The organism is Spirochaetota bacterium, from assembly GCA_035477215.1.
Lineage (GTDB): Bacteria > Spirochaetota > UBA4802 > UBA4802 > UBA5368 > MVZN01.
In genome coordinates, this window is sequence record DATIKU010000049.1 from 56,783 (window position 1) to 114,453 (window position 57,671).

The 57,671-nt window shown below is 57.3% G+C and carries 47 protein-coding genes and 3 tRNA genes (1 of these 50 cut by a window edge); 29 read left to right on the forward strand and 21 right to left on the reverse strand.

Annotated features, from left to right (window positions below; genetic code table 11):
• A protein-coding gene (locus VLM75_11980; GenBank protein HSV97634.1) for a metallophosphoesterase crosses the window boundary here: on the reverse strand, positions 1-532 show its 5' portion. Its footprint begins 587 nt before the window's first position; 532 of the gene's 1,119 nt are visible here — the first part of the coding sequence; its start codon is at positions 530-532; its stop codon lies beyond the left edge, outside the window.
• Positions 533-775: 243 nt separating this feature from the next.
• On the opposite strand from VLM75_11980, the gene VLM75_11985 reads away from it, so the two are divergent.
• Positions 776-2,128, forward strand: coding sequence for a sigma-54 dependent transcriptional regulator (locus VLM75_11985; GenBank protein ID HSV97635.1), 1,353 nt, complete (start codon positions 776-778; stop codon positions 2,126-2,128).
• Positions 2,129-2,322: 194 nt separating this feature from the next.
• A complete protein-coding gene (locus VLM75_11990) occupies positions 2,323-2,463 on the forward strand; it encodes a hypothetical protein (GenBank protein ID HSV97636.1) in 141 nt (46 codons plus the stop codon).
• A 5-nt stretch (positions 2,464-2,468) separates the two neighbouring features.
• Here the strand turns inward: VLM75_11990 and VLM75_11995 are convergent, their stop codons facing one another.
• On the reverse strand, positions 2,469-3,260 hold the full coding sequence (locus VLM75_11995) for an HAD hydrolase family protein (GenBank protein ID HSV97637.1): 792 nt from the start codon (positions 3,258-3,260) through the stop codon (positions 2,469-2,471).
• Positions 3,253-5,895 carry an OmpA family protein gene (locus tag VLM75_12000; protein ID HSV97638.1) on the reverse strand — a complete coding sequence of 881 codons (2,643 nt, stop codon included), beginning with the start codon at positions 5,893-5,895 and terminating at the stop codon, positions 3,253-3,255. The genes VLM75_11995 and VLM75_12000 overlap by 8 nt, the downstream gene beginning before the upstream one ends.
• A 455-nt stretch (positions 5,896-6,350) precedes the next feature.
• On the opposite strand from VLM75_12000, the gene VLM75_12005 reads away from it, so the two are divergent.
• The 3 genes from VLM75_12005 to VLM75_12015 all read left to right on the forward strand — a co-directional run bounded on the left by VLM75_12005 (position 6,351) and on the right by VLM75_12015 (position 11,544).
• On the forward strand, positions 6,351-8,255 hold the full coding sequence (locus tag VLM75_12005) for a GNAT family N-acetyltransferase (GenBank protein ID HSV97639.1): 1,905 nt from the start codon (positions 6,351-6,353) through the stop codon (positions 8,253-8,255).
• Positions 8,252-10,363: an acetate--CoA ligase family protein gene (locus VLM75_12010; protein HSV97640.1), complete on the forward strand. Its 2,112-nt coding sequence runs from the start codon at positions 8,252-8,254 to the stop codon at positions 10,361-10,363. Before VLM75_12005 ends, VLM75_12010 begins: the two co-directional genes overlap by 4 nt.
• A 149-nt stretch (positions 10,364-10,512) precedes the next feature.
• Positions 10,513-11,544: a DRTGG domain-containing protein gene (locus VLM75_12015; protein ID HSV97641.1), complete on the forward strand. Its 1,032-nt coding sequence runs from the start codon at positions 10,513-10,515 to the stop codon at positions 11,542-11,544.
• A 125-nt stretch (positions 11,545-11,669) separates the two neighbouring features.
• Here VLM75_12015 and VLM75_12020 read toward each other — a convergent pair whose 3' ends face one another.
• The 9 genes from VLM75_12020 to gdhA all read right to left on the reverse strand — a co-directional run bounded on the left by VLM75_12020 (position 11,670) and on the right by gdhA (position 24,185).
• Positions 11,670-12,383 (reverse strand): hypothetical protein, encoded by a 714-nt coding sequence (locus VLM75_12020; protein ID HSV97642.1) that lies wholly within the window; start codon positions 12,381-12,383, stop codon positions 11,670-11,672.
• A gap of 252 nt (positions 12,384-12,635) precedes the next feature.
• Positions 12,636-14,072, reverse strand: coding sequence for a hypothetical protein (locus tag VLM75_12025; protein HSV97643.1), 1,437 nt, complete (start codon positions 14,070-14,072; stop codon positions 12,636-12,638).
• A gap of 128 nt (positions 14,073-14,200) precedes the next feature.
• Positions 14,201-15,496, reverse strand: a complete 1,296-nt coding sequence (locus VLM75_12030) for an acetyl-CoA hydrolase/transferase C-terminal domain-containing protein (protein HSV97644.1) — start codon at positions 15,494-15,496, stop codon at positions 14,201-14,203.
• A 313-nt stretch (positions 15,497-15,809) separates the two neighbouring features.
• Positions 15,810-17,258: a 4-hydroxyphenylacetate 3-hydroxylase family protein gene (locus VLM75_12035; protein ID HSV97645.1), complete on the reverse strand. Its 1,449-nt coding sequence runs from the start codon at positions 17,256-17,258 to the stop codon at positions 15,810-15,812.
• A 259-nt stretch (positions 17,259-17,517) separates the two neighbouring features.
• Positions 17,518-18,555: an N-acyl homoserine lactonase family protein gene (locus VLM75_12040; protein ID HSV97646.1), complete on the reverse strand. Its 1,038-nt coding sequence runs from the start codon at positions 18,553-18,555 to the stop codon at positions 17,518-17,520.
• 83 nt (positions 18,556-18,638) lie between these two features.
• Positions 18,639-19,475, reverse strand: coding sequence for a hypothetical protein (locus VLM75_12045; protein ID HSV97647.1), 837 nt, complete (start codon positions 19,473-19,475; stop codon positions 18,639-18,641).
• Positions 19,476-20,149: 674 nt separating this feature from the next.
• Complete coding sequence (locus tag VLM75_12050) at positions 20,150-20,320, reverse strand: twin-arginine translocase TatA/TatE family subunit (GenBank protein HSV97648.1); 171 nt, start codon at positions 20,318-20,320, stop codon at positions 20,150-20,152.
• 244 nt (positions 20,321-20,564) lie between these two features.
• Positions 20,565-22,670: a sigma 54-interacting transcriptional regulator gene (locus VLM75_12055; protein ID HSV97649.1), complete on the reverse strand. Its 2,106-nt coding sequence runs from the start codon at positions 22,668-22,670 to the stop codon at positions 20,565-20,567.
• Between the two features lie 159 nt (positions 22,671-22,829).
• Positions 22,830-24,185: an NADP-specific glutamate dehydrogenase gene (gdhA, locus tag VLM75_12060; protein HSV97650.1), complete on the reverse strand. Its 1,356-nt coding sequence runs from the start codon at positions 24,183-24,185 to the stop codon at positions 22,830-22,832.
• Positions 24,186-24,480: 295 nt separating this feature from the next.
• On the opposite strand from gdhA, the gene VLM75_12065 reads away from it, so the two are divergent.
• Genes VLM75_12065 through VLM75_12075 form a run of 3 tightly spaced genes read left to right on the forward strand, consistent with a single transcriptional unit; the run spans position 24,481 to position 25,525 of the window.
• The gene (locus tag VLM75_12065; GenBank protein ID HSV97651.1) at positions 24,481-24,843 is read left to right on the forward strand and encodes a DUF4234 domain-containing protein; all 363 of its coding nucleotides are present in this window, start codon (positions 24,481-24,483) and stop codon (positions 24,841-24,843) included.
• A gap of 25 nt (positions 24,844-24,868) precedes the next feature.
• Positions 24,869-25,240 (forward strand): DUF2752 domain-containing protein, encoded by a 372-nt coding sequence (locus tag VLM75_12070; protein ID HSV97652.1) that lies wholly within the window; start codon positions 24,869-24,871, stop codon positions 25,238-25,240.
• 15 nt (positions 25,241-25,255) lie between these two features.
• Positions 25,256-25,525 carry a YkvA family protein gene (locus VLM75_12075; GenBank protein ID HSV97653.1) on the forward strand — a complete coding sequence of 90 codons (270 nt, stop codon included), beginning with the start codon at positions 25,256-25,258 and terminating at the stop codon, positions 25,523-25,525.
• Here the strand turns inward: VLM75_12075 and VLM75_12080 are convergent.
• Positions 25,485-28,079 (reverse strand): PEP/pyruvate-binding domain-containing protein, encoded by a 2,595-nt coding sequence (locus VLM75_12080; GenBank protein HSV97654.1) that lies wholly within the window; start codon positions 28,077-28,079, stop codon positions 25,485-25,487. The two genes, VLM75_12075 and VLM75_12080, sit on opposite strands and share 41 nt — an antisense overlap.
• A gap of 181 nt (positions 28,080-28,260) precedes the next feature.
• Here VLM75_12080 and VLM75_12085 point away from each other — a divergent pair, with 181 nt between their 5' ends.
• Positions 28,261-28,764: a nitroreductase gene (locus VLM75_12085; protein HSV97655.1), complete on the forward strand. Its 504-nt coding sequence runs from the start codon at positions 28,261-28,263 to the stop codon at positions 28,762-28,764.
• A gap of 151 nt (positions 28,765-28,915) precedes the next feature.
• Here VLM75_12085 and VLM75_12090 read toward each other — a convergent pair whose 3' ends face one another.
• Positions 28,916-29,896 (reverse strand): FecR domain-containing protein, encoded by a 981-nt coding sequence (locus VLM75_12090; GenBank protein HSV97656.1) that lies wholly within the window; start codon positions 29,894-29,896, stop codon positions 28,916-28,918.
• Positions 29,897-30,354: 458 nt separating this feature from the next.
• Between VLM75_12090 and VLM75_12095 the strand changes: the two genes are divergently transcribed.
• The 7 genes from VLM75_12095 to VLM75_12125 all read left to right on the forward strand — a co-directional run bounded on the left by VLM75_12095 (position 30,355) and on the right by VLM75_12125 (position 38,814).
• A complete protein-coding gene (locus tag VLM75_12095; GenBank protein ID HSV97657.1) occupies positions 30,355-31,509 on the forward strand; it encodes a DegT/DnrJ/EryC1/StrS family aminotransferase in 1,155 nt (384 codons plus the stop codon).
• An 11-nt stretch (positions 31,510-31,520) separates the two neighbouring features.
• Complete coding sequence (locus tag VLM75_12100) at positions 31,521-33,431, forward strand: nucleoside-diphosphate sugar epimerase/dehydratase (protein HSV97658.1); 1,911 nt, start codon at positions 31,521-31,523, stop codon at positions 33,429-33,431.
• 90 nt (positions 33,432-33,521) lie between these two features.
• Positions 33,522-34,823 (forward strand): homoserine dehydrogenase, encoded by a 1,302-nt coding sequence (locus tag VLM75_12105; GenBank protein ID HSV97659.1) that lies wholly within the window; start codon positions 33,522-33,524, stop codon positions 34,821-34,823.
• Complete coding sequence (thrC, locus tag VLM75_12110; GenBank protein ID HSV97660.1) at positions 34,816-36,162, forward strand: threonine synthase; 1,347 nt, start codon at positions 34,816-34,818, stop codon at positions 36,160-36,162. The genes VLM75_12105 and thrC overlap by 8 nt, the downstream gene beginning before the upstream one ends.
• Entirely contained in the window at positions 36,159-36,818 is a 660-nt protein-coding gene (locus VLM75_12115) for an MBL fold metallo-hydrolase (protein HSV97661.1), read from the forward strand. Before thrC ends, VLM75_12115 begins: the two co-directional genes overlap by 4 nt.
• 16 nt (positions 36,819-36,834) lie before the next feature.
• Positions 36,835-37,785 carry a S24/S26 family peptidase gene (locus tag VLM75_12120; protein HSV97662.1) on the forward strand — a complete coding sequence of 317 codons (951 nt, stop codon included), beginning with the start codon at positions 36,835-36,837 and terminating at the stop codon, positions 37,783-37,785.
• 60 nt (positions 37,786-37,845) lie between these two features.
• Complete coding sequence (locus VLM75_12125) at positions 37,846-38,814, forward strand: NAD(P)-dependent oxidoreductase (GenBank protein ID HSV97663.1); 969 nt, start codon at positions 37,846-37,848, stop codon at positions 38,812-38,814.
• Between the two features lie 54 nt (positions 38,815-38,868).
• On the opposite strand, the gene VLM75_12130 is transcribed toward VLM75_12125, so the two are convergent.
• The 5 genes from VLM75_12130 to VLM75_12150 form a co-directional block, all read right to left on the reverse strand.
• On the reverse strand, positions 38,869-40,521 hold the full coding sequence (locus tag VLM75_12130) for a hypothetical protein (GenBank protein HSV97664.1): 1,653 nt from the start codon (positions 40,519-40,521) through the stop codon (positions 38,869-38,871).
• Positions 40,522-40,542: 21 nt separating this feature from the next.
• Positions 40,543-42,039 (reverse strand): AAA family ATPase, encoded by a 1,497-nt coding sequence (locus tag VLM75_12135; protein HSV97665.1) that lies wholly within the window; start codon positions 42,037-42,039, stop codon positions 40,543-40,545.
• A 19-nt stretch (positions 42,040-42,058) separates the two neighbouring features.
• Positions 42,059-43,672 carry a PAS domain S-box protein gene (locus VLM75_12140; GenBank protein ID HSV97666.1) on the reverse strand — a complete coding sequence of 538 codons (1,614 nt, stop codon included), beginning with the start codon at positions 43,670-43,672 and terminating at the stop codon, positions 42,059-42,061.
• 20 nt (positions 43,673-43,692) lie between these two features.
• Positions 43,693-44,085 (reverse strand): hypothetical protein, encoded by a 393-nt coding sequence (locus VLM75_12145; GenBank protein ID HSV97667.1) that lies wholly within the window; start codon positions 44,083-44,085, stop codon positions 43,693-43,695.
• A 224-nt stretch (positions 44,086-44,309) separates the two neighbouring features.
• Complete coding sequence (locus tag VLM75_12150) at positions 44,310-44,999, reverse strand: adenylate kinase (GenBank protein HSV97668.1); 690 nt, start codon at positions 44,997-44,999, stop codon at positions 44,310-44,312.
• A 583-nt stretch (positions 45,000-45,582) separates the two neighbouring features.
• Here VLM75_12150 and VLM75_12155 point away from each other — a divergent pair.
• The 5 genes from VLM75_12155 to pyk are packed head-to-tail and all read left to right on the forward strand — an operon-like array spanning position 45,583 to position 51,358.
• Entirely contained in the window at positions 45,583-46,521 is a 939-nt protein-coding gene (locus VLM75_12155; protein HSV97669.1) for an ATP-binding cassette domain-containing protein, read from the forward strand.
• Positions 46,511-47,221: an ABC transporter permease gene (locus VLM75_12160; protein HSV97670.1), complete on the forward strand. Its 711-nt coding sequence runs from the start codon at positions 46,511-46,513 to the stop codon at positions 47,219-47,221. Before VLM75_12155 ends, VLM75_12160 begins: the two co-directional genes overlap by 11 nt.
• A 6-nt stretch (positions 47,222-47,227) precedes the next feature.
• The gene (locus VLM75_12165) at positions 47,228-49,324 is read left to right on the forward strand and encodes a Gldg family protein (protein HSV97671.1); all 2,097 of its coding nucleotides are present in this window, start codon (positions 47,228-47,230) and stop codon (positions 49,322-49,324) included.
• On the forward strand, positions 49,317-50,249 hold the full coding sequence (locus VLM75_12170; GenBank protein HSV97672.1) for a DUF4340 domain-containing protein: 933 nt from the start codon (positions 49,317-49,319) through the stop codon (positions 50,247-50,249). The genes VLM75_12165 and VLM75_12170 overlap by 8 nt, the downstream gene beginning before the upstream one ends.
• On the forward strand, positions 50,246-51,358 hold the full coding sequence (gene pyk / locus VLM75_12175; GenBank protein ID HSV97673.1) for a pyruvate kinase: 1,113 nt from the start codon (positions 50,246-50,248) through the stop codon (positions 51,356-51,358). The genes VLM75_12170 and pyk overlap by 4 nt, the downstream gene beginning before the upstream one ends.
• Here the strand turns inward: pyk and VLM75_12180 are convergent.
• Positions 51,320-51,739 carry a hypothetical protein gene (locus tag VLM75_12180; GenBank protein HSV97674.1) on the reverse strand — a complete coding sequence of 140 codons (420 nt, stop codon included), beginning with the start codon at positions 51,737-51,739 and terminating at the stop codon, positions 51,320-51,322. The genes pyk and VLM75_12180 overlap by 39 nt on opposite strands.
• 200 nt (positions 51,740-51,939) lie before the next feature.
• Between VLM75_12180 and VLM75_12185 the strand changes: the two genes are divergently transcribed.
• The 8 genes from VLM75_12185 (at position 51,940) to recR (ending at position 56,066) form a co-directional block, all read left to right on the forward strand.
• Positions 51,940-52,023, forward strand: a tRNA-Leu gene (locus tag VLM75_12185).
• A gap of 108 nt (positions 52,024-52,131) precedes the next feature.
• Positions 52,132-52,290, forward strand: coding sequence for a hypothetical protein (locus VLM75_12190; GenBank protein HSV97675.1), 159 nt, complete (start codon positions 52,132-52,134; stop codon positions 52,288-52,290).
• Positions 52,291-52,447: 157 nt separating this feature from the next.
• The gene (locus tag VLM75_12195) at positions 52,448-53,095 is read left to right on the forward strand and encodes an adenylate kinase (GenBank protein HSV97676.1); all 648 of its coding nucleotides are present in this window, start codon (positions 52,448-52,450) and stop codon (positions 53,093-53,095) included.
• A gap of 72 nt (positions 53,096-53,167) precedes the next feature.
• Positions 53,168-53,253, forward strand: a tRNA-Ser gene (locus VLM75_12200).
• A gap of 53 nt (positions 53,254-53,306) precedes the next feature.
• Positions 53,307-53,391 (forward strand) — tRNA-Ser (locus VLM75_12205).
• Positions 53,392-53,478: 87 nt separating this feature from the next.
• Positions 53,479-55,137 (forward strand): DNA polymerase III subunit gamma/tau, encoded by a 1,659-nt coding sequence (gene dnaX, locus VLM75_12210; GenBank protein HSV97677.1) that lies wholly within the window; start codon positions 53,479-53,481, stop codon positions 55,135-55,137.
• Entirely contained in the window at positions 55,137-55,460 is a 324-nt protein-coding gene (locus tag VLM75_12215; GenBank protein HSV97678.1) for a YbaB/EbfC family nucleoid-associated protein, read from the forward strand. The genes dnaX and VLM75_12215 overlap by 1 nt, the downstream gene beginning before the upstream one ends.
• A gap of 9 nt (positions 55,461-55,469) precedes the next feature.
• Positions 55,470-56,066 (forward strand): recombination mediator RecR, encoded by a 597-nt coding sequence (recR, locus tag VLM75_12220; protein ID HSV97679.1) that lies wholly within the window; start codon positions 55,470-55,472, stop codon positions 56,064-56,066.
• Positions 56,067-56,079: 13 nt separating this feature from the next.
• Here the strand turns inward: recR and der are convergent, their stop codons facing one another.
• Positions 56,080-57,393 (reverse strand): ribosome biogenesis GTPase Der, encoded by a 1,314-nt coding sequence (der, locus tag VLM75_12225; protein ID HSV97680.1) that lies wholly within the window; start codon positions 57,391-57,393, stop codon positions 56,080-56,082.
• Positions 57,394-57,671 lie beyond the last annotated feature (278 nt).

Sequence of the window (57,671 nt, forward strand, 5' to 3'; positions counted from 1 at the left end):
GGGCTCGTATATCGTCCTTGCGCAAACTGGTAATCCCCGCACTCGAAGCGGGATCCTGGGTGCAGAAATCGGCATGTAGCAAAGCCATGTGGAAGCCGTCGGCGTCATTTCTCCTCAGGCTTCCGGGCCCCTGCTTTGCTCCCGCCGGAAGGCCGTAAACCGTGACGGTCTCGCCGCTGCGCGTTATCGAATAACAGGCGTCGCTATCATCTGAAAAAATGTGCGTAAAGCCGTCCCGTGGAATGCCCCCCGGGGACTCTAACAGCGAGCGGTCACACTCGCCCGGCGAAAACAGAACGGCCGTTCCCCGCTCGCACAACGCAGCAAGCTCCTGCGAGGCTGCGCTCATGACGGCGTCCATTGCCGCCGCGTTGCCCGAGTCGTGGAAGAGATCCCCGGCGATCAAGATAAGATCGTGATCGGCCGCAAGCGCGCAGATTTTACGGAACGTGTTCATCCTTGCAGGGCCAGGGGCCGCTGCGGAGCGTTCGTCGATTCCAAGGTGGAGGTCGGATGTCAGGAGTATCCTCATAATCAACCGTTACCGGACTGTACGCCGGATTCGCCCGAGCGCATCCCGTGTTTTTTCTTTACTCCATATAAAGAATTTATTGAAATGTCCATACTTATTTTTTATCATATGCGTGATTTCAATCGGACATCGGCCCTGTCGCGTATCTCGAACTTTCGGTGAAGTCTTCCCCGCCGCCGGGGTTGTGCCGGTTGGTGCGTCGGCCGTCGTCGCGAAAATATTCCCGGTGAAACCACAATCGGTATGGGTAACATATTAATTGTCGATGATAATCCCTCGATTCTTAAATATATTGAGGACATCCTGGAGTCGAGCGGACATACCATCGTCAAATGCGCCGATGGTATGTCCGCGATCGATGCCTTTCACTCGGATTCGTTCGATCTGGTGGTTTCCGACCTCGCGATGCCCGGCATGGACGGCTTCGAACTGGTGTCGGAGATACGGATGCTCTACCCCGACATTCCCATCGTCATTATAACCGGCGTCGGTGGCGTCGACGAGGCGGTCACGGCGATTAAAAAAGGCGCCAGCGATTTCGTGATTAAACCGTTTCAGCCCCAGGAATTCAGGGTAAAGGTCGAACAGAACCTCGAACACTATCGCCTTAAAAAAGAGATAGAGCGGCTGAAGCGCGACCGCTCGGCCAGGGGAGGGGTCGCGATAGTAGGCGAGGGGCCCGCCATGAAGAAGCTCAGGGCCACGATGAAACAGGTGGCGAAATCGAACGCGCCGGTGATACTGTTCGGGGAAAGCGGAACGGGCAAGGAACTCGTCGCGCGGGCGATCCACGAGGAGAGCGAAAGGAGGGAGAAGCTGTTTCTGCCCGTTGACTGCAGCGCCCTGAGCGAGACGATCATCGAGTCGGAGCTTTTCGGGCACGTTCGCGGAGCCTTTACGGGCGCCGACAGGACGAAGAAGGGCCTCTTCGAGGAGGCGAACGGCGGCACGGTCTTCCTCGACGAGATCGGAAATCTCACCTGGCAGACCCAGAGCAAGCTATTGCGCTTTTTGCAGGAGCGCGAGATCAAGCCTGTCGGCTCGAGCAAGGTGATCAAGATCAATGTCCGCATCCTCAGCGCGACGAACGTAAACCTGCGCAAGGAGATAGAAAACGGCACGTTTCGCGAGGACCTGTTCTACCGCCTTTCGGGTATAGAGCTCGTCGTACCGCCCCTTCGCGACCGCGTGGACGACATCCCCCGCCTGGTGGAGCATTTTATACGAAAGTATTCGCGCGATCTTGGAAAGAGGATCGATTTTATCGCGGATGAGGCGCTCGAGATTCTCAAGCGGCGCAAATGGAGCGGCAACGTCCGCGAGCTCGAGCACCTCATTGAATATGCCCTGGTTCTTGAGAGCCAAAACAGGATCGAGGCAAGCACAATCCTGCACATCCTGCCGGAATGCAAGGAGGGGGCGTCCATACCGGCTTCGTTCGAGCCCGACCTATCGCGAGCGGTCGGTTTCTTTGAAAAGGAGCATATAGAGCGCGTTATCGGCCTTGCCCGGAACAACAAGGCCAAGGCCGCACGACTCCTCGGCATCAGCCGCAGCGTACTCTACGAGAAGATGAAAAAATACAATATCGAATAGGGCCGCATAAAACCGGAGTAATCCGGCTTCGGTCTCCGTGAATCCGGCGCGAAGTCAGAATTTTTCGATGAACGGACCGCGAATCCGCGCTATACTGGTTTTTGACTGATATTCGGATTTTATCGCACCGCCGGGGGATTGTCCGCCCGGGCCTTGCGGCGGCTATTATAATTTGGAGAGCGGGGTTGCGATCTATGGCGAGGTATAAAATCGACGGAGCGAAATTTCAGAGCGTCGAAGAGCTCAAAGAGGTCCTGTGGCCTCTGTATGAGGGAAAGATGACGCGAGAGGAGTTCGAAAAATACGTTGAGGAGAAGATGGAGGTCGCGGAGTAGGATCGTTACGCGAAAAGGAGCATCACCGCCTCGGTGAAACCTTCGGGCCCTGTTCCCCCGGTTATCATCGCGTCTATTTCCGTGCCGACTACGCCTCCATCCGGCTTCCTTACCAGCACCGGGCGGTTTACGGCATGGAGCATCGGCAGGTCGTTTTCGCTGTCGCCAATCCCGGTCGTCACGATGTCCGCTTCTCCCGCCGTCGACCGGAATGTTTCGCGTATCCTCCGCACCGCGCGGCCTTTATCGACCCCGGCGGCGCCGAAATGATAAAACCTCCCGCCACGGGTAATGCCGAGGCCGTCCTTCGCCAGGAGCAGGTTTGCCGCGTGCAGATCGACCGCGGACCCATCAGTCGTTACAAACGGGATGGTGAAGGAGCGCTCGCGGGCAAGGGCGGCGGCGTCGAGGCCGAGCTTCGTCCGTTCGGCTATCTCGTCGATGCTCATGTCGGAGAAAAGCCGCACGCTTTTGCCCGTCGCCCCTGCAAGCAGATGTACGCGCGCGGCCAGGTCGTTCACTCTCATGCCATGCGCTTCCAGGCGCGAGGGTCCGCCGGGCTTTCCCGGGAAAACAATCCCGCCGCCGTTCTCGCAGACAAAAGGCCAGTCGAGACCGAGTTCGTGGTGCAGGATTTCAATTTCGGCCGCGGTTTTGCTCGAAACCAGTATGAGCGGTACTCCGATTTCTTTTAATAACCGGATGCCCGGCAGTGATCGTTCGTAACCGTAGTCGTTGTGATCGAGAAGGGTGCCGTCCAGATCGGTGAACACGATATGAAAGGCGGATTTACTCATGGGCCTCGTCCCGTATCAGGATAAACTCCACGCGCCGGTTCCGCCGCCGATTTTCGGCGTTGGTGTTGGGCAGAAAGGCGGCGGTTTCCCCCATGCCCCTGAAGCTCAACCGCTCGCGGGCGATGCCCCTTGTTATCAGATGGTCCATAACCGCCTTGGCCCGCTCCTCGGAGAGCCGCAGGTTGTACTCCTCTTCGCCGATATCGTCCGTGTGGCCTTCTATTCGAATGCTGTAGGTACGATATCGGTTGAGGATGTCGGCCACCCGGCCGAGTATGGGGAAGGCCCTGGCGGTGAGCCCGGCGCTGTCGAACGCGAACTCGATATTACTGATTCGTATCCTGAGGCCCCGCTCGGTTACCATCACCAGTACGTCGATCGGGAGCCGCAGCCTCCTGCTTCTCGCGTGGTTCCCGGCGATATCCACCGCTTCCATCTCGATAAAATAATCCGCGGCCGATTCGACAACCTCTCCGGTTGCGCTCAGGCCGTCCCATTTTATCTCCGGGGCCGGATCGGTCTGCCCGCTGAACGATTTGAACAGGTCCCCGGCGTTCGAATAAATCAAAATTGACCAGCGAGCTATTCCGAAACCATCCGATGCCGACGGGTACAGTGTAAGAATGTCGTTCGTCCCGTCGCCATCGGGAGAAAAGAGCGAGGGCGAGAAACGCATCGAAAGTTCAGGAGGGGTGCCGTCGAAAATTATTTCCTTCGTGAACGACGAAGGGGCATTGCCGCTGTTGAATCGCGTGGCGAGGGTATAATAATACCGTCCGTCAGGGAGCGTCTTTCCCGCGGTGTCGGCGCCGTTCCATTTCACGACCCGCTCGAGCGCGGTGGTGCCCGAAAATCCCCGTACCATCTTGCGGTCGGCGTTTTCAATGGTAAGTTTCCATTCTTCCAGGCCCGAGATGGACGAAAGCAGCAGGAGGAAGGCGAGCTCCCGATGAATGGCGGGCGAGAAAATGCGCAGGGAGGCGGTAGCGTCGGCCGTCTCGTAGCGACGGGTGAGGGTGATCTCGTCGATCGATCCTCTGGCGATATTACCGGCTTTATCAATGCATTCTATTACGTATGAATAAAGCCCTTCCGGGGCCTCCGCGCCGTCATCGGTGGTGCCGTTCCATATTATTTTCCGGGGAACTTCCATGCCGGTCCAGCGGTACTGTTTTATCGTGTTCCCCGCCGCGCTCCTGAATTCCGCGGTCCATACGTCATCCGGTTCGGTCACGATATTCTGCGCTATGGCAAGGGTGTCTTTATTGCGGTCGTCATTGGGCGAGAACAGGAGGTCGTCGCTTTTAAGTTCGACGGAGGGGGCCGTCGTGTCGACATGGGCGACACCGGTGCGCGCCGAGGAGATGTTGTCGCGCTCGTCCCATACGATAAACGAATACCGATAGCGGCCGTCGCCCACCACCCGCCCTCTGGCGTCGGTGCCGTCCCACAGCACCGATTGCGGCACTACGGTGGATTCCTTCTTCTGCACTATCTTTTTGATAAAGGTGTTCGGCGTCAGTCTTTCTTCCATATCGCGGTCGGAAAGCCGGTACTCGCGGACAACGCCGCCATCAGGGTTCAATATCTGCAGACGCCATCCCCTGATCCGGCTGGCGTCGCGGACGGTTGTCGTGAAGATGACGTAGTCCTGCCTTCCGTCGTAGTTCGGGGAGATGTGCGTCTCGGCGGGCGCGATCGTGATGAAAGGGGGTTCGCGGTCGAGCGCGCCGTAATTCATGGTGAGTCCCAGGAAATGCGAAAGTCCTTCGCTTCGGTGATAGCCGAGGGAGTAGTCGAGCCGGGCGTCGAATTCGCTGCGGGAGAGCCGCCATCCCGCACCGAGGCTTATCGCGTTATGTCCGTATGCGCCGGGCACCGTGCAGCCCGCCCGTAGCGCGTAACTGTCATAAAGCCACGATTCCAACCCGAATTTTACCGGGTAGCCGCCGGCCTCTTTAATCGCGGCGATCTCGTTCAGAAATGCGATGCTATGGCGCGCCCCACGATAGAAGGTTAAACCGTACCCCGCGGAGGCCATGCCGAGGTCGGAGGATTTTTTTTTGCCGCCGAAAGGGACGCCCGCCCTGCCAGCGACGCCAAGTGAGGGATGGAAAATGCCGAGCCCTCCGCCGAGGGCGTGCGAGAATCCTGTCGCATACCTGGCTCCGAGGCCGGCGCCAATGAAATGACCGGAGCCGTCCGGTGTGGTCCCGTGGAGCATGTCGAGGGCGGCCCCAACCGAGAGACGGTCGGTAAATTCCTTCGCACCGCCGATCGACAGGAAGCGCGCCGTGCGCAGGGTCCCCGGTCGTGACGTCGTGGAGATCGAGTTAAACGACATTCCGAAGGTGCCGTAGGATGAGGGGTAGGCCGCGGCGAGCCCGGTGTTGTTGTAGTCCCCGCCGATGCTTCCATGCCCCAGGAGCATTTCGAAACGCTCCAGCGGCGCTATCGACGCGGGGTTCAGGAAGAACGAGTTAACGCCGGCGTCCGAAACACCGGTCCCGCCGCGCCCGAGTGACGCTGCCGAGCCGCCGGGCAGCAATATGTGCCTGCCGTCGCGCCCGTCAGCCCCCGTGGTTTTCCACAGCAGAAGGATGATCGTCAGGGATGTAGCGAGTATTCGTGGCATCTTCATCATTTGATATTTGCAATAATACGAGGCCAAGCGCCGGTTCGTCCAGCGGTTTTATCGGCATGTGGCGTTTTTCCGCGGATTGCCGCGTACATATAGTCATTTGGCTCTTTGCCTTTCGCCACCGCCGATCGGTTGGATGGATTTAGCGCGGGCGATCGACACATTGGGGCGGAATCGGCATGCCAAAAAAACCATAATACAGAATGTTTTTGATATAAAAACAAAAAGCCTTCAAAATTTAATAAAAATATAAATAAATTATAGTAAATAATTTGACTTATTTTTTTCGCACTTTCTACTATACATCAGGCTATTGGTGCGGTATCAAAACATCATGGTCGGATCGGTTTTGTCGGGCAAAAATGAGTACAAATATCGGTGATTTGTCAAACAGTGATATGATGAACGGTGGTGCCGGGTGAGGACCTGTTTGCGGGAGAGACACGGGGATGAGCCAGGAAGGCAAAAAAACAAGGCTTGATGAAATCAAAAGGCTTTTCCCCGAAAAATTTCTTCACGAGGAGAAGGTTTTCAGTCGCATCAACCGCGGGGACCGTATTTTTATAGGGACCGGCTGCGGCGAACCGCAGCATCTGGTCAATGCCCTCGTCAACTACGCGGCGTCGTATCCAAAGGCGTTTTTCGACGCGGAAGTGATTCACGTCTGGACCATGGGAGTCGCCCCTTACGCGGACGTAAAATTCAAGGCCAACTTCAGGCATAATTCCTTTTTCGTGGGAGATAATACGCGTGACGCCGTGAACACCGGCCTCGCGGATTATACGCCCATTTTCCTTTCGGAGGTTCCGGATCTCATCAACCGCAAACTGGTTGAGATCGACGTGGCGCTGATACAGACTTCGCTCCCCGACGATCACGGCTACCTTAGCCTTGGAATCAGCGTCGACATCGTAAAAGCGGCGGTCGAAAACGCGCACCTCGTCATCGCACAGGTGAACTCTTCCATGCCGCGGGTTCATGGCGACGGCTTTCTCCATATCGACGACATCGATTATGTCATCCCGTACGACGAGCCTCTCCTGGAGTTCACCTCGAAGGTCCCCGACGACATCGCCGACCGCATAGGCGGGCACGTCGCGAGGATCGTTCAAGATGGCGATACGATCCAGGTCGGCTACGGCGGCACCCCCAACGCGGTGCTCTCCAATCTGAAGAACAAGAAACACCTCGGCGTGCACACGGAGCTTCTGTCCGACGGGATCGTCGAGCTTATTAAATGCGGCGCCGTCGACAATTCAAACAAGAGCATCGACCGCGGCAAGACGGTGGCATCCTTCTGCATGGGGCATGCCGACACCTACAAATTCCTACACGACAATCCGGGCGTTGAGTTCCGCTCCATTGAATACACCAACAATCCCATGACGATCGCCGGCATCAAAAACATGACGGCGATCAATGCGTCCCTGCAGATCGATCTGACCGGGCAGGCGACGGCAGAGTCCATCGGCAGAATGTTCTACAGCGGCATCGGCGGGCAGGCCGATTTTATGCGCGGCGCGGCGCTCGCTCCCGGGGGCAAGACCATCCTCACGATGCGGTCCAGTTCGAACGACGGCGAGTTGTCGAGGATAGTGCCGTTCCTCGGAGAGGGTGCGGGCGTCACCCTGGGCCGGGGAGACGTGCACTACGTGGTTACCGAATACGGCATAGCCTACCTGCACGGAAAGAACATCCGCGAGCGTGCCATGGACCTTATCGCCATCGCCCACCCCAAGTTCAGACCGTGGCTGATCGTAGAGGCCAAAAAGGCGGGTCTCATCTACAAAGACCAGGCGTTCATCCCCGGCAAAAAGGGTGAATATCCCGAAACGCTGGAGGTATACCGGACCACCAGGGCTGGTCTGAAGCTTCTGCTTCGGCCCGTGCGAATCAGCGACGAGCCGCTGCTCAAGGATTTTTTCTATTCACTTTCGGACAGGAGCATTTACCGGCGTTTCATCTCCACGCGCAAGGACATGCACCATGAGCGGCTGCAGGAATTCGTGATAATCGACTACACGCGGGAGATGGTGATCCTGGCCGTGGTCGAGCAGATCCAGAAAGATCGCGTTGTCGGGATCGCGCAGTACGGTAAGCAGGAATTCGCCCACACCGCCGAGGTCGCCGTGGTTATAAGCGATGACTTTCAGAACAAGGGCGTTGGCACGGAGCTTTTATCTTTTGTAACGTACCTTGCAAGAAAAGAGGGCCTTTTGGGATTCACCGCGGAGGTGCTGGTGGAGAACAGGCCCATGCTCCATCTTTTCGAAAAGATGGGCTTCATTATAGAAAAGAGAAGTAGCGAGGGAGTATATGAGTTAAAGATGCAATTCAGAGGGGAGACGCTATGAAGGAAGAATCAAACATAAATCTGTTGTTCGAGCCCGGATCGATCGCCGTCATAGGCGCCTCGTCCAAGCCTGGGAAAATCGGTTTCAGCGTTATCCGCAACCTCAAACAGGGCGGGTTCAAAGGAAAGATATATCCCATCAATCCGCAGGGCGGAGAGATCCTTGGCGAGCAGGTGTTTAACAGCGTCAAAGACATCCCCGGAGACGTGGATGTCGCGTCGATTATAGTCCCGGCGAAACTCGCCTTCGAAGCCGTGAAGGAATGCGCCGACAAGGGTGTAAAACACATTCAGATCATCACCTCGGGCTTTTCGGAAGTGGGCGAAGTCGAGCTCGAGCACAAGATTGTCGATTACGCGAAATCGAAGGGCTCCCGCATTCTGGGTCCCAATATCTTCGGTGTTTTCTCGGCGATCTCCAATTTCAACTCGACCTTCTCCGCCACCGAAATCGCCTGCGGGCACGTGGCCATTCTTACCCAGTCCGGCGCCCTCGGCATTGCCATGATCGGCAAGACCGCCGTCAACAACATCGGCCTTTCCGCAATCGTTTCGACCGGCAACAAGGCCGACATCGACGAGGCCGATTGCCTCGAATATGTCGTCAAGAGCGAGCTGACCAAGGTAATTTTAATGTACGTTGAGGGCATCAAGGGCGGTGAGCGCTTTATCGAGGCCCTCGGCGCGGCGACCCGGGTGAAGCCGGTTATCGTCCTCAAATCGGGCCGTTCGAAGAGGGGGGCCGCGGCCGCCGCCTCGCACACCGGTTCGCTCGCCGGCGCCGATGAGATAACCGACGCCATCCTCAAACAGTGCGGCGCGCTCCGCGCTGAAAGCCTGCAGGAGGCCTTCAACTGGTGCAAGTTCCTTTCCAGCGCCCCGGAACCCAGGGGAAACCGCGGCGTCATCGTCACCAACGGCGGCGGTATCGGCGTTATGGCGACCGACGCGTGTGAGAAGTACGGCGTCGAGCTCTATGACGACCAGGCCGTCCTGAAAGATGTATTCGCCTGCGCAACTCCGGAATTTGGTTCTCTCAAAAACCCGATCGACATAACCGGCGGCGCGAACTCGGCCGCGTACGACCTCGCGCTTTCCGCTCCGGCCGTAAGCGATAAAATGGACGCCACCATGGCGCTCTACTGCGAGACGGCGACATTCGACTCCGAGAACCTGGCGCCGATGATCCGTAACACCTACAAAAAGCACATGGAAACCGGCACGCCGGTTGTGTACGCAATCGTCGGCGGATCGGCCGTAGAGAACGCCATAGTTACCCTTAACAAGGAAAACGTGCCCGTATACGCCGACCCGTATGACGCCATCTCGTGCATGGGCGCCTTGTACCGGCACTACGGCCACAACAAATCCCGCGACAACTCGGTCAGCGAGTCCGGCATCGACCTTGCCGCCATCGAAAAGGTGATCGACAAGGCGCTCGCCGACGGACGCACCTTCCTCCTCGCCAACGAGGGCCAGAACGTCATGACGGCGGCGGGCATCATGATCCCCGGCGCGGCGATCGCGAAATCGATCGATGACGCGGTAAGGTGCGCCGAGAAGACCGGTTACCCCGTCGTCATGAAGGTCGTTTCCCGCGACATCCTCCACAAGAGCGACGCGGGCGGCGTGGCGCTCAATATCGAGAACAAGGACGAGGTAGTCGACGCCTATGAAGCGATCATGCGCAACTGCAGGGCCTACAAGTCCGACGCGGTGATCGACGGCATCGAGGTCTGCGAGATGGTGAAAAAGGGAACCGAGATCATCATCGGCGCCCGTAAGGATCCGCAGATGGGCCCAATCGTCATGGCCGGCATGGGCGGCATCTATGTCGAAGTGATGAAGGACGTCGCCTTCCGCTCGGCGGCCCTCAACAGGAACGAGGCCCTCAAGATGATAGCGGAGACAAGGTCGTACGCGCTGCTGCTCGGCGCGCGCGGCGAAGACCAGAAGGACATTGACGTTGTGGTCGACTCCGTCATCAAGGCGGCGACGATCATCCGGAAGGTTCCGAGGATATCCGATATCGAGATCAATCCGATCGTCGTTTACGAGAAGGGCAGTGGAGTCAAGGCGGTCGATGTGCGAATTCTGATTACGAAGTAAGACTACTTGAAGACCGGTGAAGACAAGGCGTCGCGGCCGGTCGCGTGTATTGCCGGCGGGAGGTGTAATAGCTTGACATGGTATATTTCGATGATAATATTGAATTGTGGAAATTATTTTGAATTTAACGTGCAGAGAAGGGGTGGTCTATGGACAAGATAGTGATTTCATCGTCAAGGGAGAGCGCCGGCAAGACCAGCATTATAGTGGGCCTGGCGAAGGCCATGGGCAAGACCTGCGGTTACATCAAACCTTTCGGTGACCGGCTGCTGTACCGTAAAAAGAGGTTGTGGGACTACGACGCCGCCCTTGTTACGCAGGTGCTCGGCCTCCACGAGAACCCGGAGGATATCACCATCGGCTTCGAGCATTCCAAGCTGCGCTACATGTACGACGAAGTGCGCATCGGGGAAAAGGTAAAGGAGCTCGTCGCCAACACCGGTAAGAACAAGGACCTTCTTTTCGTGGAAGGCGGGAAAGACCTCTCGTACGGGGTTTCAGTGCACCTGGATGCGGTGTCGCTCGCGCAGAACATCGGCGGGAAGCTGATCGTGGTGGTGAGCGGGAACGACGATTCGATCGTCGACGACATCATGTTCATAAAGAATTATGTCGGCCTCGGTAAGGTTGAATTCGGCGGGGCCATCATCAACAAGGTACACGATCTCGAGGACTTCAGCGCGACCTATCTGCCCGCCATCGCGAAGACCGGCGTCAAGGTGCTCGGCATCGTTCCGATGCAGCCTGATTTAAAGAACTTCACCGTCGGCTATCTTTCGGAGTGCCTGTTCGCGAAGGTGATTGCGGGAGAGGGCGGGTTGAACAATGTCGTAAAGACAATTTTCGTGGGCGCCATGTCAACGAATGAAGCGATTCGCAGTCCGCTCTTCAACAAGGAAAACCGCCTTGTCGTTACCAGCGGTGACCGCAGCGATATGGTGCTGGCCGCGCTCGACAAGAGCACCATCGGTATACTGCTTACCAATAATATCCTGCCGCCTTCGAGCATTATCTCAAAAGCGTCCGAGTTGAACATACCGCTGCTTCTGGTGCCATCCGACACCTACCAGGTGGCGCGGCAGATAGATGCCATGGAGCCGCTGCTTACCAGGGACAATACCGCCAACATCAATTTGCTTGCAGAGCTTGTAAAGAAGAACGTGAAGTTAAAGGAAATCTGATCAATTACACCCGGGGGCGCGCAGCGGCGTGTTTCCGGGGTATGTCTGCCGCGGTTCTCCCGGTTTCCGTATCACTTTCTCCTCATGCCCGGGCGCTTTCACCCTCCATCACGCCCGGCGGCATTTCATCCGGCGGACATATATCTGGTCTTTATGAAATACGCGAAGTTTTCGGCCGCTCCCTCCGGAAGCGGCGGCCCGGAAGCACGCGTGATGACCGATGGAATGCTCTCGCAGGATGTTATGGTGATTTCCGCGCAGTTGTCCATGATGAAGGCTCCGGTGTCGGACGAAACCAGTACCGGGTGCGGCAATACATCAACCTGGTATGTTTTTTTCATTAGGATGCCCAGGAAGTGGCAGGTGCGCCAGAGCAGTGCCACCTCCTTTTCCAGGGAATGCTCTCCAACGCGGGGAATTCCGTTTTCGCACCCCGTCATTCCCGTCCCTTCTATTTTCGACAGCAGGTATACTCCCTTCCGAGAAACCACCAGGTACTCTATGTGGAACAACTCGACCGTGGTGTTGACCAGCACCAGGCATGAGTCGTCGAGACGCCGGAGCGATTCAATCACGCGCCGGTCGAGCTCACGCAGGCGTTCATAGCCCGGCCTGTCGAAGATTCGCTTCCACGCGTACGGATCCATCCTGAAATACATGTAGGCGATAATGAGGCACAAAACGACCGCGAGCGTGATGGTTGAAAAGACGGTCCACCTGGTTGTCGAGAACAGGAAGACGAGCAGCACCACCAGCGCGCCGGAAAGGGAGAGTATCGCAAGCCGTTTCGCGCCGGCGTCGGCGTTTTCGGCCATCATTTTACCTTCAATATATGCCATTGACTGCGTTCTCCGTTCTCGCGTTTGGCATGCCTTTCCTGGCGTCGTGTTTCGTCTGCGGATTGCGGATTCGTACTCTTTCCATGCTGCCCGATAATGGCATGTGCTTTTCTTGTCGTCCACCAATAAAAAAAACGAGTGCCGCGGCGCAGGTCTCCGCGGCACTCGTTGATCAGGTAAGGGCCCGGACGGGATCGTTCGCATGAGGCCGGGAGCGTCGCGGCACCATGCTGCCTCCCCCCGGTTGATCGATCAATGCGCATTTCCCATGGTCTCCCGCACTTCCCTGGCTATACATTCGGGAGAATCGCAGGGGAAGACCGGTTCTTCCTGTTCGTATGCCTTCTTCCAGTTCTTGCTGATGTATACGAGAGCGGTGAGTATCAGGGCGGCCGAGAGTCCCCATGAGGCGCCGCGGACCGCGAGGATAGCCCCCGCGACGCCCGCGATGCCGAGGTCGTTGAAGGCACGCGACTTCAGTACACCCACGCGCACGCTGACATACCCCTGGATCAGCATGGTGGATGCGAGCCCGACGCCCAGTATCGGCTTGACCGTCGAGACGATGGGGGCGAAGAAATAACCGGCGAACGTTCCCCAGCGGAAGGATCCCGCTCCGCTGTTTATCGACTCCATGGCCTTGGGGCCGTGCTTGTATCGTTCACATACCACCACCTGCATGGCTGCCCAGATGGGACCGCACATCGAAATGTCAGGGCCGGCCACGCTCATTACGAGGTTGCGGCCGCCGAAGATGATATGGGACCTGTTGGGGTTGTAGTTGACGTTCTCGTCCGGACGGTATTTCTGAGCGTCGTCAAGCAGCGCCTGGCTCTGGATAACGTCTCCGAACACGACGATGTACGCGCTTATCACCATCGGTATGCCCGAGAGGAACATTTCTAGCGGTGGGAAGGGTATGGAGCCCAGTATCGTGAAATCCCTCCACAGTGTCGAGAAATCAGGGGAGGTGAAAATGTTGCCGTCATAGGTCGGCCAGGGGATTTCGCCAAACAGCGGTCCCAGGATGACGGCGAGCGCGAGCGCGGGCATCATGCCGAGGTTCCCGAGATAGTAGGCCCATCGGTGTTTACGGCGAAAGGACTTGAAGCTTTCGGAGAAAATGAGGTAGAAGGCCAGCCCCACACATACGCTGATTGTAATCGGGCTGGTGCTGAAGCTCCGTATACCCTGTTTCGCGGGATCGAAGATGAGCATCACGGCGGCAAATCCCGCGCCTATAAGGATGGCCGACTGCACCGCATTCGGTATGAGGGCGATGAACCGCCTGGCGAGGCCTGTGAGGCCAAGCACGATGCAGAAGACGCCGAATGTCATCTCGAAGGCGATGAGGGCCTGCATTCGCTCGACGCCCATGGGGAAGGTCTCGCAGTAGGCAATCAGGAGCGGTATGGCCGGAGTCACCCAGCCGGGTACAACGGGATCACCGAAGGTGACATGCGCCAGGTACAACGCCCCGTTAAGAATGACGATGGCCAGTGCGACCTCGAAGGACATGCCGAGCTTGGCGGTGAGCACCGTGATGATAGAGAGGCATACGGTGCACATCAGAAGACCCTGCGCAAAATCGGCCCATTCGAATCGATAATGAATAAACGGCACTCTCAGCATCAGCGGGCCCAGGGGTATGCCGGGCTGGACCGCACCGAACTCTCTCTTGATGCTCATACTCAATCCTCCTCCTCCTGTCTATTTATCATGTCTTTCAGGTCGTGTGAGTGAGACCGCTCCCCGGACATTTTTAATACGAGTTTTTCCGTTCATTAACGGAGCGCTTCTCAGCGGATATCACCGCCTTATTGTTTATACCTCTCTTGAAAACGTTTCGAGAGCTCTTCCCGAAAATCCGGATGCGCGATCGCGATCAGTGCCTCAGCCCTCTGCTTCACCGTCCTTCCATACAGCTCGGCGATTCCGTACTCGGTAACGATAAAGTGAATATCGGTTCGGGGGGTAGTCACCGCCGCGCCTTCGTCTATTAGGGGCACTATTTTGGATATTTTTCCACCCGAGGCTGTCGAGTGGAAGGCGAGGATCGATCGTCCTCCCCTGGACCAGGCGGCGCCGCGTACGAAATCCCCCTGGCCTCCCGATCCGCTGAACTGTCGGTAACCGATGGTGTCGGAAACGGCCTGCCCGAGAAGGTCGACCTGCAGCGCCGAATTGATTGAAACCATGTTGTCGTTTCGCGCTATGATGGCGGGATTGTTGGTGTAGTCGACGGGATACATTTCCACCATGGGATTGTTGTTCACGAAGCGGTAGAGCTTTTCGCTGCCCATGAAGAAGGTGGCGATCATTTTGCCGGGGTGGAAATTTTTCCGGGCGCAGGTTATGACGCCGGAATTGACCAGATCCACCACTCCGTCCGCGAACATCTCGGTATGTATTCCGAGGTCCTTCTTGTGTTTCAGGAAACAGAGCACCGCGTCGGGTACGGCGCCGATGCCGAGCTGCAGGCAGTCGCCGTCGCGGATGAGCTCCGCGCAGAACTTTCCGATCTTTTCGTCGTTCGCGGTAATTTTGGGAGGCGAGAGAATGATCGGTTTCGAATCGGTCTCGACGATACAGTCGACCTTGGATACATGGATGAAGGAGTTCCCGAGCGTTCGCGGCATGTGCGGGCTTACCTCTGCGATAACCAGTTTCGAGTTCTCGGCGGCGGGCTTGGTGTAGTCGACCGAGATGCCGTAGGAACAGAAACCATGCTCGTCGGGTGCGGAGAGCATGCAAAGCGTTACGTCCACCGGCAGTATCTTCTCCGCGAAAAGGCGCGGGATCTGGCTGAAGTGACAGGGGGTGAATACCGCTCTCGCCTGGTTGATGGATTCCCGGCTGGAGGTGCCGGCGAACAGCGAGTTGTGAAGGAAATGATTGCCGTTTTCGGTGCGGCAATACTCAGAAGGGCCCATCGCCACCATGTGAACGATCTCGACCTTGTTATAAGCATCGCGGTTATCCATCATGGCCCGCAGCAGCACCTCCGGTGAGCCGCTGGCATGCCCCACGACCACGCGGTCGCCGGATTTTATACGGCGCACGGCCTCGGCCGCCGTTGTCAGTTTGCCCCTGTAAACATTCTTCCAGTCCATTGCGCCTCCTCTATCGTTTCAGCCGGATGTGCCGCTTGTCAAGGCCGGCCACGGTGCATATCATCAATAAACTGCCTCGCGTCCTCTTCGCAGGTCAGGATCCTGACGGTCCGACCCTCCGATGAGGGTCTGTCGGCGCATGCCGTTTTGCATCCGGTGACGACCAGTATAATGTCGGCGTTCTCATCATCCCAGCGCGTCAGCGTCGCGCCGTGCGGCAGGTTTCGGCGGATGTACCCGACCGCCTCGACGCGATCGTACCGTGGGTTGCATCCGCCGCAGTACTTGATCCCGATTCTGTGTATTATGGCGCTTAATCCTCTATGCCGCAAAGATGTTTGGCGAGCTTCTGCTTCTGCTTCAGGTTGACCTGCCTGGCGATCATGATGCGCTGGGCCTGCGGGGAACCCGCGCCGTGCATCGATTCGGTCAGGTATCCGACCGCCGCCGTGCCCATCGTGATGTTTTCGATGAGCCGGAGGATACGGCAGCGGTTCTCGGTCGGGACGTCCGCTCTGCCCGCGTAGTACTTGTTGAGCCAGTTCCCGACGAGCGGCGACTTGAAGTCTTTCTCCGAAGGGAGAGTCACCATGAGACCGCCGGCGATGTCCTGCGCCAGGCGCGCGATCTCATAGGGGAAGCGCGTGATGTTCTGCTTGTGAACGTTGGCGAGCAGGGTGTTGACGTAATACGTGCCGGATGGCTCTTTGTGTCCCTCGGACGCGCAGGCGATGCAGCCGCAATAAAGGGTCTCGTTGAGATGGTTCATCTCGATGATCTTGTCTTTTACATGGGAGGCCTTCTCCGCGCCGTTGTACTCGGCCGCGGTCTGGGCGGCACCGATGAGGACATCGCCAACACCGACCTTGCACGCGTAGCTCTGGCGGTGGTACGAGGCGAACTGCTCGACGAGCTGCCCGGAGAAATCGTATTCCCTGTACATGAAGACCCGCTCCCATGGAACGAACACGTTATCGAAGACCACCAGGGCCTCGTGTCCGCCGAATAACTGGTTTCCCCTGTCGACGCCACCCTCCTCGAGCTTGCGGGTGTCGCACGACTGGCGGCCCATGATATAAGTGATCCCCTTCGCGTCCGAGGGCAGGGCGAATGATATCGCGAAGTCTTTATCTTCCTCCCTCATGGAGATGGTCGGCATCACGATGATCTCGTGCGAGTTTACCGCACCGGTCTGGTGCGCCTTCGCGCCGCGCACCACTATGCCGTCCTTTCTTTCCTCGACGACATGCAAAAAGAGGTCGGGGTCGGCCTGCTGATGGGGGGGCAGTCCCCTGTTTCCCTTCGGATCGGTCATGGCCCCGTCGCACACCAGGTCGTTGTTCTGGACATATTCGAGATATTTGAGAAAGCGCTTGTTGTATTGCGTACCGTATTTTTTGTCGATATCGTAGGTGACCATCGAGAGGGCGTTCATCGCGTCCATCCCCACGCACCGCTGAAAGCAGCATCCGGTGAGCGAGCCGAGCAGCCGGCCCATCTTGCTCTTCTTAACCAGGTCTTCCGTGCTCTGGTGTATGTGGCAGAACCGGTTGATCTTCTTTCCGGTGATGTGCGATGTCGCGGTCATGAGGTCTTCATATTCGGGCATGTGCGCCAGTTTGTAGGTCATGGCCACGGCGTTCATTGACGGGCGAATGATGGGGTCGTCGACCACGTTTTTCACCCTCTCGCCGAACATATATACAACCAGATTGAGTTTTCTAAGGCTCTCTTCGTATTCCTCCGCCGTTTTCAGGGCCATTTTTTCGTTCTTCATGCTTGGCTCTCCTCATAATGATTTTGATCGTTTCAACCGCCTGGATCCCGCTTGAGTCCGTTCCAGTACTCCCGGAATCCTTCCGCCAATATCGCGGTGAGGTTTGTTGGCTTACGGGGGTACTGCAAAAGCTCAGGCCCCTTCCCGGAAACGCCGTTATCGGCGGGCGGAAAAAGGCGCACAATGGTGCGGAGTATTCCCCGTCTCCACGCCATTGTGGAGGATTATAATCAGTCGTTATCTCCTACAGTTCGTACAGTTTCGGCGCCAGTGGCTTGTTGCTCCAGTATTTCGGATCGTGCGAAGGAACGATCTCGACGTTCGGTCCCATCCACTTCATCACCTTGAACATGTAAAGCGCCTGGCTCGACTGCGGAATGTCCCATGCGAGTCCGGGAGGAATGGCCTCATACATATTCTCAAGCGTGTACTCGGCATCTGCGCACAGGATGGTCACCGCACCGTTGCTCTGTTTGACCATCAGTGACTGGTGGCCGGGAGTGTGCCCCGGAGTCGGGAAGAGCACAACCGACTGGTCGCCGAACAGGTCGTGTACGCCGTCGACGGTCTTAATATTCAGCTTGTTCATTTTCGCAAAATCACCCGGAATATATGCTGTCGTGACACCGGTGGCTTTGTTTTTCGCCATTTCGTCTTTGATGACCTGCAGCTCCTTCTTCTGGAAGTACAGCGGCACGCCGGTACCTACGAAATTATCGATGGCGCCGGCATGGTCCAGGTGGCCGTGACTCAAGATGACGGCCTTGAGGTCTTTGGGGCGGATGCCGAGCGCCTTGTCGATTTGGATCTTGAATTCCTCGAAATCCTTCATTACCGGGGTGTAGGCCTTGACTATCGGCGCGGTCCAGTATCCCACCGGGTCTTTCGCCACCATGGCATTGTTTCCCGTATCAAAAGCCACCCAGTCCTTGCCGTGACGGATCATGAAAAAGGTCACCGGAATATCCATGGGCGTGCCAACGCGGGTGTCTTTCAGCATGTACTGGGTCTGGGTTTTGAGTATTCCGCACTTGAAGGCGTACACGTCGGCAAGGCCCGACTTCGAGACCCTCGGTTGCGTCGCGGGAGCGGCGGCGAACGCGGCACCGGCCTTTCCCATCATCGTCTCGAGGAGCGGCACGGAAGCGACCACGGCAAGGCTCTTCCCCATGTGGCGTAAGAAGTCCCGCCGGTCTAGCTCGCTGCCGGAAGCGGCCTGGTCGATGAACGTTCCGCTCGCGTCGTTTCTGGATTCCTGCGGCTCAAGAGTTTTACTGTTCATAATTCGCTCCTTTTTGTAAAATTTTTCTGCGCTCTTTCGTCGGGCAAGAGCGCAGATGCACGAACTGAAATAACCCCGGGGCGTTACAGTGAATACGAAGCCCCGAACGTCGCCCACCAGCGATACGTGTCTTTTATGTTCCCGGTAAAGGCGTTGTTGTTGAAATCACTGGATGGAATATACGCGAAATTAATACTGCCGTTAAATGATACACCGCTCGCGCTCGTGGAAAGCTTCGCGGACGCGACCACATCGCTGATTCCCTTCATCTCCATCGAGTTCCAGTCGAAATACGCAGCTGAGAGTCCCAGTCCCAGTGAGCTTCCATCTACCAGCTTGAAGGATTGCCCCAGGGAAAGTTTGACATAATGGTTTTTTCCGCGCTCGCCGTTGACCGTAACGTCCTTGTCCACGAAATAATCATAGGCGTACGAGATGGTGGGATTCAACGGAATTGCCAGAATTGTAGCCGACGCTGTCCCCTCCCACCAGTCCCATTTATAGCCGAGCTTATCGTCGCTGTTGTAAAACCAGTAATACCAGCCGCTCACTCCTATTGCAACCACCTTCTCGACGGTGTACGCATATGCCACATTCCAGTGTGCGCCATTGTAGGCCACATTGCCCTGTTCCCGTCCGGTGTCATTCATGCCGGTGCCGTCTCCCAGCGTTTCCGAGCCGTACTGACCCATATACATCAGGCTTAATCCCGTTTTTCCGATGCCGAAATACACATAGGGGAAAAACACACCATTGCCCGCTCCAAAGAAATCCAGACCCCTCCAGAAATAATTATTCCAGAACTCGACGCCCGCGGTGATTCCCAGGGGAGTTGTCTCCTGCGCATGTACGGCACGCGAAGAGCCAAGCGCGCCTATGATGATGCAGGCGCTTAAAAGGACTGCCATTGATTTTCGCATCCATACCTCCATAAAGCAATTTTTATTATTTTAGCCAGCAGCAACTCTTCCAGCGTTGGTGCGCGTGCGATTTGGAATTATTGCCCTGCTTACCTAATAGCAAGTTCCGTGCCAGCCGGTAATGATGCCGGAAAGAAGGATGTATATGTTTTCCGGAAGGGAGAGAGGTCAAAAGGGCCCCCAGTGTGCGCCGTGGGACGTTATCATCATAGGTGGCGAGCTTAAACCCGGCCGTTTGCGCAGGATTGTTCAGCAATCTCCAGCAGTCGCGTTCAGGCGGCGACGCGCTTGGGCTTGTTTCACGCAGGTACGCTCCGGCGCTTGTTTTGTATTGGATTGAGACGATTGATATTGTTGCAAAAATGCATCAATTCGGGGTCTTTCAAATATTACCGGGCGAAATAGGGCATGCCATCTGTTAAAATCTTAATAATGGGCTTTGAAATAGTGATTTCTGCCATTTGCCGGGTGTTTGTGGAATTTTGAAAACAAATCAAAATTCTTAATGGAGCTCGTCTGTGCATTTAGCCCCGGCCATTGATTTTAAACGTTGAAAAATCCGGCAGTGTTCAAGGAAGTGTGGGATTGTTAACGTACATGCATGAAGTACATGGAGATGAAAGGGAAACTCTTGTTGCATTCAAGCAACAAGAGTTTCCCGAATGCAACAAATCTTACGGAAGCTGTTTCTTCTTATCGGTTTCTTCTTCTCCGCTGATTCCCTTCTTGAATTCCCGTATGCCGCCGGCGATATCCTTCGCGAGGCGCGGAATCTTTCCCGCACCGAAGATCAGAAGAAGGATGCAAAAAATGATCACAAGTTCCCAGATTCCTGGCATTCCCATAGCATCCTCCAAGAGAGTGTACGTAAAATAAGCCTTCATCATGTACGCCAAATACATGCCTCGTTCCACCACCGGCGTCTGTCCGATACAACCCTCTTCCCTGATGATTGCCGAACCGGCTGGCGGAACCGGCACAGGTAGTATAAAGCAAGTCCCGTGCCAGTCGGCCGGTTCCTGTGCGTATTCATACGCGCCGAAAGCAATGGTGCTTCTTGTGCACCACCTTGCACCGCGCCGCCGTAGGTCACCGGGAGATTTTGTCCGTATGGGATATGCCGTATCTGGCGGCCTTCCTGACGATGGTCGACGCGTCGATCTTCAGCTCCCTGGCCATTTCCCGTGTGGTCTTGTACGAGGCGTACGCCTTCTCCAGAAGCTGTTTTTCCACGCTCATCACCGCGTCGTTCAGGGGCATCAGGGATGTTACCAGCACCCGGGCGATATTCCCGGACGTGCCATTGCCCAAAATCAACGGAATATCATCCTTGGTTATCTCGTCCCCGGATGCCATGACCATCATGCGCTCTACAAGATTTTTAAGCTCCCGGATGTTGCCGGGCCAGTCGTAGCCCATGCAAATATCGATTACTTCGGGGGCTATCCTCCGTGTCATGGTGTGGTTTTTATTCAGCATCGAAACGAAATGCGCGATCAGGTAAGGGATATCCTCCTTCCGTTCCCGCAGAGGTGGGATATTCAAAGGCACTACGTTAAGTCGATAATAGAGATCCTCCCGGAACTCCTGCTGGTGTACCATTTCGAGTATACCCCTGTTCGTGGCGGCGATGACTCGCACATCCAGGCGATGGGGCTTGTGTCCGCCCACGCGGGTGATCTCCTTGGACTCGAGGACGCGCAGCAGTTTGGCCTGGAGATTGAACGGCATTTCGGCGATTTCGTCCAAAAAAATCGACCCGCCGTTGGCAATCTCGAAGTATCCTGGCTTTCCGCCTTTTCTGGCCCCGGTAAACGCCCCGGTCTCATAGCCGAAGAGTTCGGATTCGATAAGGTTTTCCGGAATTGCCCCACAGTTCACTTTAATGAGTGGTTTCCCGGCCCGGGTGCTGTGATTGTGTATATATTCCGCGATGAGTTCCTTGCCGGTACCGGTCTCGCCCGTTATGAGCACCGAGGAATTGACATGGGCTATTCGGCAAACCGTATCCATAAGGTTTTTCATCTTCGATGAGACTCCGACTATCTTGTCAAATGCGTTAAATTTCTTCTTTAAGTCACTCAACTCGCTTTGGTAAATCCCGGCGAGTTTTTCGCTTTCATCAAGTTTCAGTATCAGTGATTTGAGTTCGGTGATGTCCCTGACGTTGGTGACGACGCGGATGATGTTTCCTTCCTCGTCGAACACCGGGCTCCCGGTGACGAGGAGGGTTTTGCCGGTCTTCGTTTCCTGATATATGGTCTGTTGCTCTCTCTTCTTTAGGACCAGCAGGGTGACCGACTGCGAGAAAAACCCTTCCTTCACGAGGTCCCTCATGTTGCGCCCGTAGAACGAGGGGCAGGGGAGACCCGTTATCGTCTCGTAGGCCTTGTTTATCCTCAGTACATTCGCGTCGCCATCGGTCACCCAAATGCCGTCGTATGACGACTCGATGATGGCATCCAGGTCCCTGTTCAACTCCTTCACGTTTTCCAGTTCGTGCGAGATGGCCTCAAGGTCGGTGACGTCCTGGAAGCGGTAGACGGCTCCGACGATCTGCCCATATTTTTCGATCGGGTACGCACCCATTATGTACGGCCGCCCCTTTACCGAGACCTTCTGCAGCGGGGCCGCTTTCCCGGTTACCAGCACCCCGGCTACATCGATATCGGGGAAAAGTTCCGTTATTTTTCTGCCCCGTGCCTCTTCCTCCCTTATCCCCATTATTTTCACGGCCGCCTGGTTGAACATGTTGATAGCCGTTAAGCCGTCCACGGAGATTATCATGTACGATGTGGAATTGATGATGGCATGGAATTCGCCGAGCATCTTCTGGTTATGTTCCGCGACCGCACGGGCGAAACCGGTTCTCGTGATGATGCCCGCGATGTTGCCGTTCTCCATGACCGGAAGCTGACCCTGCTCGAAATATACAAGGTCTTCAACCCTGTCGTCGGGGTGCCCCGTGATGACCTCCCTGTTCATCAGGGATTCCACCGGTGCCTTCAGGTCGAGTGACTGACTGACCGCCCGGTTGATGTGCCGGTTGGTGAAAAGGCCGAGCAGTGTGCCATCGGCGTCCGCGACCGGTGCACTGTCTATGCGGTACTGGACAAATAAAGCGGCGGCTTCCTGTATGGTGTGCTCGCTCTTTAGAATCAGAGGATCGGACGTCATTATTTCCCTGAGCTTCATGACATGGGTCCCGTGTGTGGATGTAGTGGATGCCATCGCCGCAGTATGCTGCCGGCATCGGTCATTTCCCGGTTACGACCCCCCCTGACAAAGCAAGGGCGGGGATTTTTCGTCCCCGCCCTCAGTATAGCACATTGTCGCGTTTTTATTGCAAGGACTTTACACCACACCGTAGGCGAGCATGGACTTGGCCACCTTGATAAATCCGGCAATATTGGCGCCCGTTACATAGTCGCCCTTCCTGCCGTAGGTCTCGGAGGCGTCGAGGCACGAGCGGTGAATGCTTTTCATGATGCCCTGGAGCCGGGCGTCGACCTCTTCCCTGGGCCACGAAAAGCGCATGCTGTTCTGCGACATCTCGAGTCCCGAGGTCGCCACGCCGCCGGCGTTCGCCGCCTTGCCCGGTCCGTAGAGTATTTTATACTCCTGGAAGATGTCGACCGCCTCGGGGGTCGAGGGCATGTTCGCGCCTTCGGACACGCATGCGCAGCCGTTCTTTACCAGGGCCGTGGCGTTCTTGCCGCTTATTTCGTTCTGGGTGGCGGAGGGGAAGGCAAGGTCGACCTTCAGTCCCTGCTCGCGGATGACGTCCCATACGTCCTGGCCGTCGAAAAACTTCGCGCCGTACTTGTCGGCGTATTCCTTGATGCGGCCGCGGCGGATGTTCTTGAGCTCCATTACATATTCGAGCTTATCCGCGCCGATGCCCTTCTCGTCGATGATCGTACCGTTGGAATCGCTCAGGCTGATGACCTTGCCCCCGAGGCCATTTACCTTTTCGACGGTGTACTGGGCGACATTGCCCGATCCGCTGACGGCGGCGATCTTGCCCTTCATGTCCTGGCCGCGGGTGGCGAGCATCTCGGCCGCGAAATAGGTCGCGCCGTAACCGGTCGCCTCGGGGCGGATGAGGCTGCCGCCGTATTCAAGCGCCTTGCCGGTGAGGACGCCGGTGTGCTCGTTGCGGATCTTCTTGTAGTAGCCATACATATAGCCGATCTCGCGTCCGCCCACTCCGATATCGCCGGCGGGCACGTCGACATCGGCGCCGATGTGCCGGTAGAGCTCGCGCATGAAGGCCTGGCAGAAGCGCATCACATCCATGTCGCTCTTCCCCTTGGGATCGAAGTCGCTGCCTCCCTTCGCGCCGCCCATCGGGAGCGTTGTGAGGCTGTTCTTGAAAATCTGCTCGAAACCGAGAAACTTGATGATGCCAAGATTTACCGAGGGGTGGAAGCGCAGCCCGCCCTTGTAGGGCCCGATGGCGTTGTTGAACTGCACCCGAAAACCGCGGTTAACCCTGACCTCTCCCTTGTCGTCGACCCAGGGAACGCGGAACATTATGACCCTGTCTGGCTCCACAATCCGCTCGTAGATGCCGGCCTTTACGAATTCGGGGTGTTTCTTGATTGTGGGCTCGAGCGTGTCGAGCACTTCTTTTACGGCCTGGTGGAACTCGTGCTGTTCCGGGTCCTGCTTTTTCACCTTGTCGATGATTCCGTTGATGAGTGACATTGCCGATCTCCTCGCGCATGCTGAAGTAGCGGTTTCGCGAATATAGTGACGCTAAATTATACTCGCGAAAAATTCAGTTATACTAACAGCGGCCGCGAAAGGGGAATGTCAATGATTATAGGCCCGCTGCCGGGCTTGAATTGTTACGTCCATGTTAAATTATTTCCCGGCATCCTGCGCAATTTGGAGCGGCTTTGGAAAAGCGGTTTCCGATTCAATAAATTAGATTGACCGCCATAGTCCACCGGTGTAGAAAGAAGGGTCTATTCGTGCATACATTGCGATACGGGGTGAGATGATGGATGAACATGCGACGGTAAGGTCTCCGGCGGCGGTTATCGTTTTCAGCGTGATTACCTGCGGTATTTACGCGCTGTACTGGATTTACACATTCGCGAAAGAACTTCGGGACCTCACCGGAAGGACCGATCTCAATGCGGGGCTGGATCTCCTGCTCTGCATTGTGTGTTTCCCCTATGTCGTTTACTGGTCGTACAAATACGGAATGGTGCTCGATGAGGCGCTTGCAAAGGCGGAGCGGAAGCCGGATGAGAACGCGATACTCTATCTGGTTCTCTCCGTTTTCGGTCTTTTCATCGTCACCATGGCCATCATGCAGTCGACCGCAAACCGGATACAGGGGCGGCAGAGTGCGTAAGCACGCATTATTCCCGTTTGCAGCAATGGCGGTGGTCATCCTCGCCGGCGCGATCGGCGGCGATACGTTTTGTTTTTTCAAGCTCGTCTACGGGGTTCCCTGTCCGGGTTGCGGTATGATGAGGGCGTTTGCGGCGCTTGCCGGCGGCGATCTTGCCGCGGCGCTCTTGTTTCACCCGCTCGTTTTGGTTGTGCCGTTTCTGGTGCTCGTTGCCGTTTTCCGGAAGAGCCGGCCGTTTTGGGCCATGTACAACAGCAGCGCTTTCTGGGCCGCCTGCGCCGCGTGCTTCATGGTCGTATGGGCAGTGCGCATGTTCATGTTCTTTCCTGACTTCCCGCCGATGGATTATTCGCGATCATCACTCGCGTGGAGGGCCGTTGAGCTGTTATGCAATTAAAGGCGGGTCTTCTGCATGAAAGAAGGGGGGCGTGTGTCTGCGGGTACCGTTTTGCGCGCCCGCCTTCGTTACTATGCCGCGCTCGTATTTTTCGCGGCCGGAATCCTTTACGCGCTGTTTCCGCTCGACCTGATACCCGATATACTGGGGCCGCTCGGCTGGGTGGACGATATCGGCGTGCTGTTCGTTATGTTTGTCTTCGCCCTGCGCTCGTACCGCCGCTTGAAGCTCTCACGGGAGGCGCTCAGCGATCGCCGTCCTCAAAACAAACGATCTCCTGGCTGATGATGTCCGAAACCAATACGAGTTCTTTTTCTATATCGTATACACTTACGACTTCCGCGTAGCGCTCCTCGTCGGGTAGGATCTTCGCGAGCATGTTCGGCCTGGCCGCGATGTAGGCCTGGTTGAATACGGTCCCCTTGTTCTCGGGAAAAAGCGCCACATAGAAGATATCGGTCTCGACGAGGTCCTGGAAAAAGTGCGTGCCGAACGAGAGTTCCGGCACCAGGTCGTCGCGCATGCTGGCGATTTCCATGAGGACGGCGATATTGTTGATCTCAGAAAAACGGACCGGCACGCCGAGCGATGGCGTGGAGGTCCCCCAGCGTCCCGGTCCCATGAGGAGCGTGGGAAGAGCGGCCCGGCTTCCGTTCTGCCGGTTGAGCCTGCCGACGAGGCGCGCGATGTCGTATTTCTGCGAGAGCGGCAGCGTCCCGTAGGATTTGGGATCGACGAGTATAATTCTTTTAATCCGTTGCATGATGTTTCCACCCATGAAGTAACCTTCCGAACGGAAGAGGGTTCGGGCCGGGTCGATCCGGGAGGGTATCTCCACCCGCTTCTCCTGCCACCTGGTTTGCTGCGGACGGCACTGAAGCAGGTTGATGTGATACGCCCCGTCCCTGTCGAAGTTTACGGTAAACTCGATGTCCACGGGATAGGAGTAGGCCCTCTCGATAGTTCTCATCAGACGCTGCATATCGGCGGCGAAAGCGGTGTCGGCGAGGAGGCGCTCGAAGGTGAGCACCCACGACCTGGGCTCGGAACGCCCCATGTCCCTGAGCCGCTGTTCGGACTCGAGATCACGCACCGCCATAAGCTCCATGGGTATCTCGACGCCCTGGTCGAGGAGCGAGGCCAGGGGGACCGTGCGGATATCGTTGGCCGGAATATCGAGAATGTCCACGTCGTGCTGCGAGAATTTACGCGCATCTTCCATTCCGGCGTGCGGACGGGTCAGCGGCGAGTCGAGCGCCACGATCAGCGGGTAATCGCCCTCTACGCGGTTGACCGCCCGCGTGCCGAGGCCGAGCACCAGCCGGAGCATGCCGGCCTTCGGGTCCATCTCGCTCTTCCAGACGAACGTATTGTACGACATGCCGACGCCGCCCATGTCCGGAAAGAAATAGTTTCCGTGATGCGATCCGGAGACGCGCTGGACCAGGAGCGCCATCTGCTCGTCCAGCTGGTCCAGGCCCCGCTGCAGCCGGTAGGTGAGGGCGTCCACGTCCATGGTGCTTGCGAAGACCCGGCGGACCGCATCGACGAAAGCCGCGAGGCGCTGGGCGGGCGAGCCCTGGTTGACGCAGAAAAAGCTGTCGTATTTGCCGGCGAAGGCGTTGCCGAACGCGTCCTCCAGCAGGCTCGAGGAGCGGACGATGAACGGCGACTGGCCGAAATACTCGATGATATACTGAAACTTTTCCTTTACCTCGTCGGGGAAGGTTCCGGTGAGCATTTTTTCATGAAGCTCGGAGGCGGCCTTGAAATATCCATCCCCGGTCTTGTGCTCCATGAACGGTTTCCACCATCCGTTCTGAACGATATACGTATAGAAGACATCCGAACCGATGTAGAACGAATCGTGCGGTTCGAGCAGGTCGTTCCACCTCGAGTCTTCGGAGCCGGTCAGAATCTTGCGGGCCAGAAGCATCCCAACGGCCTTTCCGCCGATATAGCCGGTGCCGATGAGCCGGTCCTTGAGGTTGAGGAAGTCCTCAAGGGCGAGATGCCGCGTGGCGAGCGAAAGAATGCGTTCATCGCGCCCTATTATAACCCTGCAGAGGTGGTCGATCATCTCCTCGCGCTTCTCGCGGTCCCACGGGCTCCAGTGGAGGTCCTCGGCTTTTAAAAACAGCCTGTCCCAATAGTCGAGGTTGCGCCGCGTGCCGCCCGCCCCCTTCTGCTGAACGTGTTGGATGAGACGCGCGGCGTCCACGCTGTTGGTGACGGGAGTGAGGCTGTCGTTTTTTTGGAGATGGGGGAAAAACATCGTCGGCGAATAACGGTTCCACACTTTCAGGGGATGGATGTAGTAGCTTCCCTCCGAGTTGTAGACGTCGATGAGCACCTGCGTTGTCTCCCTTATGCGCGCGATGCTCTTGAACGAGAGGCTGTTGCGTAGAATGGCGAAATAGGCGATGGTATTGAGTTCAAAAAGGTAGGGACAGGTCACCATGAAGAAGTTGCCGATCATAAGGTCGGTCGCCCAGGCCGATTGAAGGTCGGAGAGGCAGTCGAAGACGTAATAAATCTCCTCGCCCTCGCTCTTGATGATGGAATGCACCTCGGTCGAAAACGATTCGAAACCGCTGAACGAGTCGAGCGTATATATCTCACTGTACTGGCCGGGCAGCAAAATCGGCTGGTGCTGGGCGAAGCGCATGTAGACCACGCGCCGGCCCTCGGCGAGCGCGTTGTGAATATAGGGAGTGGCGAACTGGAAGTAGTCCGTGATTTCGTCCACCTGCCAAACCACGTTGTCGCCGATGCGGAGATTGTTGATGACCCGGTCGAGACCGGGTATGCCGGTGCTGCTTTCCAGGGGCGATTTCATTGGCCACTTCCGGTCGGTACGAGTTTGATGTGGATCGGCTTTTTTATCATGCGGGAGCGGCGTTGTCAAGATATTTCCGGCGGACGCGCGTGACGGCGCGATAAAATTCGGGTTGCGCACCGCGTGAAACCCGGTACGGTGGATACAGATTTGTGTCAATCCCCGCTGCGGAGTAAACTATATGAACCAGGTAATCGAGGCGATCCGTACCCGGCGTTCGGTGCGAAAATTCACCGACGCTCCCGTTTCCGCCGAAGACCTTTCGGCCATCCTCGAGGCGGGGAGGTGGGCGCCATCAGGACTAAATAACCAGCCATGGCGTTTCGCCGTAATCAGGGACGGAGAAGTCCTGGAAAGGCTTTCGCGGCTGACCCGTTACGGACCGGTTGTCCGCGGCTCGACGCTCTGTGTGGCGGTTTTCTATCATGCTCCTTCCGGATACAACCGCGACAAGGACATCCTCGGCATCGGCGCGTGCATCCAGAACATGCTGCTCGCGGCGCACTCCCTCGGGATCGGGGCCGTGTGGCTGGGGGAAATCCTCAATCAGAAAAGCGCCGTCAACGGCCTCCTCGGCCTCGACGCCTCGTACGAGCTTATGGCCGTCCTTGCTCTCGGGTCTCCGGACGAACGGCCTGAAAGCGAGAGGAGGCCGATCGACGAGCTCGTTGTGGGGAGTGTATAAATGCATGTCAGTATGAGAGCCGGGATTCCGGCGGACCGGCGAGTCTCCATCGCCCAATAAAAAATCCTCCGCGGAGGAGGATTTTTTATGACTTTTCCGGCCCATGGGGGCGGCCGGGTTCCCCGCCGGCCACGCGGCCGGCAGGCGTGTTTTACAGGTTGGGGATATTCTTCACCCGTTTTTCCTTGGTTTCCTGTTTCTGCTTTTCGATGCGCTCGCGCTCGAGGCGTTCCTTCTCGGCCTGTTCGTGCGCAAGGCGTTCCTTCTCCGCCTGTTCACGCGCAAGGCGCTCCTTCTCGGAGCGGGCCGCGGCGAGGCGGTCCTGCCTGCTTTTCTCGGCCTGCGCGCGCTCCAGCTCCGCCTGTTTCTTCTTTTCATCTTCCCGGCGCTTCTCGGCCTCGGTGTCCACGGGAGGGGCGACCATCACCTGCCGGATCTCCTGTTTGACGGTATCCTCGAGCCTTTCGACCGGTTTGATGTCTTTTACTTCCTCGCGGATGGCCGTTATCTCCTCTTCCTTGAGGACCGCCACCTCGATCTCTTTCTTTTCGTTCACGATCCTGTCGACCGCCTTTATGTCGAGCGATACTGTGCTGTTGGTTTCGATAACCGTTTCGACATCTTCGATAACTTTCCCTTCCCTGACCGGGTTGACCTTTATCCTGCCCGACAGCACGTCGATTCTCGATGAGTTCTCGTCGGCGGTGACCCTGAAACTGGTCCCGCGCACGGCGGCGATGGTGGTCGGGGACGCGACCTCGAAGCTGGATCCCTTCGCGAGCTTTGAGACCGTAACGAACATCTTTCCGCTCGCCAGATCCATTCGTGACCGGTTTGCGCCTTCACCGGTGAAGAGGGCGGTCATCCTGACCTGGGAGTTTTCATTGATGCGGATGATTCCGCTGGTGCCGTAGACGATGTCGATTAACGACGAGGCGCCGGTAAGGATGGTGTCTTCCTGGGCTATCGAGTCGCCGGGCGCGAGCTTGCGCTCGCCGCTTTGAGAGACGGCTTTCGCTTCGCCGAACAGAGAGTGAACGGTAAGCGTCGTGGATTCTTTGGCCTTGTTGGCGCACGATGAAATGAAAGACACGCAGAAGACGCAGAGTATAATCGCTGTTACTGGTTTCATGACTTTGCCCCTTGTTTAATTCCTTTAGTTTCCTCGTGGATATCCCCGTAAAGACAAACCGGAACCGATTCGCCGGCCGCCCGCCGCCGCGGAACGAGTCCGTGCCGCATTTCAGGGAATGCCCCCTCCATTCACGTTAAAGAATTCTTATCTGTATGACCCCCCCCAAGCGGCGTTTCGGAAAATTATCCGACCCGCGGCGGAAGTGAAGCCTAACAAGAAATCGACCGCACCGTAACATAATACAATCTAAAAACGGGGAAGTGTACTATTTTTTAGATTTTTTCAATATTAATCATCAGAAAAGCCGGAAATCCATGCGTTGAACCGGCGGTATTTACAGGAAAAGAGGCCGGTTTCCAATCGAAACCTCTTTCGGGTGCCTTATTTTGGATTATCCCGCCGCCTGATTGATCCGATATTTAAACAAGCGGCATATCAACCGGCGGGAGCCGTCAATGAGCATCACTATTCCCTTTCACAGGCCCCATATCACCGAAGCGGAAATCGACGCAGTCGCCGCGGTGATGCGCTCGGGCTGGCTCACCATGGGGCCGAAAACCGTGGAATTCGAGGAATCCTTCCGCGTGCGCATTGGCGCGGCCCACGCCGTCGCGGTAAGCTCGGCCACCGCGGCGCTGCACCTGGCGTTGGTGGCGGCGGGGATAGGCGAGGGTGACGAAGTTATTGTCCCCGCCATGACCTTCGCCGCTTCGGCCGAGGTCGTCCTCTACCGCGGCGCTGCGGTGGTTATGGCGGACATCGAGCGCGACACGCACCTTCTCGATGCTGAACGGCTCGAGGAGAGGATCACCCCGCGGACCCGCGCCGTCATGCCCGTGCACTACGGCGGCATGCCCTGCGATATGGACCGGATCATGGATATCGCCCGCCGCCGCGGGCTTGTCGTCATCGAAGACGCGGCGCACTCGCTGCCGGCGGAATATCGCGGGAAATCGATCGGCACCATCGGTGACTTAACCTGCTTCAGCTTTTATGCCACGAAGACACTTGCCGTCGGCGAAGGCGGCATGATAACCACCGAAAACGCCGAATGGGCCGAGCGGCTTCGCTCGCTCCGCCTGCACGGCATCGGCAAGGACGCCTGGAAACGCTACTCGGCCGAGGGAAGCTGGGCCTACGATGTGCTCGAGATGGGATACAAGTATAATATGACCGATATCTCGGCGGCGATCGGCATGGCACAGTTAAAAAAACTCGACTGGATGAATGATCGACGCGCCGCCATTGCGGCGGCCTACGACGCGGCATTCGCCGGGACCGATGCGCTTGTTCCGTATGGGAAGCGGGAAGGGCGTTCCTCGGCATGGCACCTCTATCCGCTTCGGTTGAATCTCGATGCCCTTTCAATCGATCGGACCCGTTTCATCGTGGAGCTGAAAGAGCGGGGTATCGGCGCCAGCGTCCATTTCATCCCGCTGTACCGGTTTACTCATTATGGGAAGATGGGATGCCGCGCTGCGGACTATCACGCGTGCGAATGGGTGTTCGAACGCGAGGTCTCGCTTCCCATCTATCCTGGGATGGGGGACGATGAGGTGAACGTCGTGATCGAAGCGGTGCTTGCCATTATAGACAAATTCCGAAGGTAGGGTGCGGGACGATGCCGATTCTCTATGCGATCAGGGGCAAAAGGCTCATTTACGTGATACTCGATGCCCTCGGTGTCGCCGGCTCTTTTGCGGGCGCATATGCGCTGCTTCCCGGCTCTGCTTTCCAGGCGGGCCGTGCAGGGGTTGCGGTATGGGCGGCAATAGCCTGCGCCGCTTACCTGGCCGCGTTCTATTTATTTCAGATTTATCGTGTCATATGGCATTACTCCGATATGCGCGACATGTACCGCCTTCTGGCGGCGAATATAGCGGGGATGGCCGCGGCCGTGGCGGCGGCGTTCGCATTCGGCATGGAGATCGCTCCCGTATGGATCGTCCTCATGTTCCTCCTTGCGGCCGGTTTCACCGTTCTGTATCGCGTCATCGTGCGCGACCGGCTTGGCCGGAAATCGTTCGTTCGGCCCGGTACCGGTGAAGATGGAGCGCCAAAGTCCCGGCGCAGGATACTCATCGTTGGTGCGGGCGATGCGGGACGAATGATTTTGTCCGAATACGCGAGGCGCGGATGGGACCGCGACATCGTCGGCTTCGCTGATGACGATTATGCGAAGACCGGTCGGATAATCGGCGGCAAGAGGATTCTCTGCACGCTCGACGGCATGGGTCGCGTAATGCGCCGCCACGAGGTCACGGAAGCGATCGTGGCCATGCCGTCCGCCGGAACAGGGGCCATAGACAGGGCCGTTGCCATCCTGCGCCGCGAAACCCCGGACATCGTGATAAAGACCCTTCCCGTTTTCACGAAGATATTCGAAAAGTCCCTGAGCCCCGACCTGTGCGAGGTGGGGATAGCGGAACTTCTGGGTCGCGAAGAGTTCGCCGTCGACGCGGCGGCAATGCAGGAGCGGTTTGCCGGAAAGACCGTGCTGGTGACCGGAGCCGGCGGGAGCATCGGGTCCGAGCTGTGCCGACAGTTGTTGAAGTTCAGGGTCGCGCGGCTGGTCGCCGTCGGCAGGGGGGAGTTCTCCATTTACGCGCTCGCCAAAACGCTCGAGGAAGAACTGTATTATCTGGACAACGGCGCCGAGATCGCTTATCGCATCGTCGACGTAAAGGACCGCCGCATGCTCGACGGAATTTTCGAGCGCTATCGTCCCGAGATCGTCATCCACGCCGCGGCGCACAAGCACGTTCCGCTTATGGAGTTCAACGAGACCGAGGCCCTGCAGAACAACGTACTCGGGAGCCGGAACGTGTTCGACGCGGCGCACCGCTTCAAAGCGGAGGAGTGCGTGATGGTGTCGACCGACAAAGCGGTCCGCCCGGTCAATGTGATGGGCGCGAGCAAGCGTATCGCGGAGCTCGTGGCGATGTATTATTATCTGGAAAAGGGCCTCCGTACCTCGATCGTACGTTTCGGCAATGTGATCGGGAGCCGCGGTTCGGTCATCCCGCTCTTCAGGGAGCAGATACTCAAGGGGGGGCCCGTCACCGTTACCCATCCCGAGGTGAGGCGCTATTTCATGTCCATACCCGAAGCCTCCATTCTGGTGCTGAACGCGGCGGCCTATGCCTCCGGCGGCGAGATCTTCGCCCTTGACATGGGAAAGCAGTACCGCGTGGCCGACGTGGCGCAAAGCCTTATACGGCTTTTCGGCTACGTCCCCGAACGCGACATCCGGATTGAGTATACGGGGCTTCGTCCGGGCGAGAAGCTTTACGAGGAGCTCTTCTATGATCCGGCCCGAATTTCGAGCACGGACAACGCCAGGATATTCATGCTGAACGCGCCCACGGAAGGGTACGACAGGAGAGCGCTCGAGGCTTTCATCGCCGATACCATTCCCTCCCTCCACGGGCGCGATGCGCTCGCCATACGCGAGGCGATAAGGGCGATCGTTCCCGAATACGAGTTCGATGTCCCCGGCGTTCCCCGGGGAAGAGCGCGCCTGGTCACCTGACCGCGCCGAGGGCAAACAGTAATTGACAAAAAAATAGACGGGCCGGAAGATACCGTTGGTTTTGAACGAAAAACCTTGCGGGGTATGCTTGTGAGGAACGTGGTCAACGTCGGTCTGATCGGCTTCGGTACCGTGGGAAGCGGTGTTCATCACCTGCTCGAGCGCAACGGCGCGGTTATTGGACAGCGCACCGATCTCGATATACGGATAAAAACGATCTGCGATATCGATTCGGCGAGGGTCAAGGCGAAGGCCCCCGGCGCGACCGTCGTTTCGGACTGGAAGAAGGTCGTCGCCGATCCCGGCATCGACACCGTCGTCGAGCTCATCGGCGGGATCGACCCGGCCAAATCGATTATTCTCGAATCGCTTTCGGCCGGAAAGAACGTGGTAACCGCCAACAAGAAGCTCCTGGCGGAACAGGGTGAGGAGATATTCGCGCTTGCGAACGACGGAAAGGCCGCCCTGGGCTTCGAGGCCTCGGTGGGCGGAGGCATCCCCTGCATCGCCGCGCTTAAAAGCGGCCTGGTCGGAAACCGCGTGATGAGTGTCATGGGTATACTTAACGGCACCACCAACTACATTCTTACCCGCATGCAGGAGGAGTCGCTTTCATTCGAGGCCGCGCTGTCCGACGCGCAGGCAAAGGGATTCGCCGAGCCCGACCCGGCCTTTGATATCGAGGGATACGACGCCGGGCACAAGATCGCGATCCTGTCGATGATCGCGTTCAATCAAAAGATCGACTACAAGGCAATCTCCATAGAGGGCATCACGAAAATCGGCGCATTCGACATCCTCTACGCGCGCGAGATGGGTTACCGCATAAAGCTTCTGGGTATCGGCAAGCGCGCCGGCGAGCGGCTCGATATCCGCGTGCATCCCACCATGCTGCCCGAGCGCCATCCGCTCGCCTCGGTGCAAAACGAGTTCAATGCCGTGATGTTTACCGGCGACATGACCGGTCCCGTAAGCCTCAACGGCAAGGGCGCGGGGGGCCATCCCACGGCGTCGGCGGTGATGAGCGACATCGTGCAGATCGCACAGAGAACGGGTTCGCCCGGCGGGGCCATACGCTTCCGCGGGGAGGCCTCGTACCTCCTGCCGGGAGAGCGTCTCTCGCGCTACTACATGCGCGTCCATACCGAAGACAGCCCCGGCATACTCGCCAAGATCGCGGGTGTGCTTGCCGGCTACGGTATATCGATCGCCTCGGTCATCCAGAAGGAGAGCAACATGCCGCACGTGCCGCTGGTCATCATGACGCACGGGGCGCACGAGGAGGGCCTTTTCAAGGCGGTCAGTGAGATCAACGCCTTCGATTTCGTGGATGGCGACGCGACGGTAATCCGCGTGGAGGATTATGTAAGCGATGGAGCGGACCATGAGTAGGGAATACCGGGCGCAATTCCGATGCATCGCGGGCTGCGGCGAGACATATCCCCTCGACGAGGTGGTCTACAGGTGCGGGAAATGCGGCGAACTCCTCGAGGTGCACCACGACATCGAGGCGCTGCGCACGCGAAGCGCCGCCGAGTGGAAGGCGCTTTTCGATTCGCGGGTGGGCACAACGCGCTGGCCCTACGGGAGCGGCGTCTGGGGCAAGAAGGAGTTCGTATGCCCCGGGATCGACAGCGATAACATCGTATCGATGTACGAGGGGAACACCAACCTCTTCTGGGCGAAGCGCTTCGGCGAGATGCTGGGGATGAGGGACCTGTGGGTGAAGATGTGCGGCAACAGCCATACCGGCTCGTTCAAGGACCTCGGCATGACGGTGCTCGTTTCCATGGTGAACGAGATGATGCGCCGCGGCGTGCGCCTCGACGCGGTCGCCTGCGCCTCGACGGGGGACACCTCGGCGGCGCTCGCCGCGTACTGCGCGTACGCGGGGATACCCTCGATCGTGTTTTTACCGTCCAACAGGATATCCATCGCCCAGCTCGTGCAGCCGATGGCGAACAACGCGATCGTGCTCTCGCTCGACACCGACTTCGACGGCTGCATGCGCGTGGTGAAGGAGATAACGAAGAACAATACGATATACCTGGCGAACTCGATGAACAGTCTGCGCATCGAGGGGCAGAAGTCCATCTCGGTCGAGATGCTGCAGCAGTTCGACTGGGAGGTCCCCGACGTGGTGGTGATTCCCGGCGGGAACCTGGGCAACGTCTCGGCGCTGGCGAAGGGCTTTACAATGATGTTGGATCTGGGCATGATCGACCGACGGCCGCGCATCGTGCTGGCCCAGGCCGAGAAGGCTAATCCGCTCTACCGTTCATATCTAAAGGGATACAGCGACTTCGAGCCGATCGTTCCGGGCAAGACGCTCGCATCGGCCATCCAGATCGGCGATCCGGTATCGGTGCGCAAGGCCATTGCGGCGCTTAAGGAGTACGACGGCATTGTCGAACAGGCGAGCGAGGAAGAGCTCGCCGACGCGGCGGCGCTCGCGGACCGTACGGGGCTCTACGCCTGTCCGCACACCGGGGTCGCGCTCGCCGTTCTCATCAAGCTCGTTGAGCGGGGCGATATCCCGCGCGACGCACGGACCATCGTCATCTCGACCGCGCACGGCCTCAAGTTCTCCGAGTTCAAGGTGGGCTACCACCAGGGGGCCATCGATGGAGTTAAAAGCGCCTACGCCAACAGACCGATCGAGCTTCCGCCCGATACGGGCCGGGTTTCCGAGGTCCTCGCGAAAGAGCTCGCCAGAAGAAAAAAGGCATGAAGATCACCGAGGACGTCCACCTGGTCGGCGGTCCGTCAGTTTCGGACCCATCCGACGCGGCCATTTATCTTGTCAAGGGCCGGGGCGCCTCGGCGCTCATCGACGCCGGGACCGGGGGCGGCCACTCCCGTGTGCTTGAAAACATCGCCGAAGCCGGCGTACGGCCCGACGGTATCACCCATATCTTTCTCACCCACTGCCATTACGATCATACGGGGGGCGCGTATCTCCTTCGAGGCGCGACCGGCTCGCGCACGGCGGCGCACGAGCTCGACGCGGAATTCATCGAGATGGCCGATCCCGAGGTGACGGCGGCGTCGTGGTACCGCGCGCGAATGGAACCCACGAAGGTCGACCTGAAGGTGGAAGGGACCGAGGCCCGGTTCGATATCGGCGGTATCGAACTGGCCATGTACCACACCCCGGGACACTCTCCGGGTTCGTCGGTGCTCACCATGCGTTCCGGCGGCATGCTCGTTCTATTCGGCCAGGACGTGCATGGTCCGCTCAACGAGTCCCTTCGATCAAGCCGGGCCGATTATATCCGGTCGCTCGAATTTCTTCTCTCGCTTGAGGCCGACATGCTCTGCGAGGGTCATTTCGGGGTTTTCACCGGCAGGGAAAAGGTCAGGCGCTTTATTGAATCCTTTCTATGAAAGAACGGCGCCGGGGATGGAACGCATAATCGGTACGGTCAAAGAGAAGGAGCGCAGCCCCGTCCTTGCCGTGTTCATTTCGCTTTTCTTCACCGGGCTGGGGCAGTGGTATTGCGGCGAGCCACTGCGCGCGGTGGTGCTTTTTCTGCTTCGTTTTCTTCCGATTGTTTTTATTCCATTTATTACGTTTGCAGACCGGGGAAACCATGGCCTGTTCGTCGCGGCGGCGATGATCGTCGCGAGTATCGCGGTATGGGCCGCCGCGCCCGTCGACGCGTTTTTTCTGGCTCGCCGCCGCTCGATTATACCAGGGAGGACCAACTCGCTGCCGGTGTACGCGCTCTTTGCGCTCATCACCACGGCGCTGATCGCCGCCGCGGCGGCGATGACGGGCGCGATGTATCGTCCCCATATTCAGGGCGATGACGCCATGGAGCCGCTAATACGGAAGGGCGACATCCTCCTCGTCGGCCGTTTCGTGCGCGATCTGCCTCCGCCGGGAAGCGTGGTCGTGTATCGCGGCGACCGCGGTATGCTGACCGCGCGGGTCATGGCCCGGGAGAAAGACCGCGTGGCACACAGCGGCTCGATGATCGCCGTCAACGGAGACTTTTTGCTCATGGGTATCTACGGCGATATCGAGGTCCGAAAGATGGGGCTCGATAATTCGGAACAGCTTTTTTACGAGATGAACGACGGCAGGAAGTACCCGGTGAGGGCCGTCTCGGGTTCCGGCCGGCTCGCCAAATACAAGGGCGCCTCCGCCGCCGCCGGCGAGGGCCGGGTTTTCGTGGCGGACGACAATCGCCTGGGGAGGGAATGGCTCCGCAGTATAACCACCGCAGCCCTTGCAGGCCGGGTTGAGGGTGTTCTTTGGGGGGGCTCATGGCGGAGGGTGCTGGTACTGCCTTTTCTGAAAATTCAACGAAGCGCCTCGGAGATAAACACAGTAAATATTGTTGACTAAATAATTAAAGCCGTCAATTCTAAGCACGGCGGTTACCAAGGATCTTCACGGAGGAACGCAATGGTCTTGATTACTGGGTGTAACAGCCTTCCTGGAAGAGCGCTCGCCGGCCGCCTCATGCAAAGCGGTGCACCCGTACGGGGATTCGACTTCTGGAAACTCAAGGAGACCCCCAAGACCACGGAATTTATCGGTGGAAGCATCCTCGACTACGAGCTCGTGCTTGAGGCATGCGAAGGCGTCGATACGATATATCATCTTCTCGACATCGAGTACCCCTCCCACTACGGCCGCAGGTTCATGAAGCGGGTGAACATCAAGGGCACCGAGAACCTGCTTCGGGCCGCCCATGAGGTCGGAGTGAGCAAGATCGTCTACCTCTCATCGTCGAAAGTGTACGGATCTCCCGAGGAACTTCCCGTTAAAGAAGACGACACCCCGCGTCCCAACACCCGTTACGGCAAAGACAAGATGAAAGCCGAGAACCTGTGCAGGAAATTTGTTGATAAGGACGGGATGGATATCACCATTTTCCGCGCCGCGCCTATGACCGGCCCGGGGCTGGATGATCCGATGATCCTGATTATCCTTTACATGGCGCTGGGCATGGAGGATTCAAATCGCCTCTACATAGCGGGCGAGGGCGACTCCCGTTACCAGCTCGTCTATACCGACGACGTGGTCGATGCGCTTATCGCGGGGGCGAAGGCGCCGGTCGCGCGCGGCGGCATTTACAATCTCGGATCGGACAACGTGCCAACACAGCGAGAAGAGGTAATGAAGGTAAAGGAAAAGGCCGGCCTCGAATGCGAGGTCAAACACCTTACCCCGTTCTTCGCGAAACTCCTGTCATTTATTTTGAAGCCGCTCAACATCAATTATCTGAGGAAGGAGCACCTGCTCTTTATTCTTTCCAACTTTGTTCTCGACTGCTCAAAGGCGAAGAGGGACCTCGGCTGGATGCCCTCGAAAGACAACATCGAAATTTTTATCGAGACGATCGACTGGTATCGGAGGGAAAAGCTGTAGGTGCGCCGTTCGTTCCGGGTGTTTGACGCGCCGCCGCGGCCGCGCGGGCGGTTCTCAGGTTTCCTCCGCGTTTCGTCTGAATACCTTTCGGGTCAGCGCCGTTATAAGCATCCATAGCTTTACGAGGATGAGCTTCAGGAACTGCCCGACGCTCCCCTCTCCCATGTCCATGGCCAGGAGCATCCGGGCCTTCCGCATCTCTTTGGTGGTCAGGGACCGGCTCTGTAGCTGCATCTCCTTGAGCCTCTTTTTGACCTCCTTTCGTGCGAGCTTCATCGTCTCCTTGTCTTCGTCATAACCCTTCATGGCCTGTATCATCTTGAGAAGCCCCGGGTCTTCGAGCATCCTCTGCTTTATTTCCCGGACCCTGGCGTCGGCATTCCTTAATACCGGGTTCTTGTTGTTGCCCCCGTATTCCATCAGCAGCTCGAGGTACTGTCCCAGAAAATAAGCCTGCTTATAGAGGCGCTCCCGCTCCTCCTGGGTGCGCGCCTTGAGATCGATGCGGTGGAGTTCATCGACGGCGGTCTCGATCGAATCGAGCATCTCGTCGGTGAGCTTGAAGAGCTCGTAGGGCTCGAGGTCCTTGATCTCGACGAATCGCTGCGAAACTTCCCGCAAGTCGTTGAACATCCGCTCCGAGAAATCGAGCAAATAGCGGTAGGCCCGGCGTTCCTTCGGCAGGAGCACGCTGTCGTCCGCCTCGCCCCCGGCTTTCGCCATCTTTTTCTTGATTTCCTTTATGTTGACCGAAGAGGGGTCAAAATCGATCTTCGAAAACTCGAGCGTCTTTTTCATCTCGAAGAAGTTGGGCTCGGCCAGGTCGTCGCCTATTTTGAGGACGTTGAGCTTGATGTCGGCGAGTTTGTTCTTCATCCCGTATTTGTCGATTTTGCTGATGCCGTCGGTCACCACGAGGATCTCCGCGTTGATGAGTTCCTTGTCGAAGCGGATGTCCTCAATGGCCTGGTATACGGCCCCCTGCAGATTGGTGCTCGTTCCGCCCGTGGTGGTGAGGAGCACCTTTTCTATCAATACGGGGAAGTCCTCCTTTTTTTCGATCTTTACGAGGTCGCCGGTCTTGGTGTCGAAGGGCCGGTAGAAAATCTTCGCGTTGCTGTTGAGTTTCCTTCGAAGGAATTCCGCCACGAGGCACTTGGAGAAAAACGAGCGCATCTTGAAGTCCATCGAACGCGAGCGGTCAAGGAGCAGGTAGAATTTCTGGTCGAAACGGTTGGCCTGCCGGCCCGATTCGTCGCGTAGCGTCGATATGGGTTTGAACGAATCGGCCCTGGTCTCGAAAAAGCGCTGCACAAGGAGCGTCCGCTTGAAGAGCTTGATGTCGAATATATCGTCATCGAGGGCGAGCTCTCTGGGAAGCGTGCGCTTGAGGTCGTAGATCGTGCGGTAGGTGTCGATGACCATGTTGTCCGACAGCGGCGATACCTTTTCCATACGGTTGACAAGGATCGTTTCATCGCGGTCGGGGGCCTCGATCTTCTCCTCCTTGGAAATGTCCTCTATGGCCAGAAGGGCCTCCGAGATGAAGTCGGGGGTGAATACCACGCGCGCGATCTCAAAGATCATGAAAAACTTCGCGGGGAGTATGACCTGGAGATTGTCGAAAAAGCCGAGGGAATCCCAGTACTCGATAAAGTCGAGGCTGGGGCGCTCCGGCCCTCGGATCGATGTGATCGTGCCCGTCATGCTAACGTACCTTTAAGGCCATCACAAGAGGTCTTTAAAGTCCCTGAGTATCCCTTCCTTGAGCTCGCGCACCTCTTCGACCGCCGGATTGATTTCGGAAACATTGCTCTTCAGCGTTTCAATGGTTATTTCGTCCTCGGCCCTGAAACGGGAGGGGAATATCTTTTTAAGAAGGCCCTTCAGCCCCTCGATAAGGCCCCGGGCCTCTTTAAGACGGTCGCGCTTCTCGGGGTTCTCGCGGATATCCTGGAATATCTTGCGGATGTTCAACAAAAACTCGATCTGCTGCGTTGTGCCGGTCGCGTTGAAATGCACCAGTGTCTGCTGATAGGCATCGAGGTAGACGTCCTTCTCGGACTTGTCTTTGGCCTTCACCGAGACGAAGCTGTTAAGTGTGCACAGTGCGAGGTACATGTTCTTGACGTCGTCCATGTTGACCTCGTAGCGTCCGTCGAGAATCGCCGTCGCCCTCAGGAAGTCGGCCAGCTTGGCCTGCTTCCGCGGGCTTATGAAGAAATTGTACTCGCTCTTTCGCATATCGCTCAGGAACTTGTTGGTGATCACGTTCTTCATGAAATAGATGAAGTCGGGGATCTCGACCCTGATGTCTTTGTTTTTGTTCCGTATGATGTCGGACAGGAAGACCACCTGGTTAAAGGGAATCTTGCGGTCGGGCTCGATGGCCTTGCCCCTGCTGAACGCGTACGTGTGGTCGATGAGGAGCTGCGAGTACGAGTTGTTGTCCTCGGGGATGATCGATTTGTAGCTGAAGCGGTCCAGGACCGCCTCGGTGACCTCGTTCATGCGCATGTAGTTGGCGGTGGCGATGGCGGTGTGTATGGCCGTGTCGATGATCTCCGAGCCGTTAATAAACTTGCGCTCGTTCAGCACCGTAAGGAGTGAGCGGAGCACCACGTCGCTCGCGTCGAAGAACTCGTCGAGGAACACGAGGTTGGCCTCGATGATCGATCCGTGAATGTTGTGTCGGATTCTACCCTTCTTGAACTCTTCGATGTTGTAGGGGCCAAAATAGTTGTCCGGGGTCTGCTCCTTGCTCGCCTGCGTCATGAAAACTCGCACCTGATCGAAGGTGTTGAAGATGTAGTTCGCCAGGTACGACTTCGCCATGCCCGTGCGGCTCAACAATAGCATGTGCTCGCGTGTGAGAATCGCGAACATTGACTGCTGTATAATCTCCTCGCGGTCGATGACGTTTTTTGCGATCCGGTCCATGTGCCAGCGCAGGTAGTCGATCGTTGTGGGGATGTCGAAATTTTCCTTCTGGGCGGACACGGTGAAGGGTGCGATGCCGGTCTCGGATCCGGGTTTCTTCTCGGCCTGTTCCGAGATGACATACTTGGAAGATGACCTCTCCTCCGCGGTCCTGCCGTGCGTCTCTTCTCCGGCCGTGAGCGACTCTTCCGCGGTGAAGATATAAAATCCGTCCTTCTCGAGCCTCGATTCGACGCTGGCGAGGCTCGTTTTCTGCATGGCCTGTTCCCTGATTCGGTTGGTCATGATAAACCCTTTTACTCTCTTATTCCACGATGCCCGGCAGGACGATCATAATCGCCGCCCCTTCGCCGGGTTTGCTCTTGATGGCGATAGTTCCACCATGGTTTTCGACGATGGAGTAGGAGACCATGAGGCCCAGGCCGGTCGACTTCTCTCCCTTGGTGGTGAAGAACGGCTGGAAGACCTTTTTAAGGTGTTCTCGGGGAATGCCCAGTCCCGTGTCGCTTACGGTGATGGCGGCGTACAGCGCGCCATTGTTCACCATAGAGTCGACAGTAATCCGGAGTTCCCCCTTTTCGGGCATCGCCTCCTCGGCGTTTGCGATGAGGTGAAGGAGCACCTGCACCAGCTGGTTCCGGATGCCCCGGACTTTTACCCCGGCGTCCGGGTATTCCGTGATGACCGAGTACCCGTTTTTCTGGAGGCGGTTGAGCATGATCTGGATGGGGTGGCTTGTGATGAGCTTGTGGGCCTCGAAGACCTCCTTGTCCGTTTCCTCCGGCTTGGAGAGGTTGAGCAGCTGTTCGCCGATCTGCTTTATTCTGGTAAGCTCTTCCTTCATGGACTTTACATAGTCCCGCATCGGGCTGTTTTCGGAGGTGTTGTTCTCGATGAAGTTGAGGTCGATGGCGAGCAGGTTGATGGGCACCTTGAGTTCATACGCCACGCCCGCCGCGAGGAGCCCCATGGCCGAGAGCTGTTCGGCCCGCTGCATGCGTTTGCCGATGCGCGACTGCTCGGTGACGTCTTCCACCATCAGCATGACGGTCTTCACCCGCCGGTCGCTGTCGAGGATTGGATTGATCTTTATGTTAAGCGCGTGCTCGTCTTCCGGCGCGGGGGAACGCCTGTACAGTGCATTTTTGATGGCCTGCGGTTTCCTCTGGATAAAGACCTCGTCGAGCACGCGCTGAAATCCCGTCTGGGCGATGCCCTCGAGCTCGGTGAAGTTCAATCCCACTATCGACTGCCCCGGATCGAGCCCCATGATCTGTTTTACGGTGGGGTTTTCGCTCAGTATTATGCCCGTGGGATCCATGGTGATAATGCCGATCGGTGCGTTGTTGATGATGTCTTCGTTGAGCGCAGTGAGCCGTCGCAGTTCCTCGGCCTGTTCTATCTGTTCCTTTATTTTCTCTTCAAGTCGCTTTGAGTTGATCTTCAGTTTTCGCTCCATCAGATGCATGTCGGTGATGTCTCTGAGGATGCCGAGGAGTCCCGCTATCTTTCCATCTTCCGATCGGATGGGCGAAAGGTTGGCGAGAAAGTAAATCTCCGAGCCGTCTTTGTTGAATGTTTTGAATTTTTCGTTGAGGATTTCATTTCCGCCGATGACCGACTTGAACACCGCGGTGGCCCATTCGATCTCGATGGCGGGGACCGCCGCGGAAAAGTGCATTCCCATGGCATCCTTCTTGTTGACCGGAAAAAAGTTCTCCCATGCCGCGTTCAGGAATATGAAGTTGCCCTGGTCGTCGAGCGCGAATATGGCGTCGGAGGCGCCCTCAATCAGGTGCTGATAATTGACCTTGGGGAAGCAGACGCCCTTCGATTGCAGCGCGTCTTTCAACTGGAGGCTCTCGACGATCCGTATGAGCTCTTCCTTAGACAACGTCTGTAGTGTTTTGGTGTCCATAGGGTGACATGTTTCTCAAATCATTGAAGTTTCTTTTTGCCCGGCATCGTCATCGTGTTGAAGAACCAGATTTCGACGATGAGGCTGAGAATCGTGCCCACAAGAAAGGCGATCGCGAAGTGCATGGTGCTCATCCTGATGATGTACAGGCCGGCGAATGCGAAAACGCCCAGGAGCGCAAGTCGCAGGGGGAAGCCCCCGAGGGTGATGGCGAGAAGAACCATGGTATTTGATTTCATTCCCTTGCGTGCTCCGAGGACCCACAGTGCGGAAAGAAGAAAGCTCAGCGCGGTTCCGACCAGGTAACCCTTGGACTCGGTGATCCCGTTAAAAAGATAGCAGGCGCCGCTTATGATGAAATTTACAATCGCGAAGATGGAAATGAGGAGGAAGGCAATCTTAAGATTCTTCATGTCGATTTCCGCAACCAGCCGTGGCGTATTTCGCTTCCATACCGGACATTAACCTACCGGATAGCGAGGAATTCGGTCAACAAATATTTTACGGCCGGTCTGCCGACACGATGCTGACGAGTAAGTGATTGTGGACAATAAAACGCGACAGCACGGACACCGCAAAGGCGCGAGCGGTTTCTATTCCCGCGCCCCGCGGCCGCCGTGATGACCGGGCGGGCCTTTTAAAGCTTGGCCGCCAGTTCCTCGCTCACTTCCTTGACGCCGGGCCGGCCGTCCAGCTCGATGATGGCTGGAACGCCGTTGCTATCGCGCGCGAGTTGTTTGAAAAATTCGACCGCGGCAAGGGTCCCGCTCTTGGTGTCGTAGTAGACGCCGTGCCTCGCGTTGATCGCTTCCTCGTCCTGGTCGTCTGAGCGCGCCGAGAGGGCCCCACCGCACACCCTGCAGACGAAGCCACCGTCCTTCTCGGCGGGCTTGATGGCATCGATGAATATATTGTTGGGATGGTTGCCGTCGTTTTCGCATATCCGCCGGCCCATTATCCGCTTCTTGGCGATCTCACGATCGAGGACTATTTCGATTACGTAGTCGAGCTTGATGTTAAACTCGTTCATGGAGTGGTTGAGCGCCCTGGCCTGGTCGAAGTTCCGGGGAAAACCGTCCAGAAGCCAGCCCACCCTGCAGTCGTCTTCCTTCAGGCGGTTAAGGATCATCGGGATGGTGATGCCATCCGGTACGAGGTTGCCCCGATCGATGAACTCCTTGGCCTGCAGTCCGAGCTGGGTCCCTTTCTTTATATTCGCCCTGAAGATAACGCCCGATTCGATGTGCGGAATGTTGTATTTTTTCTGTACCAGGGCGCCCTGTGTGCCCTTTCCGCTGCCGTTGGGCCCGAAGATAAGAATATTCATAGACCACCTCTCCTTACAGTTGTTAAATCGTCGGCCCTGAGAAAGTTATTTTCGCCACGCATACGGCGGCCCTTGCCTGCAGCGCGTCTCCCGGCGCCCGCGTGGCCGACGACCGTGAGGTATGCGTGGAATCATAGCCTGTCCACACATAGTCGAGCGCGTGCATTTGTAAAGCAGTTTTACATTATTTTCAGAGCGTTCGCATTGAATCGGCCATTCATTATATAAATTAAAATAGCAATTGCCGATGAATAAATTAATCGATATGTAATACCTTAAGCGGCCGTCGCGCTAATAATTTGCCGCTCCATAAAAGTTATTGAATTTATAATTTCGTGCCGGTATGCAGGTACATCACGGCGATCCACCGGCGCCCGGTGATGATCGGGCGCTTATTCGCTCCGGTAAAAAATACTTGTCTTTCACTTAAGGCCGGTCCAGCAAGAGGGGGTGTGTCGTTCTGTAACATCGGCGGCGGTACGGAGTACCTATTCACTATGTCAGGTCCGCCGGTTAGCGCGCCTGTCGCCGCTAAAACACCGGCATATCCCGAGATTCGGACAAGGAGGGTTGTGAAACGCTCATGATCAGCGTGAATAATGTAAGCAAATATTACGGGGACTTTTGCGCGGTGAACGATATTTCATTCGTCATCCGCAGGGGTGAGATTACCGGGCTTTTGGGGCCCAATGGCGCCGGCAAAACAACGACACTGCGCATGCTCACCTGCTATCTCGCTCCCGACGGCGGGAGAATAAGTGTGGGAGACCATATGGTCGACGAGAACCCGCTGGAGGTAAAACGAATTATCGGCTACCTCCCGGAGTCGGCTCCGCTGTACGCCGATATGATGGTCTATGATTATCTCGACTACATCGGCCGGCTCCACGGCATCGATGGCGGAGGAAGGCTTCGCGAGATTTCGGCGATGTGCGGCATCGACGAGGTGATGCACAAGAACATCGGCGAGCTTTCGAAAGGGTACCGCCAGCGTGTTGGCCTTGCGCACGCCATGATTCATGATCCGGAGATCCTGATCCTCGACGAGCCCACCAGCGGCCTTGATCCCAACCAGATCGTCGAAATCCGCAGACTCATCAAGGAGATCGGAAAGAGAAAGACGGTGATCCTGTCCACGCATATCCTCTCCGAGGTGGAGGCCACCTGCGACCGCGTCATCATCATCGATCATGGAAGCATTATCGCCGATTCCCGCACGGCCGAGCTAAAGTCGACCGCCGGCGGCGCGATGCGCCTTTCGGTCCGGGCAAAGGGGGCCGGTTTCGGCGATCTTGCGACCACGTTCGGCGCGCTTCGGGGGGTCCGGTCGGTTGAGCCGCTCGACGACACCGAGGGACTTTCCGCCGCGACCGTGCGAGGGGAGGGAGGAGTCGATATCAGGCCGCTCGTCTTCGCGGCGGTGCGCGACGCCGGGTGGGAGCTGTACGAGATGGCAACCGAGCATGAAACGCTCGAACACGTATTCCGCAGGCTTACAAGGAGAGGGGACGATGAACTATAAAGAGTCGGTCCAAATAATGAAGAAGGAGTTGTCCGGCTATTTCACCACGCCGATCGCCTATATCGTTATAACGGTATTCCTGGTGATAACCGGATGGTTCTTCTTTTCCACGTTCTTTCTGTACAACCAGGCCGAGCTCCGGGGATTTTTTCAGCTCCTGCCGCTTGTTCTCTCCTTCGTCGTGCCGGCGGTAACCATGCGGCTCTTCTCGGAGGAAAAGCATTCGGGTTCGTTCGAGATACTCATGACGCTTCCGGTCTCCGCGCGCGACGTGGTCCTCGGAAAGCTTCTTGCCGGCGCCGCATTCGTCGCGATCATGCTGGCGCCCACACTCTTTTATGCATTTTCGGCGGCTCTGGTCGGTTCGCTCGACCCCGGACCGGTCATCGGAGGGTATCTCGGGGCGCTTCTTCTGGGGCTTGCGTTTTCCGCCATCGGCGTCTTTGCGTCATCGCTTACAAAAAACCAGATCGTGGCGTTCATTATCGGTCTCATCATCTGCCTGGTCATGACCCTGGCGGATAAGTTTCTGTTCTTTCTGCCTTCGCCCTTATTAAACGCGGTCGAATACATCGGCGCCGATTTTCATTTCAGGAACTTCTCCCGCGGGATAATCGACTCGAGGGATATCCTTTATTTCCTTTCGGTGGCGGCCATCGCGTTTATCGGGACGGTGAGATTGCTCGAGGAAAGGAGATAGCCGACAATGAAACGACCATCCATCGACTTCAAAGGATTGAAAGAGCGCCTCCGCGCGACCGTCATCGAGGCGGCCGACGAGCGCAACCAGTGGCTGTTCAGCATCGTTATAATCGTGCTTGCCAACCTGGTCGGGCTTTTCCTTTATTTTCGCGTGGACCTGACCGCGAATAACGCGTATTCGCTCTCACGGGTCAGCGAAAAGACAGTATCCTCGCTTGAAGAGCCGCTCACGATCAAGGTGTTCTTCTCGAATGATCTGCCGGCGCCATATAATGCCGTATCCCGGTATCTTGCGGACCTGCTCGAGGAGTACTCCCAGCGGGGAAACCGTAATTTCCGCTACGAGTTCGTCGATGTGGAAAAGAACAAGGACGCGGCGGCCGATTTCGGCGTGCATCCCGTCCAGATACGCGAAATCAAGAACGACCGGGTTTCGGCGCGCAACGCCTACATGGGCATCGCCGTGGTGCACGGTGATCTTATCGAGACCATTCCATCCATCACCGAACCCGAGGGCGTTGAATATCGAATCACCACGCTCATGCGGAAGATGAACGGTAAAATCGATTCGCTGCTCAAGCTCGACAGGCCCGTAATGGTAACACTGTACGCATCGTCCAACCTTCCCATCCCGGGAATGCAGAACCTCGCCGAAAAAGTGCGCGCCGTCGTCCAGAAGACGAATGCCCGCAATTACGGTAAGCTCGAGTATCGCCACGTGGATCCGCTTGCCGACCGTGCGGCGCTCGACCTCGCCGACACATACGGTTTGCCGCGGCTTAAATGGCCGGCCTTCGCCGGTATGGACGGACGCCCGGTCGTCCCGGGCGATGGCATGCTCGGAATCGTACTGGAACATGACGGCAGGTTCGAGACGGTGCAGATACTGGCGCGCACCGTTTTAGGCCAGTACGCGGTCGGGGGGCTGGAAGACCTCGAGTCGCGCATCAACGGCGCTCTCGACAACCTGATCAGCATAAACCCGCGCGTGGGTTATATCACCGGCCATGGCGAGCGGGACATGCACAACCAGCGCGACGGAGCGGCGACCTTCCGCGAACTGGTGGCCGATATGTACGAGCTAAAGACCATTGACCTCTCGAAGGAGGACATCCCCGCGGATGTCCGGACCATCGTGATAAACGGACCGCGGAGCAGGTATGCGGACGAGGAGCTTTTCAAGATTGATCAGTTCTTAATGAAGGGCCGGTCGGCGCTTTTCTTCGTCGACTCCTTCGCTGAAATACAAAGCGAGGGCCAGAACATGTTCATGCGTGAGCCCGTCGTGCTTCCGGTGATGACCGGGATCGAGAAGCTCCTCGAGCATTATGGCATTACGGTGAACCGGGATATCGTGCTCGACGAAAAATGCTACCAGGCAAATCTGAGCGGCATGGGAGAACAGAGCCTGTATTTCGCCCCCATGATCGGCTCGGAAGGTCTTAGTGAAAAATACGTAATAACAAAATATTTGAAAAAAATAGTGTTTCTTAAATCATCCTCGCTGTCCCTCGCCGCGGAGGGCCGATCCGGAACCCGTCCGGAGGCGCTGGTATCGTCCTCCGACCGCAGCTGGCTTATGAAGGAGAGGATAAGCTTTATGCCCTGGTCCATGGCGCCGCCCAACGCGTCCCAGATGGGGAAGCATGTGCTGGCCGCGGTATTTGCCGGTGATTTCGCGAGCTATTTTGCCGAGCGGGAAGCTCCGGCGCCGAAGGGCGGGGCGGCGACGGGCCCGGTGGCCACCGACACGATCGTCAGGCGGACGGTGAAGCCGGCCAGGATCATCGTGGTGGGGACCTCGGAGATAACCACCCCCTCGGTGATCGACAAGGAAGGAAAGACGCCCAACGCGGTGCTGGTGCACAACATGATCGATTTCCTGAGCGGTAATGATGATATACCGGAAATGCGGAGCAAAGGCCTCGAACTCAATCCCCTCAGGGACTCAAGCGACGGCACGAAGCTCGCGCTTAAGGTCTTTAACATCGTCCTTTTGCCGCTTTTGGTAGTGGGGGCCGGTCTTGTCGTGTGGAAGCGCCGATCGACGCGAAGAAAACGCATAATGGCGGAATTTGCGACGGAGGTGCCCGGTGAATAGAAAGATACTCGCGAGCCTCGCCCTGATAGCGGTACTTGCGGTCGTACTCCTCGTTTTAACGCGCGAAAAGGGAGCGGACCTCCCGCGGCAGGAGTCGTGGAGCGGCGAGACCGAGGAGATAGTATTGAGGAAATCTGGTGAAACGATCCGGCTTTTCCGCTCGGACGGAACCTGGCTGATCGGAGAGGCCGCCTATCCCGCAGACGCGCAGGTTGTCGCGGGGCTCGAGGAAAGGATGAAAAACCTCGTCCTGACCGATCTGATATCATCCCGGGAGCACTACGAGCGCTACGATCTCGGCGACGATCGTGCGATCGAGGTATCACTGCGTTCGGGCGGGAAGCTTGTCCGGCATGTATTCATCGGCAAGAAGAGCAGTACGTTCAGGCATACCTATGTGAGACTCTCCGGCCATCCGGGCGTCTATCTGGCCACGGGGGCGCTGTCGGATGAATTCGGCAAATCGCTCGACGAATTGAGGAACAGGGATATCTTTTCCGAGACGAAAAGCGCCATCAACTCCATCGAGATCCGCTACGGCGCTTCGAGTATCACGCTCGCAAGGAGGGCCGCGCCTGAAGCGGCACGGGCTGATAAGAAGGCGGATGCACCGGAAGAGGACCACTGGGAGTGCGTTTCTTGCGCTACGCCGGTAGATGCAAACAGGGTAGGCCAGATAGCGGGATCGTTCGCGCCCTTCACCGCGGCGGCCTTTCCCGCGATAGACAAAAAGACCCTTGGAGCGCCGCGCTGTACGGTACGGATTAAAACCGCCGACAAGCTTATTGAGCTTGCATTCTACTCGAAAATCGGGGATAATCGATACCTGTGCACATCAACCGAATCCCCGTACGTTTTCGCGGTAGACGGTTGGAAGGCCGAACGCTACTTCGTCACGGCGAAAGACCTTAAGGAGAGGAAATGATCAAACGCCAAAAATCGGAAAACCGCGCCGAAACCGAGGTCCTCGCCACCGTGGGGCCGGCGACGATCGAGCTGATCGGCGCCCTCTACGATGCGGGGCTATCGGGACTGAGAATAAACAGCTCTCACGGGGATCCATCGTTTCACGCGAGGGCCATCGATCTATCGCGTAAAGCGCGCCCCGAGGCCTATATCATCTATGATATTAAGGGTCCGAAGATACGCCTTGGCGACATTCCGAAACCCTATACCATTAAATCCGGTGATCGCGTGGTCCTGAGGACCGATATACCCAAGAGCGCTGGATCGGACTTTCCGGCCGTCGCCGATTTCAGGGAGGGTATACCCGTAACCTGTTCAGATCTCGACGAGTTCGTCAGGCCGGGGGACCGCCTTTTTGTCGACGACGGGTATGTCGGCCTGCGCGTCGAGCGCACGGCGAGGGGGGTTATCGAGTGCGTGGTGCTCTTCGGCGACGTGCTGCGTTCGCGCAAGGGGCTCAACCATCCCGATACGGTCGTCGGCTATCCGTATACCATGCCGCAGGATTTTCCCGACCTGGAGTTCGCCGTAAGCCATGGGATTGACTTCCTCGCCGATTCATTTACTCGCAACGCCGAGGACGTTCGCGAATTGCGCGAGCGGCTTTCGGGCACCGGAATCGGCATCATCTCCAAGATTGAAAATCCCGAAGGCGTAAACAACTTCGACAAAATCCTCAGCGAAACCGACGCGGTCATGGTAGCCCGGGGTGATCTCGGCGTCGAGATGGATCCGGTGATGCTCCCGGAGATGCAGAAGGTCATGATCGAGAAGTGCGCGCTCGCCGGAAAGCCCGTCATTACCGCGACACAGATGCTCGAGTCGATGATGGAGAACGCACGTCCAAGCCGCGCCGACGTTAGCGATATCGCCAACGCCCTCTACGACGGCACCGATGTGGTGATGCTCTCGGGTGAAACATCGGTGGGTAAGTTTCCCGTGGAGTGCGTCAGGATGATGCGGCGGATCGCGGAGTATGTGGAGGGGACCCGGCGCTATCGCGAACGCAAACGGGAGGTGCGGGGCCTCTCAGCGCTTCGCGAGGGCTCCCGCAGCGGCGGCGATTAACCCGGCCGCAGCGCAGTACAGTCCGGGACCCCAGTGTTCGGGAGGAACGGGAAGACTCAGTGTAGCGGCGGCGACCAGTATAGCGGCGGCGACGACAAGCGGAAGCGTACGTTCGGCCCTGGCCGAAACCAGGATGTACAGCGCGCTTAATCCCAGAAACGCCGCGGCAAGCGCGGGCGGAACGGTGGAAACGGCGTTTCCCGAGATGAATTCGAGCAGGATGCGCAGGCCTCCGATGCCCGCGTGCGAAAGACGGTATTCGACGTAATACCATGGCAGGGCGAGTGATACGAGCATCGCGAACGCCCCGGCTACCGACACGAGGTTGCCTCCGTTTTTTTCGCGGACCGTTACAAAGCGTTCATGCCATTTCTCAGCCATGCGTTCACCCTGTGCGCCATTCGCGTCTTCTGAGGCGCCGGTTCAGTCCCGGTTAATGTGCCCGGCAGCCGCGAAAAACTACCGTTCTTCAGGCGCGATGTCCACCAGAAAAATAAATTTTTTGTGTTGACACGGTGCCCCCTTTGATTTTAGTAACTCCCTACCGGAGGCGTACGAGCCTGTCGGCCGGTGGAACGACCGCCCAGGTGGTGGAATCTGGTAGACACGCATGGTTGAGGGCCATGTGGGAATTTCCTGTATGGGTTCAAATCCCATCCTGGGCACAAACGGAAACCGCGGTGACGCCGCGGTTTTTTTATTTTCATCGAAAACCGCCTTCACGCCGATACCGTAGATGAGGGAAGTCTGCAATTCCGAAAGGAGGGCGCGACATGGAGTACCGGTCAAAAGAAGAATTCGAGATCATACCCAAACACTGTCCCCGGTGCGAGGCCCTTGTAATGGCGGCGGTTGTGAGGACATCGGGCGGCGATTTTTACAAGTACCGGGAGGCGAGGTGTTCGCAATGTAACTGGACCAACGGCGGCTGAACGGCATGCGATAGAAAAAATTCTTGATAAATTCAGTCCGTTTAACAGTCTGTTCACACCAGCGCTTTCATAGACTCGTCAGGGAGTCTATTTTTATTTGGTAACCTGTGGACGGGATTACTCGATACGATCCGATCCATATCCAGTGGAGAATGTAATGCGACTGATACTGCTTGGAGCCCCCGGGAGCGGAAAGGGTACAATCTCGGAGATGCTTGTCGAAAAGTACAATATCGTGCAGATATCGACAGGAGATATCCTTCGCGGCGCCGTCGCGGCCGGAAGCCCCGTCGGCAAACAGGCCGAGGCGTATATGAAGAGCGGTGACCTGGTTCCCGATGCGGTGATCATGGGAATAATGGAGGAGCGGCTGCGGGAGGCGGATTGTACGCCGGGATTCATCCTCGACGGGTTTCCCCGGACGATACCCCAGGCCGAAGCCCTCGGAGGACTGTTGAAAAAGCTCTCCCTCAGGCTCGACGCGGTCTGCAACCTCGACGTACCCGAGGATGTCATAATTCGAAGGCTTACGGGACGGCGCACCTGTACCAATCCGTCGTGCCAGGCCATCTTCAACCTGGACGGCAAGGCCCCGAAGAAAGAGGGGGTGTGCGACAAGTGCGGAGGCGCCCTCGCGCAGCGGGATGACGAAAAGGAGGACGTGGTTCGCGCCCGGTTGAAAACTTACGGCGAGAAAACGGAGCCGCTCATCGGCTACTATAAGAAAGAAGGCATTCTCCTCGCCGTAGCGGGAAGCGAGAGCAGGCTCCTTTTCGACCGGATGGTCGAAAAGCTTGGGAAATGAGGAAGCGGCCCGGAGCCGTTTCATCGATCCGTAATAAAAAGCGACGTGCCGGCGGCATGACCGCCATTTTAAGGAGAGATGCCAGAGCGGTTGAATGGGGCGGTCTCGAAAACCGTTGAGGGGTTTCCCCTCCGAGGGTTCGAATCCCTCTCTCTCCGAATACCGCGCCGAATGTACGCACCGTCGGCGCGGGGAATGACGCTTTAAGCAAGGAGAAGTGTCTGAGTGGCCGAAGGAGCACGGTTGGAAACCGTGTGTAGCGCAAGCTACCGAGGGTTCGAATCCCTCCTTCTCCGAATTCCGTCGGCGGATAACAGGCGCGGGTTTGGCATGGCGCCGTCCCCGCTCGGTACCATTCATATCCACACTCCTGAAGAGAGACAATGTCATATCAGGTAATCGCGAGAAAGTGGCGGCCCCAGGATTTCGACGCGGTCGTTTTCCAGGAGCATGTGTCGCGCACCATCCGCAACAGCATTAAAAACGGTCGGATCGCCCACGCCTGCATCTTCGCGGGCCCGCGCGGCGTCGGAAAGACCACCATGGCGCGCATACTCGCAAAGGCCGTCAACTGCAAGGAGGGCCCCACCGACAGCCCCTGCGGCGTATGCGAAAATTGCAGGGAGATCCGCGAGGGAATCGCCTTCGACGTCATCGAGATCGACGGCGCCTCCAGCCGGGGAATCGAAAATATCCGCGAACTCCGCGAAAACGTCAACTTCGCGCCGCTCAAATCGAAATACAAGGTCTACATCATCGACGAAATCCACATGCTTACCACCGAGGCCTTTAACGCTCTGCTTAAGACACTGGAGGAACCCCCGCCGCACGTGATATTCGTCTTCGCGACCACCGAGATACACAGGGTTCCCGACACCATCCTGTCCCGCTGCCAGAAGTATTATTTCAAGAAGATATCGATCGACGCGATCGTGGCGCACCTGGCCCATATCGTCGGGGCGGAGGGCTTCAACGTGGACGAGAAGGCGTTGTACTCGATCGCCCGCGCCGCCGACGGTTCGATGCGCGACGCGCAGTCGCTCCTCGACCAGATGCTCTCGTTTTCAGATGGCGCGGTCGGCGAGGACGACGCGCTCGCGCTTCTCGGTGTCGTACCGCTTGCGAGCTACCTGCACGTGCTGGGCGCCGTCGCCGGAGGCGACAGGAAGGCGCTTATGGACGAGGTTCACCGGGTCGTGACGCTCGGTGTGGATGTCCCGCGCTACGTGGCGGGACTCATGGACGTCATTCGAAGCGCACGCCTCATCAAAAACGGAGTTGTGGTGCGGGAAATACTGGGGTTCTCGACTGAGGAGACCGCCGGTCTTCAGGCGCTTGAGGCGAAATTCCATGACGAGGAGCTCGGCGTGCTTTTCAGGATCGGCGTCGAGATACAGGCCGACCTGCGCGCCCAGGCGGGAGAGCGGATATGCCTCGAAATGGGGCTGCTCGATATGGCCTCGGCGAAGGCGGCGCCCTCCATCGCCGAAATTCTAAGGAAAATCGGAGGGGACCGTCCGCTCCCGCCGACCGGAAAAAAAACTCCCGAGCGACCCCGGCCTCAAGAAGCGACGAGGAGCGCGCCGGAAACCGCATCCCCCCGGCCGCCGGACGGATTGTCCGCGGTCATCGCCCCGAGATTGCGTGATGAGTGGTCGTCATTTCTCTCTTCGCTCGAAAAACAACGGCAATACCTTCACGTGCGCCTGAACCAGGCGCGGCCCTCCTTCGAGGACGGGCGTCTGGTCCTCTCGTTCCCCATAAGCGACGAGAACGGTTTCCACAGCAGGATTATTGACAGCAAAGATATCACGTTCATAAAAGACGAGCTCTCGAAACGCCTGGGAGGCGCGGTGGCAGTCGTAACGCGGGACGCCCCGACGGAAGAAAACCTCGAATCGCCGGTCTCCGGGGACATCCCGCCCCCCGAGGCGGTGATGCTCTCGAGGCCCGAGCCGGAGGAGTTGCCGGTTGTCAGCCCGGTGGTCGAGAAGGTTAAAGATATGTTTCACGGTCGGATTATCGATAAAGGAGACGAGTAATGCTGAAGGAACTTGGGGAGATGGGCCAGATCATGAAGCTTCAGAAGGAGTTTAAAAACATCCAGAAGAAGCTGCAGAAGAACGAGGTCACCGGCGAGAGCACGGACGGAACGGTAAAGGCCACCATAAACGGCGAATATAAACTGGTGGACCTCAAGATCGACGAGGCGGCGCTCGCGACGGCCGACAGGCGCGCCATCGAGAAAAAAATTATATTCGCCGTCAACGACGCGGTGGATAAAACAAAAGAATATGCGGCCCAGGAAATGGCCAGGCTCACCGGCGGGCTCAACATCCCCGGCCTTGGAAACTTTTTGAAGTAGGACAAGCGAGTGAACCTTCCCGGTACGCTTGAAGCGCTCATCCGCGAGCTGTCGAGGCTTCCCGGCATAGGCCCCAAGAGCGCCTCGAGGCTCGCGTTTCACCTGATAAAGGCGAGCCCGGAGGACGCCTCGGGTCTGGCGCGGGCCATCGTCGAATGCAAGCGCTCCATCACCGCATGCACGGCCTGCGGCGCCATAGCGGAGGGCGGGCTCTGCCCGGTCTGCGCCGACGCGACGCGCGATCAAACGGTAATGTGCGTGGTCGAAAATCCGCGCGATGTGCTCACGATTGAGAGAACGGGTGAGTTCAGGGGTCTGTATCATGTGCTGGGCGGGGTCATCTCCCCGCTTGACGGGATCGGCCCGGACGAGCTTTCAGTCCGCGGCCTTGTCGACCGCTGCACTGGAGGCGCGGTACGCGAACTCATTATCGCGACCAATCCCACGGTCGAGGGCGATGCCACCGGCCTCTATCTCGCGCGGTTGCTCAAGCCGCTGGGCCTGCGGGTTATGAGGATTGCGCACGGGCTGCCGGTGGGGGCCGACCTCGAATACGCCGATTCGATGACGATTGCCAGGTCGATTGCGGGGCGCGTGGAGATGTAGGACCGGCCCGCGATCAGCGTTTTTTCCCCTCAATCGAGATATCGACGGGTATGCCCGTAAGGCCCAGTTTGCGCTGGAGCGCCTTCTCTATGTGGCGGAGGAGGTCTTTGCGGAAGTGTTCCGGGTTATTCACGAAGAGCTTGAACCGGGGCGGTTTTACCCCCGTCTGAGTGAGATAATAGATTTTAAGTTTGCCTCCCAGCGTCGGAATATGGTGCGAGCGCTGGATTTCCTCCATTATTCGGTTTAGCCTGGGCGTTTCCACCCGCTTCAAGGCCCGCTCACTCAGGTCGACCGCCGTGGTCACCAGGCGGTGAATACGCTGTTTCTCGCGGGCCGAAATGGAAATAATCGGAAAATCGCCGGCGCGGTAGAACGTAAAGATGAGGCGTTCCTTATAGACGTCAAAGGTTTTATGGTCTTTTTCTATCGCATCCCACTTGTTTACGGCGATTATGGTGGGCTTGAGGGCGGCGATAATCTCGTCGGCTATCTTTTTATCGGTGTCGGTGAGTCCCTCCGCGGCGTCGATCAGGTGGATCACGACGTCGCACCGGCGGATTGACTCGACGGCGCGCCGAAGGGAGTAGAAGTCGACGTTTTCGGTGATGCGGCTCTTTTTTCGGATACCGGCCGTGTCAATGAGGGTGATTGTGCGGCCGTGAAAAACGAAATCCTCGTCGATGGCGTCGCGCGTGGTGCCCGGGATATCCGATACGATCGAGCGCTCGTAGCCGATAAAAGCGTTGAGAAGCGTCGATTTGCCCGCGTTCGGACGCCCGACTATGGCGATTTTGAGCTTTTCTTCCTCCGAATGGAGGCGCTTGACGGGCAGCCGGTCGATTATTTTATCCAGCAGAAGGCCGATATTGACCCGGTTCAGGGCGGAAATCGGCAGGAAATCATCAAACCCCATCTCGTAAAAGTGCGGCAGGTTTTGAAAACTGGAAGGGCCGTCCATCTTGTTGACGGCGATGATGACCGGGATGTTCAGTTTGCGGACGATTTCGGCCAGATCCATGTCGAATGACGCCGGGGCCGGGTTCTCGAGGAGCAGGATGATCACCGTGGAGCGCGAAAGAAAATTTTTCGCGTTGTCGAGTATCGCCTTGGAGAGCAGGGACGAATTCTCTATGTCCAGTCCCGGCGTGTCGGAAAGCATGAACGAGGCGTCGGCATGGGTGACCCGGTACGATAGAATATCGCGCGTGAGGCCCGGCATCGAGTCGACGATCGCCTTCTTCTGTTTTATCAGCGCGTTAAAGAGCGTCGATTTGCCGACGTTCTGCCTGCCGATGATCGTGACGATTGGAAGCTGCTTTGCCATTGCTTTTACTGTTCTCCACCGTTCACCGGCAAGGATAATGGAGAGTTCGCCGCTTACAAGTAAATTAATTTATTTGGCCCCGGCGGGACAGCGCCACTCTCCGTGCCCCGACCATGCATAAACGGCAGCCGCGCCATTGATCGAACGATTCGTACGCGGAATGAATACGGGGATTTGGAAAAATATTTACTAACGCCAAAATCGTTGACATCCGGGCCGACACCGGAAGAAACGAAAGTGATATAAACTGAAAAGATTATAATAATATTTATTATATA

Coding starts and splice junctions, on each gene's coding strand:
- VLM75_11985 (HSV97635.1), top strand. CDS start 776: ATGGGTAACATATTAATTGTCGATGATAATCCCTCGATTCTTAAATAT.
- VLM75_11990 (HSV97636.1), top strand. CDS start 2,323: ATGGCGAGGTATAAAATCGACGGAGCGAAATTTCAGAGCGTCGAAGAG.
- VLM75_11995 (HSV97637.1), bottom strand. CDS start 3,260: ATGAGTAAATCCGCCTTTCATATCGTGTTCACCGATCTGGACGGCACC.
- VLM75_12000 (HSV97638.1), bottom strand. CDS start 5,895: ATGCCACGAATACTCGCTACATCCCTGACGATCATCCTTCTGCTGTGG.
- VLM75_12005 (HSV97639.1), top strand. CDS start 6,351: ATGAGCCAGGAAGGCAAAAAAACAAGGCTTGATGAAATCAAAAGGCTT.
- VLM75_12010 (HSV97640.1), top strand. CDS start 8,252: ATGAAGGAAGAATCAAACATAAATCTGTTGTTCGAGCCCGGATCGATC.
- VLM75_12015 (HSV97641.1), top strand. CDS start 10,513: ATGGACAAGATAGTGATTTCATCGTCAAGGGAGAGCGCCGGCAAGACC.
- VLM75_12020 (HSV97642.1), bottom strand. CDS start 12,383: ATGGCATATATTGAAGGTAAAATGATGGCCGAAAACGCCGACGCCGGC.
- VLM75_12025 (HSV97643.1), bottom strand. CDS start 14,072: ATGAGCATCAAGAGAGAGTTCGGTGCGGTCCAGCCCGGCATACCCCTG.
- VLM75_12030 (HSV97644.1), bottom strand. CDS start 15,496: ATGGACTGGAAGAATGTTTACAGGGGCAAACTGACAACGGCGGCCGAG.
- VLM75_12035 (HSV97645.1), bottom strand. CDS start 17,258: ATGGCCCTGAAAACGGCGGAGGAATACGAAGAGAGCCTTAGAAAACTC.
- VLM75_12040 (HSV97646.1), bottom strand. CDS start 18,555: ATGAACAGTAAAACTCTTGAGCCGCAGGAATCCAGAAACGACGCGAGC.
- VLM75_12045 (HSV97647.1), bottom strand. CDS start 19,475: ATGCGAAAATCAATGGCAGTCCTTTTAAGCGCCTGCATCATCATAGGC.
- VLM75_12050 (HSV97648.1), bottom strand. CDS start 20,320: ATGGGAATGCCAGGAATCTGGGAACTTGTGATCATTTTTTGCATCCTT.
- VLM75_12055 (HSV97649.1), bottom strand. CDS start 22,670: ATGAAGCTCAGGGAAATAATGACGTCCGATCCTCTGATTCTAAAGAGC.
- gdhA (HSV97650.1), bottom strand. CDS start 24,185: ATGTCACTCATCAACGGAATCATCGACAAGGTGAAAAAGCAGGACCCG.
- VLM75_12065 (HSV97651.1), top strand. CDS start 24,481: ATGATGGATGAACATGCGACGGTAAGGTCTCCGGCGGCGGTTATCGTT.
- VLM75_12070 (HSV97652.1), top strand. CDS start 24,869: ATGGCGGTGGTCATCCTCGCCGGCGCGATCGGCGGCGATACGTTTTGT.
- VLM75_12075 (HSV97653.1), top strand. CDS start 25,256: ATGAAAGAAGGGGGGCGTGTGTCTGCGGGTACCGTTTTGCGCGCCCGC.
- VLM75_12080 (HSV97654.1), bottom strand. CDS start 28,079: ATGAAATCGCCCCTGGAAAGCAGCACCGGCATACCCGGTCTCGACCGG.
- VLM75_12085 (HSV97655.1), top strand. CDS start 28,261: ATGAACCAGGTAATCGAGGCGATCCGTACCCGGCGTTCGGTGCGAAAA.
- VLM75_12090 (HSV97656.1), bottom strand. CDS start 29,896: ATGAAACCAGTAACAGCGATTATACTCTGCGTCTTCTGCGTGTCTTTC.
- VLM75_12095 (HSV97657.1), top strand. CDS start 30,355: ATGAGCATCACTATTCCCTTTCACAGGCCCCATATCACCGAAGCGGAA.
- VLM75_12100 (HSV97658.1), top strand. CDS start 31,521: ATGCCGATTCTCTATGCGATCAGGGGCAAAAGGCTCATTTACGTGATA.
- thrC (HSV97660.1), top strand. CDS start 34,816: ATGAGTAGGGAATACCGGGCGCAATTCCGATGCATCGCGGGCTGCGGC.
- VLM75_12115 (HSV97661.1), top strand. CDS start 36,159: ATGAAGATCACCGAGGACGTCCACCTGGTCGGCGGTCCGTCAGTTTCG.
- VLM75_12120 (HSV97662.1), top strand. CDS start 36,835: ATGGAACGCATAATCGGTACGGTCAAAGAGAAGGAGCGCAGCCCCGTC.
- VLM75_12125 (HSV97663.1), top strand. CDS start 37,846: ATGGTCTTGATTACTGGGTGTAACAGCCTTCCTGGAAGAGCGCTCGCC.
- VLM75_12130 (HSV97664.1), bottom strand. CDS start 40,521: ATGACGGGCACGATCACATCGATCCGAGGGCCGGAGCGCCCCAGCCTC.
- VLM75_12135 (HSV97665.1), bottom strand. CDS start 42,039: ATGACCAACCGAATCAGGGAACAGGCCATGCAGAAAACGAGCCTCGCC.
- VLM75_12140 (HSV97666.1), bottom strand. CDS start 43,672: ATGGACACCAAAACACTACAGACGTTGTCTAAGGAAGAGCTCATACGG.
- VLM75_12145 (HSV97667.1), bottom strand. CDS start 44,085: ATGAAGAATCTTAAGATTGCCTTCCTCCTCATTTCCATCTTCGCGATT.
- VLM75_12150 (HSV97668.1), bottom strand. CDS start 44,999: ATGAATATTCTTATCTTCGGGCCCAACGGCAGCGGAAAGGGCACACAG.
- VLM75_12155 (HSV97669.1), top strand. CDS start 45,583: ATGATCAGCGTGAATAATGTAAGCAAATATTACGGGGACTTTTGCGCG.
- VLM75_12160 (HSV97670.1), top strand. CDS start 46,511: ATGAACTATAAAGAGTCGGTCCAAATAATGAAGAAGGAGTTGTCCGGC.
- VLM75_12165 (HSV97671.1), top strand. CDS start 47,228: ATGAAACGACCATCCATCGACTTCAAAGGATTGAAAGAGCGCCTCCGC.
- pyk (HSV97673.1), top strand. CDS start 50,246: ATGATCAAACGCCAAAAATCGGAAAACCGCGCCGAAACCGAGGTCCTC.
- VLM75_12180 (HSV97674.1), bottom strand. CDS start 51,739: ATGGCTGAGAAATGGCATGAACGCTTTGTAACGGTCCGCGAAAAAAAC.
- VLM75_12190 (HSV97675.1), top strand. CDS start 52,132: ATGGAGTACCGGTCAAAAGAAGAATTCGAGATCATACCCAAACACTGT.
- VLM75_12195 (HSV97676.1), top strand. CDS start 52,448: ATGCGACTGATACTGCTTGGAGCCCCCGGGAGCGGAAAGGGTACAATC.
- dnaX (HSV97677.1), top strand. CDS start 53,479: ATGTCATATCAGGTAATCGCGAGAAAGTGGCGGCCCCAGGATTTCGAC.
- VLM75_12215 (HSV97678.1), top strand. CDS start 55,137: ATGCTGAAGGAACTTGGGGAGATGGGCCAGATCATGAAGCTTCAGAAG.
- der (HSV97680.1), bottom strand. CDS start 57,393: ATGGCAAAGCAGCTTCCAATCGTCACGATCATCGGCAGGCAGAACGTC.